Source organism: Curtobacterium sp. PhB128, from assembly GCF_004340725.1.
GTDB lineage: Bacteria > Actinomycetota > Actinomycetes > Actinomycetales > Microbacteriaceae > Curtobacterium.
The window spans coordinates 1-55,915 of record NZ_SLUR01000014.1; the positions used below are offsets into that span (position 1 = coordinate 1).

53 protein-coding genes (1 of these 53 cut by a window edge) are annotated in these 55,915 nt (G+C 72.2%); 20 read left to right on the forward strand and 33 right to left on the reverse strand.

Annotated elements, in window-relative coordinates:
• Window positions 1-422 precede the first annotated feature (422 nt).
• The 3 genes from rlmN to EDF23_RS18140 all read right to left on the reverse strand — a co-directional run bounded on the left by rlmN (window position 423) and on the right by EDF23_RS18140 (window position 3,603).
• Entirely contained in the window at window positions 423-1,655 is a 1,233-nt protein-coding gene (gene rlmN, locus EDF23_RS18130) for a 23S rRNA (adenine(2503)-C(2))-methyltransferase RlmN (RefSeq protein WP_131922681.1), read from the reverse strand.
• Between the two features lie 90 nt (window positions 1,656-1,745).
• Window positions 1,746-2,696, reverse strand: coding sequence for a C40 family peptidase (locus EDF23_RS18135; protein ID WP_131847524.1), 951 nt, complete (start codon window positions 2,694-2,696; stop codon window positions 1,746-1,748).
• 172 nt (window positions 2,697-2,868) lie between these two features.
• Window positions 2,869-3,603, reverse strand: a complete 735-nt coding sequence (locus EDF23_RS18140) for a pyridoxamine 5'-phosphate oxidase family protein (protein WP_131847526.1) — start codon at window positions 3,601-3,603, stop codon at window positions 2,869-2,871.
• A gap of 34 nt (window positions 3,604-3,637) precedes the next feature.
• Between EDF23_RS18140 and EDF23_RS18145 the strand changes: the two genes are divergently transcribed.
• Window positions 3,638-5,146 carry a PLP-dependent aminotransferase family protein gene (locus tag EDF23_RS18145; protein ID WP_165901199.1) on the forward strand — a complete coding sequence of 503 codons (1,509 nt, stop codon included), beginning with the start codon at window positions 3,638-3,640 and terminating at the stop codon, window positions 5,144-5,146.
• Window positions 5,147-5,197: 51 nt separating this feature from the next.
• Here the strand turns inward: EDF23_RS18145 and EDF23_RS18150 are convergent, their stop codons facing one another.
• The 3 genes from EDF23_RS18150 to EDF23_RS19395 all read right to left on the reverse strand — a co-directional run bounded on the left by EDF23_RS18150 (window position 5,198) and on the right by EDF23_RS19395 (window position 6,899).
• The gene (locus EDF23_RS18150) at window positions 5,198-5,713 is read right to left on the reverse strand and encodes a hypothetical protein (protein ID WP_131922683.1); all 516 of its coding nucleotides are present in this window, start codon (window positions 5,711-5,713) and stop codon (window positions 5,198-5,200) included.
• A 98-nt stretch (window positions 5,714-5,811) separates the two neighbouring features.
• Window positions 5,812-6,687 carry an alpha/beta hydrolase gene (locus EDF23_RS18155; protein ID WP_131922684.1) on the reverse strand — a complete coding sequence of 292 codons (876 nt, stop codon included), beginning with the start codon at window positions 6,685-6,687 and terminating at the stop codon, window positions 5,812-5,814.
• A 44-nt stretch (window positions 6,688-6,731) separates the two neighbouring features.
• Window positions 6,732-6,899 (reverse strand): hypothetical protein, encoded by a 168-nt coding sequence (locus EDF23_RS19395; RefSeq protein ID WP_159572230.1) that lies wholly within the window; start codon window positions 6,897-6,899, stop codon window positions 6,732-6,734.
• Between the two features lie 154 nt (window positions 6,900-7,053).
• Between EDF23_RS19395 and EDF23_RS18160 the strand changes: the two genes are divergently transcribed.
• Entirely contained in the window at window positions 7,054-7,404 is a 351-nt protein-coding gene (locus EDF23_RS18160; RefSeq protein ID WP_111086536.1) for a GntR family transcriptional regulator, read from the forward strand.
• Window positions 7,401-8,357, forward strand: a complete 957-nt coding sequence (locus tag EDF23_RS18165) for a DUF1648 domain-containing protein (protein ID WP_243648980.1) — start codon at window positions 7,401-7,403, stop codon at window positions 8,355-8,357. The genes EDF23_RS18160 and EDF23_RS18165 overlap by 4 nt, the downstream gene beginning before the upstream one ends.
• Window positions 8,358-8,530: 173 nt before the next feature.
• Here EDF23_RS18165 and EDF23_RS18170 read toward each other — a convergent pair whose 3' ends face one another.
• Complete coding sequence (locus EDF23_RS18170) at window positions 8,531-9,292, reverse strand: SDR family NAD(P)-dependent oxidoreductase (RefSeq protein ID WP_131881679.1); 762 nt, start codon at window positions 9,290-9,292, stop codon at window positions 8,531-8,533.
• Between the two features lie 80 nt (window positions 9,293-9,372).
• On the opposite strand from EDF23_RS18170, the gene EDF23_RS18175 reads away from it, so the two are divergent.
• Entirely contained in the window at window positions 9,373-10,911 is a 1,539-nt protein-coding gene (locus tag EDF23_RS18175; protein WP_131922685.1) for a hypothetical protein, read from the forward strand.
• Window positions 10,912-10,991: 80 nt separating this feature from the next.
• Here the strand turns inward: EDF23_RS18175 and EDF23_RS18180 are convergent, their stop codons facing one another.
• Genes EDF23_RS18180 through EDF23_RS18205 form a run of 6 tightly spaced genes read right to left on the reverse strand, consistent with a single transcriptional unit; the run spans window position 10,992 to window position 17,177 of the window.
• Entirely contained in the window at window positions 10,992-11,909 is a 918-nt protein-coding gene (locus tag EDF23_RS18180) for a phosphogluconate dehydrogenase C-terminal domain-containing protein (RefSeq protein WP_131922686.1), read from the reverse strand.
• Window positions 11,906-12,751, reverse strand: a complete 846-nt coding sequence (locus EDF23_RS18185) for a sugar phosphate isomerase/epimerase family protein (protein ID WP_131922687.1) — start codon at window positions 12,749-12,751, stop codon at window positions 11,906-11,908. Before EDF23_RS18185 ends, EDF23_RS18180 begins: the two co-directional genes overlap by 4 nt.
• Entirely contained in the window at window positions 12,748-13,563 is an 816-nt protein-coding gene (locus EDF23_RS18190; RefSeq protein ID WP_131922688.1) for a triose-phosphate isomerase family protein, read from the reverse strand. Before EDF23_RS18190 ends, EDF23_RS18185 begins: the two co-directional genes overlap by 4 nt.
• Window positions 13,563-14,048 carry a ribose-5-phosphate isomerase gene (locus EDF23_RS18195; RefSeq protein WP_131922689.1) on the reverse strand — a complete coding sequence of 162 codons (486 nt, stop codon included), beginning with the start codon at window positions 14,046-14,048 and terminating at the stop codon, window positions 13,563-13,565. The genes EDF23_RS18190 and EDF23_RS18195 overlap by 1 nt, the downstream gene beginning before the upstream one ends.
• Before the next feature lie 10 nt (window positions 14,049-14,058).
• Window positions 14,059-15,777: a dihydroxyacetone kinase family protein gene (locus EDF23_RS18200; protein ID WP_131922690.1), complete on the reverse strand. Its 1,719-nt coding sequence runs from the start codon at window positions 15,775-15,777 to the stop codon at window positions 14,059-14,061.
• Window positions 15,774-17,177, reverse strand: a complete 1,404-nt coding sequence (locus EDF23_RS18205) for an MFS transporter (protein ID WP_131922691.1) — start codon at window positions 17,175-17,177, stop codon at window positions 15,774-15,776. Before EDF23_RS18205 ends, EDF23_RS18200 begins: the two co-directional genes overlap by 4 nt.
• Before the next feature lie 180 nt (window positions 17,178-17,357).
• On the opposite strand from EDF23_RS18205, the gene EDF23_RS18210 reads away from it, so the two are divergent.
• The gene (locus EDF23_RS18210) at window positions 17,358-18,107 is read left to right on the forward strand and encodes a FadR/GntR family transcriptional regulator (RefSeq protein WP_111086527.1); all 750 of its coding nucleotides are present in this window, start codon (window positions 17,358-17,360) and stop codon (window positions 18,105-18,107) included.
• Between the two features lie 179 nt (window positions 18,108-18,286).
• Window positions 18,287-18,940, forward strand: a complete 654-nt coding sequence (locus EDF23_RS18215) for a class I SAM-dependent methyltransferase (protein WP_131922692.1) — start codon at window positions 18,287-18,289, stop codon at window positions 18,938-18,940.
• A gap of 37 nt (window positions 18,941-18,977) precedes the next feature.
• On the opposite strand, the gene EDF23_RS18220 is transcribed toward EDF23_RS18215, so the two are convergent.
• The 4 genes from EDF23_RS18220 to EDF23_RS18235 all read right to left on the reverse strand — a co-directional run bounded on the left by EDF23_RS18220 (window position 18,978) and on the right by EDF23_RS18235 (window position 23,836).
• The gene (locus EDF23_RS18220; protein ID WP_131922693.1) at window positions 18,978-19,883 is read right to left on the reverse strand and encodes a sugar phosphate isomerase/epimerase family protein; all 906 of its coding nucleotides are present in this window, start codon (window positions 19,881-19,883) and stop codon (window positions 18,978-18,980) included.
• The gene (locus tag EDF23_RS18225; protein ID WP_131922694.1) at window positions 19,880-21,172 is read right to left on the reverse strand and encodes a DUF993 family protein; all 1,293 of its coding nucleotides are present in this window, start codon (window positions 21,170-21,172) and stop codon (window positions 19,880-19,882) included. Before EDF23_RS18225 ends, EDF23_RS18220 begins: the two co-directional genes overlap by 4 nt.
• Window positions 21,169-22,371: a Gfo/Idh/MocA family oxidoreductase gene (locus EDF23_RS18230; RefSeq protein ID WP_243648987.1), complete on the reverse strand. Its 1,203-nt coding sequence runs from the start codon at window positions 22,369-22,371 to the stop codon at window positions 21,169-21,171. The genes EDF23_RS18225 and EDF23_RS18230 overlap by 4 nt, the downstream gene beginning before the upstream one ends.
• A gap of 409 nt (window positions 22,372-22,780) precedes the next feature.
• Entirely contained in the window at window positions 22,781-23,836 is a 1,056-nt protein-coding gene (locus tag EDF23_RS18235; RefSeq protein ID WP_131922696.1) for a LacI family DNA-binding transcriptional regulator, read from the reverse strand.
• A gap of 246 nt (window positions 23,837-24,082) precedes the next feature.
• Between EDF23_RS18235 and EDF23_RS18240 the strand changes: the two genes are divergently transcribed.
• The 6 genes from EDF23_RS18240 (at window position 24,083) to EDF23_RS18265 (ending at window position 31,421) form a co-directional block, all read left to right on the forward strand.
• Window positions 24,083-25,363 (forward strand): extracellular solute-binding protein, encoded by a 1,281-nt coding sequence (locus EDF23_RS18240; protein ID WP_165901200.1) that lies wholly within the window; start codon window positions 24,083-24,085, stop codon window positions 25,361-25,363.
• 80 nt (window positions 25,364-25,443) lie between these two features.
• On the forward strand, window positions 25,444-26,418 hold the full coding sequence (locus EDF23_RS18245) for a sugar ABC transporter permease (RefSeq protein ID WP_207895555.1): 975 nt from the start codon (window positions 25,444-25,446) through the stop codon (window positions 26,416-26,418).
• On the forward strand, window positions 26,415-27,338 hold the full coding sequence (locus EDF23_RS18250; RefSeq protein ID WP_243648981.1) for a carbohydrate ABC transporter permease: 924 nt from the start codon (window positions 26,415-26,417) through the stop codon (window positions 27,336-27,338). Before EDF23_RS18245 ends, EDF23_RS18250 begins: the two co-directional genes overlap by 4 nt.
• Window positions 27,338-29,020: a hypothetical protein gene (locus EDF23_RS18255; protein WP_131922697.1), complete on the forward strand. Its 1,683-nt coding sequence runs from the start codon at window positions 27,338-27,340 to the stop codon at window positions 29,018-29,020. Before EDF23_RS18250 ends, EDF23_RS18255 begins: the two co-directional genes overlap by 1 nt.
• Complete coding sequence (locus tag EDF23_RS18260; RefSeq protein WP_131922698.1) at window positions 29,017-30,942, forward strand: DUF6807 family protein; 1,926 nt, start codon at window positions 29,017-29,019, stop codon at window positions 30,940-30,942. Before EDF23_RS18255 ends, EDF23_RS18260 begins: the two co-directional genes overlap by 4 nt.
• The gene (locus EDF23_RS18265; protein ID WP_131881652.1) at window positions 30,939-31,421 is read left to right on the forward strand and encodes a tetratricopeptide repeat protein; all 483 of its coding nucleotides are present in this window, start codon (window positions 30,939-30,941) and stop codon (window positions 31,419-31,421) included. The genes EDF23_RS18260 and EDF23_RS18265 overlap by 4 nt, the downstream gene beginning before the upstream one ends.
• A gap of 272 nt (window positions 31,422-31,693) precedes the next feature.
• Here the strand turns inward: EDF23_RS18265 and EDF23_RS18270 are convergent, their stop codons facing one another.
• The 3 genes from EDF23_RS18270 to EDF23_RS18280 form a co-directional block, all read right to left on the reverse strand.
• Window positions 31,694-31,912 (reverse strand): PLDc N-terminal domain-containing protein, encoded by a 219-nt coding sequence (locus EDF23_RS18270; RefSeq protein WP_131922699.1) that lies wholly within the window; start codon window positions 31,910-31,912, stop codon window positions 31,694-31,696.
• Window positions 31,913-32,404: 492 nt separating this feature from the next.
• Window positions 32,405-33,844 (reverse strand): GAF domain-containing serine/threonine-protein kinase, encoded by a 1,440-nt coding sequence (locus EDF23_RS18275; protein ID WP_131922700.1) that lies wholly within the window; start codon window positions 33,842-33,844, stop codon window positions 32,405-32,407.
• Between the two features lie 100 nt (window positions 33,845-33,944).
• Entirely contained in the window at window positions 33,945-34,661 is a 717-nt protein-coding gene (locus EDF23_RS18280; protein WP_165901201.1) for a GntR family transcriptional regulator, read from the reverse strand.
• Between the two features lie 193 nt (window positions 34,662-34,854).
• Between EDF23_RS18280 and EDF23_RS18285 the strand changes: the two genes are divergently transcribed.
• From EDF23_RS18285 to EDF23_RS18295, 3 genes are read left to right on the forward strand one after another with little or no spacing between them, the layout of a single operon-like run.
• The gene (locus EDF23_RS18285; RefSeq protein ID WP_131922702.1) at window positions 34,855-35,601 is read left to right on the forward strand and encodes a phosphonatase-like hydrolase; all 747 of its coding nucleotides are present in this window, start codon (window positions 34,855-34,857) and stop codon (window positions 35,599-35,601) included.
• The gene (locus EDF23_RS18290; protein WP_200849163.1) at window positions 35,598-36,668 is read left to right on the forward strand and encodes an alcohol dehydrogenase catalytic domain-containing protein; all 1,071 of its coding nucleotides are present in this window, start codon (window positions 35,598-35,600) and stop codon (window positions 36,666-36,668) included. The genes EDF23_RS18285 and EDF23_RS18290 overlap by 4 nt, the downstream gene beginning before the upstream one ends.
• Window positions 36,665-37,774: an alpha-D-ribose 1-methylphosphonate 5-triphosphate diphosphatase gene (locus tag EDF23_RS18295; RefSeq protein WP_131922703.1), complete on the forward strand. Its 1,110-nt coding sequence runs from the start codon at window positions 36,665-36,667 to the stop codon at window positions 37,772-37,774. The genes EDF23_RS18290 and EDF23_RS18295 overlap by 4 nt, the downstream gene beginning before the upstream one ends.
• Here the strand turns inward: EDF23_RS18295 and EDF23_RS18300 are convergent.
• From EDF23_RS18300 to EDF23_RS18320, 5 genes are all read right to left on the reverse strand, one after another.
• A complete protein-coding gene (locus EDF23_RS18300) occupies window positions 37,750-38,922 on the reverse strand; it encodes a TIGR03364 family FAD-dependent oxidoreductase (protein WP_131922704.1) in 1,173 nt (390 codons plus the stop codon). The genes EDF23_RS18295 and EDF23_RS18300 overlap by 25 nt on opposite strands.
• On the reverse strand, window positions 38,919-40,727 hold the full coding sequence (locus EDF23_RS18305) for an ABC transporter permease subunit (protein WP_131922705.1): 1,809 nt from the start codon (window positions 40,725-40,727) through the stop codon (window positions 38,919-38,921). The genes EDF23_RS18300 and EDF23_RS18305 overlap by 4 nt, the downstream gene beginning before the upstream one ends.
• A complete protein-coding gene (gene phnC / locus EDF23_RS18310; protein ID WP_131922706.1) occupies window positions 40,724-41,551 on the reverse strand; it encodes a phosphonate ABC transporter ATP-binding protein in 828 nt (275 codons plus the stop codon). Before phnC ends, EDF23_RS18305 begins: the two co-directional genes overlap by 4 nt.
• Window positions 41,552-41,594: 43 nt before the next feature.
• Entirely contained in the window at window positions 41,595-42,527 is a 933-nt protein-coding gene (locus EDF23_RS18315) for a phosphate/phosphite/phosphonate ABC transporter substrate-binding protein (protein WP_123338408.1), read from the reverse strand.
• 190 nt (window positions 42,528-42,717) lie between these two features.
• Window positions 42,718-43,593 carry an EamA family transporter gene (locus EDF23_RS18320; protein ID WP_131922707.1) on the reverse strand — a complete coding sequence of 292 codons (876 nt, stop codon included), beginning with the start codon at window positions 43,591-43,593 and terminating at the stop codon, window positions 42,718-42,720.
• A 305-nt stretch (window positions 43,594-43,898) separates the two neighbouring features.
• Between EDF23_RS18320 and EDF23_RS18325 the strand changes: the two genes are divergently transcribed.
• Window positions 43,899-45,416: an alkaline phosphatase family protein gene (locus EDF23_RS18325; protein ID WP_207895556.1), complete on the forward strand. Its 1,518-nt coding sequence runs from the start codon at window positions 43,899-43,901 to the stop codon at window positions 45,414-45,416.
• 112 nt (window positions 45,417-45,528) lie between these two features.
• Here the strand turns inward: EDF23_RS18325 and EDF23_RS18330 are convergent, their stop codons facing one another.
• Window positions 45,529-47,427 carry a family 43 glycosylhydrolase gene (locus EDF23_RS18330; protein ID WP_131922709.1) on the reverse strand — a complete coding sequence of 633 codons (1,899 nt, stop codon included), beginning with the start codon at window positions 47,425-47,427 and terminating at the stop codon, window positions 45,529-45,531.
• 106 nt (window positions 47,428-47,533) lie between these two features.
• Here EDF23_RS18330 and EDF23_RS18335 point away from each other — a divergent pair, with 106 nt between their 5' ends.
• Window positions 47,534-48,133 carry a dihydrofolate reductase family protein gene (locus tag EDF23_RS18335; RefSeq protein WP_131922710.1) on the forward strand — a complete coding sequence of 200 codons (600 nt, stop codon included), beginning with the start codon at window positions 47,534-47,536 and terminating at the stop codon, window positions 48,131-48,133.
• On the opposite strand, the gene EDF23_RS18340 is transcribed toward EDF23_RS18335, so the two are convergent.
• The 3 genes from EDF23_RS18340 to EDF23_RS18350 all read right to left on the reverse strand — a co-directional run bounded on the left by EDF23_RS18340 (window position 48,134) and on the right by EDF23_RS18350 (window position 50,534).
• Window positions 48,134-48,613: a hypothetical protein gene (locus EDF23_RS18340; RefSeq protein WP_131922711.1), complete on the reverse strand. Its 480-nt coding sequence runs from the start codon at window positions 48,611-48,613 to the stop codon at window positions 48,134-48,136.
• A 125-nt stretch (window positions 48,614-48,738) separates the two neighbouring features.
• Window positions 48,739-49,605, reverse strand: a complete 867-nt coding sequence (locus tag EDF23_RS18345) for an ABC transporter permease (RefSeq protein ID WP_131922712.1) — start codon at window positions 49,603-49,605, stop codon at window positions 48,739-48,741.
• Window positions 49,602-50,534 carry an ABC transporter ATP-binding protein gene (locus EDF23_RS18350; protein WP_123314435.1) on the reverse strand — a complete coding sequence of 311 codons (933 nt, stop codon included), beginning with the start codon at window positions 50,532-50,534 and terminating at the stop codon, window positions 49,602-49,604. Before EDF23_RS18350 ends, EDF23_RS18345 begins: the two co-directional genes overlap by 4 nt.
• 98 nt (window positions 50,535-50,632) lie before the next feature.
• Here EDF23_RS18350 and arr point away from each other — a divergent pair, with 98 nt between their 5' ends.
• Window positions 50,633-51,043 (forward strand): NAD(+)--rifampin ADP-ribosyltransferase, encoded by a 411-nt coding sequence (gene arr, locus EDF23_RS18355; RefSeq protein WP_131922713.1) that lies wholly within the window; start codon window positions 50,633-50,635, stop codon window positions 51,041-51,043.
• Between the two features lie 94 nt (window positions 51,044-51,137).
• On the opposite strand, the gene EDF23_RS18360 is transcribed toward arr, so the two are convergent.
• The 3 genes from EDF23_RS18360 to EDF23_RS18370 form a co-directional block, all read right to left on the reverse strand.
• Window positions 51,138-51,680, reverse strand: a complete 543-nt coding sequence (locus EDF23_RS18360; protein WP_131922714.1) for a cysteine hydrolase family protein — start codon at window positions 51,678-51,680, stop codon at window positions 51,138-51,140.
• Between the two features lie 24 nt (window positions 51,681-51,704).
• Window positions 51,705-52,481 (reverse strand): hypothetical protein, encoded by a 777-nt coding sequence (locus EDF23_RS18365; RefSeq protein ID WP_243648983.1) that lies wholly within the window; start codon window positions 52,479-52,481, stop codon window positions 51,705-51,707.
• A gap of 115 nt (window positions 52,482-52,596) precedes the next feature.
• Window positions 52,597-53,412 carry an SDR family oxidoreductase gene (locus tag EDF23_RS18370; RefSeq protein ID WP_243648984.1) on the reverse strand — a complete coding sequence of 272 codons (816 nt, stop codon included), beginning with the start codon at window positions 53,410-53,412 and terminating at the stop codon, window positions 52,597-52,599.
• Window positions 53,413-53,514: 102 nt separating this feature from the next.
• On the opposite strand from EDF23_RS18370, the gene EDF23_RS18375 reads away from it, so the two are divergent.
• The gene (locus EDF23_RS18375) at window positions 53,515-54,723 is read left to right on the forward strand and encodes an MFS transporter (protein ID WP_131922715.1); all 1,209 of its coding nucleotides are present in this window, start codon (window positions 53,515-53,517) and stop codon (window positions 54,721-54,723) included.
• Between the two features lie 33 nt (window positions 54,724-54,756).
• On the opposite strand, the gene EDF23_RS18380 is transcribed toward EDF23_RS18375, so the two are convergent.
• On the reverse strand, window positions 54,757-55,638 hold the full coding sequence (locus EDF23_RS18380) for a hypothetical protein (RefSeq protein ID WP_131922716.1): 882 nt from the start codon (window positions 55,636-55,638) through the stop codon (window positions 54,757-54,759).
• Between the two features lie 117 nt (window positions 55,639-55,755).
• Here EDF23_RS18380 and EDF23_RS18385 point away from each other — a divergent pair, with 117 nt between their 5' ends.
• Window positions 55,756-55,915, forward strand: partial view of a hypothetical protein gene (locus EDF23_RS18385; RefSeq protein ID WP_131922717.1) — the 5' end (the start) only. It continues 380 nt past the right edge of the window; only the first 160 of its 540 coding nucleotides appear in the window; its start codon is at window positions 55,756-55,758; its stop codon lies beyond the right edge, outside the window.

Genomic DNA, 55,915 nt, shown 5'->3' on the forward strand with positions numbered 1-55,915 from the left:
TAAAAAAATACAGACCCAACACCCCAAAGGGCATCAGACCGAGTTGATTCTGACTGTTGACTGTCTACTGACAATCTTCAATCCAAAAGGAATTGTCTCAAACCCAACCAACCCGAAGGAAGGCCAGGCACGAGGTCAATCAATAAATTGGCATTGACAATGTGCACGCTGTTGAGTTCTCAAGGACCAGACGCACTCCCCCACTCGACACCCGAAGATGCTCCGCCAGAGAGGCTGGTGAATCCGCTGCCCGGGGAAGAACCGTGGCGGACAAGATCCCCGGGTAAACCCAGTGACCGTCTCAGCCGTTCCGTTCTCCGCCGCCGTGGCAACGAGAGGTAACACTACACACGCTCCGGGGGCCTCGCCAACCGTGGTTCCTCCCGGGCGTGTCGGCCCGGGAGTGCCCGTCGGCGCCGGGGCTACTCCGCTGCAGCGAGCTGCCCGCAGGCCCCGTCGATCTCCTTGCCGCGGGTGTCGCGCAGGGTCGTCGGGATGCCCGCGGCGTTCAGCCGGCGGACGAACTCGTCCTGCACGTGCACCTCGGACGAGGTCCACACGGAGCCCGGCGTCGGGTTGAGCGGGATCGGGTTGACGTGCACCCAGCCCTTGCCGCGCTTGTTGAGCTTCTCGGCGAGCAGGTCCGCACGCCAGGCGTGGTCGTTCATGTCCTTGATGAGCGCGTACTCGATCGAGACACGGCGGCCGGTCTTGACGTAGTAGTTGTGCGCGGCGTCGATCGCCTCGTCGGCCTTCCAGCGCGAGTTCACCGGGATGAGCTCGTCGCGGAGTTCGTCGTCCGGGGCGTGCAGCGACAGCGCGAAGGTCACCGGGATGTTCTCGTCCGCCAGCTTGAGGATCGCGGGGACCAGCCCGACGGTCGAGATGGTGATGCCACGGGCGCTCATGCCGAGGCCGTTCGGCTGCGGCGCGACCATCAACCGCACGGCGTCCATCACCCGCTTGTAGTTGGCGAGCGGCTCCCCCATGCCCATGAACACGATGTTCGTCACGCGCTCGGCGTCGACGCGGTCCTTACCGCCCTTGCGGGGATCGCCCCCGAGCTCCCCCGCGGCGATGGCCACGTTGGCCCGGACGATCTGCTCGATGATCTCGGCGGTGGACATGTTGCGGGTCAGCCCCGCCTGGCCGGTGGCGCAGAACGGGCAGTTCATGCCGCAGCCGGCCTGCGACGAGACGCAGAGCGTGATGCGACCCGGGTACCGCATGAGCACCGACTCGACCAGGGCACCGTCGTGCAGCTTCCACAGGAACTTGATCGTGTCGCCGTTGTCCGTCGCCAGCCGCCGGGTCTCGGTCAGCAGGGGCGGCAGCATCCCGGCGACGAGCTGCTCGCGCTGGGCGGCCGGCAGGTCGGTCATCTTGTCCGGGTCGGACGTGTAGTGCGTGAAGTAGTGGGTCGCGAGCTGCTTCGCGCGGAAGCCCGGCAGCCCGAGTTCCTTGACGCGGGCCTCGCGCTCCTCGGCCGTCAGGTCGGCCAGGTGCACGGGCGGCTTGCCGCGCTTCGGCGACGCGAACTGCAGCAGCGGACGGCCGTCGGTGTCGGTCGCCTGCTTCCAGCCCTCGGTGCGCGGGCGCACCTGCGGACGAGCAGACTGCTGCTGTTCGAACGGGGTACGGGTGTCGGAAGCCATCAGGCCAGGATACGGGAGGCCCGTGACACGTCGGTGCCGGACCCTCCGGTGGCCGGGATGGTCACCGTCGACGGCCCCGCCTGCGTCGGATCAGCTGCCGGCGGGCAGCAGGCGCGCGAAGTGGTGCGCGGCCGAGTACATCGGCACGATGTCGACGACCTCGCCCGGGTGCGGGGCCTGCAGCACGAGTCCCTGGCCGAGGTACAGGCCGACGTGGTCCTCGTCGTCGTACACGACCAGGTCGCCGGGCAACGCCTCGGACTCGGGGATCGTCGTCGCCGCGGCGTCCTGCGTCGGCACGTAGTGCACGAGCGGGATGCCGACCGCGGCGTACGCGACCATCGTCAGGCCGGAGCAGTCGATGCCCTCGTGGCTCGCGCCGCCCTCGACGTACGGGTCCCCCATGTACTGCAGGGCGGTCTCGACGATGGTGGCGCGGTCGCCGCCGGCGGACAGCGCCGCCGACAGGGCCGACTGCGCCTGGGCCGTCGTCACCCCGAAGCGCAGGTCGAGCGTCGGGTACGAGACGACCGTGGTCGTGGTGGTCATGCCGTCGGTGGTGACGACGGGGACCTTGACGTCGTGCGCCACGGTGAAGGTCTGCGCGGCCTGCGAGGTCGTCGTGCCCTGCTGCGTCTCGACCGGGGTCGCCGCGTTCGCCGGCACGGCCAGGGTCAGGCTCGAGGTCACGGCGATCGCCGGCGCGAGCAGGATCGCGGCACGCTTGGCGTTCGCGGTGCGGCGGATGTGCCGCGGGTCGACGGCCCGCTCGGCACGCAGGACGGCCTTCCGGCCCAGGACGGCCGCACCGGCGCTCGAAGCGACTGGGAGCGGACGCGGCTGCATCCGGACGGTGCGGGTCGGCTTCGGGTGCTCCACGAACGTGGCCCGGGCAGCAGCGGGACCGAGGGCCGAGCGACGACCACGGGGACGGGACAGCTGCGGCTGCGGAGACGCCGGAGCGGGTTCCACCGCGGTGTGCGGGGTCCCTCGCGAGGGCTGTCGGTCTTCGGCTGCTGCAGGCAGGGCGTGGCGTCCCATGGGTCCTTCCGGGTCGGGACCGCTGGGCGATCCGGAAAGTAACGTATTGGTCACGGGGCGGATCGAGGCTGGGCAGTCCCGGAGTGTTCCTGCGGCTCGTCACAGGAACGGGCGGTCCTCGCAGGTCGCTCAGATGCGGCGGATCCGCGCCCACGGGCTCGAAGACCCAGGCTCAGACGGACACGACCCGCATGACGGCGGCGATCCGGGCCTCCCGGTCGGACGACAGCCGGTCGAGGCGAGCCGCCAGCGCCACGACGGACGCGTCGACCGGGGCGTCCCCCGAGATGTCCCCCGGTACCGGGACGCCCGCGCGGACCGCGAGCGGCAGCACGCCGGCCCAGACCGCGTGGTCCTCGCCGTCGTCCGCGGACTCGCCGTTGCCCTGGAACCGGACCTTCACACTCGCGCGGTCGAGGGGCAGCTGCAGGACCTGGGTGGCGCGGACCTCCTTCGGGGTCATCTCGCGGACCTCGTCGCGGCGGCCGGGCATGAGGTGGTCGGAGACCTGCCAGAGCGCCTCGGTGCGGAGCTCGGGCGGCACCACCGTCGCGGCACCCGCGATCATTGCGCTGCGGTAGTTCGCGGAGCTGTCGAAGGTCGAACGGGCGAACACGAGCCCGTCCAGATGCGTGACCGTCGCTGCGACCCGCACGCCGGCGGCCCCTGCTCCGAGGAAGAGGCCGCCGCCGGTCGAGCCGTGCAGCAGCAGGACCGGGCCGGCGCCGAGGTCCCCGACGCCGCACAGGAAGGGCAGCACGATCGGGTGGCCGCCGCGGACGAACCCGACGTGGGCGAGATGTGCTTCGGCGAGGATCGCCCGGAGGACGGCGGGGTCGTCGGACTGGCGCTCGCGGATGCGGCGGACCCGCAGGTCGGGGCCGTCGGCGGGGTTGGGGGTGGTCATGCGGGCCACGCTAGGTTCGACAGTGGTCCGGTGCGTGGACCAGATCGAGGTGATCGTGGTGGACCAGTCCGGCAAGACCGCAGGGGTCGTCGCCCGCATCCGACGGATGGTCCACGACGGCACGCTGCGCGAGGGCGATCCGCTGCCCTCGACCCGGGCGTTGGCCGCCGAGCTCGGCGTCGCACGCGGAACGGTCGTCGCCGCGTACGACCAGCTCGACGGCGAGGGCTGGATCCGGACGCGGCACGGTGCGGTGGCGCGGGTCGTCGCGTCGGCTGGCGTGGGCGGCGTGGGCGGCCGGGGCGGCGCCGTCGTCGGGGACTTGCTGCTGGCGACGGACCCGTGTGCTCGAGCGGCGGCGTCAGCGGCGGCCGCCGCCGCCCGGACCATCGACTGCCGCCCCGGGGTCCCCGCCGTCACCGCGATCGCGCAGCGGGACTGGCGCGCAGCCTGGCGGGCGGCGGCCGACGCCCCACTGCGGAACGCGGTCGCGGACCCCCTCGGCACGGTGGAGCTCCGAGCGCAGGTGGTGGCACAGCTCGGCCTGAGCCGCGGGTTCGCCCCGTCGGTCGACCGGGTGCTGCTGAGCGCGGGGACCTCGGAGGCGCTGTCGCTCGTCGCCGAGGCGCTCCGCGTGCACCTCGGTCGCGCCCCCGTGTTCGCGGTCGAGGACCCGGGGTACCGGACCGGTCAGCGTGCGGTGCTCAGCGCGGGCGGGACCGTGGTCGGCATCCCGCTCGACGACGACGGGATGGACCTCGACGCCCTGACGGCAGCCCCGCCGGTCGACGTCGTGCTCGTCACGCCGACGCACCAGTACCCGCTCGGCTCGGTGATGCCGGTGGCTCGACGGCAGCGGCTGCTCGCCTGGGCTGCGGCGACGGGCACGCTCGTGGTCGAGGACGACTACGACTCGGAGTTCCGGCACCGCGGCAGCCCCGTGCCCGCACTCGCAGCGCTCGACGCCGACGGGGTGGTGCTGCACGTCGGCGGGTTCTCGAAGACGCTCGACCCACGCCTGCGTTGCTCCTACGTCGTGCTGCCCGGGGCGGCAGGTGTGCCGGTCGGGGCTGGGTCCGTGGCCGGGTCCGGGTCCGTGGCCGTGGCCGGGGTCACCGACGCGGTGCTCGCTGCCCGTCGCGCCCGCGGCGCGGTCGTCGCCGAGCCCGTGCAGATCGCGCTCGCGCACCTGCTCCGGACCGGCGCGCTCCGCCGGCACCTCGGCCGGGTCCGGCGGGACTACACGCACCGTCGCGCCCGGATCGCGGCTCGGCTCGACGGCGTCGCCGGACTGGAGGCCCGTGCGCTGACCGGCGGACTGCACGCGGTGGTCGTGTGGTCGGGTCCGGCGACCGGGCAGGAGGTCGCGGCGCGGATGGCCGGTGCCGGCGTGCTCGTCTCGACGCTCGAGGAGTACGGGATCGCTCCGGGCAGCACGCCGGCCGGGGTCGTGCTGGGGTACGGGGCGGTGACGGTGCCGGAGCTCGACCGTGCCCTCGATGCGCTGATCGCGTCGGTCGAGCGGACCGAGACCGTTGCGTGACCCTGGTGTTCTTGGTGCCCCGATGCGCTCTGGCCGCCGGACGAGTCGCGATCAGCCGCCGGACTGAGCGGTCGCCACCACGTTCGATCCGGCCTGCTGGCACGCGGTGTTCAGGGTGCGCCCGACGAGCTCCCACTCGGGGCTGTCCTGGAGCGCCGGCCCCGACGCGGGTGCCGGGTGGGCGTCGAGGTACTCGAGCGCGTAGTCGATGGCGTTGTCGAGCCGCTCGTCGGTGCTCGACAGGTGCTCGTACCCGAAGCGCTCCGCCGCGATCAGCGCCCCGTACTGCGCATCGGTCAGGGCACCGCGGGAACGACCGTCCGAGGCGTTCAGGGCGATCGTCGACAGCGCGCTGATCTGCCCGCAGACGGCCGCGGCGCTTCGGTCCTCCTCCATCGGGTCCACCGTGGGGGACGCCGCCGGTGCGTCCACCGCTGCGTCCGCCGACCGAGCGCTCGACGAGGTCGGCGCCGGGGCCGACGAGGCGTCGGCCGAGCACGACGACAGGGCGACGGATGCGAGCAGTGCGCCGACGACCAGGGGCAGTGCGAGTCGGAGAGAAGCCACACCCGCCATCGTGGCAGCGCCGTGGTCACGCACGGGGCGTCGTGTCGCGATCGAGACCTCGTCGATACCGGATCGTGAGCAAGCGGACGAGCCGGTGGTCAGGGTCGCTGCAGGTGTGCGCGCACCTGTGCTTGCACGGCGGCGGCATCGCGGTGGTCCCAGAGTGCGAAGTGCGTGCCACCCGGCATCGTGACGAGCTCGGCGCCGGGGATCGCTGCGGCGGCGCGGGTGCTGTCGTCCGGTCGGACCTCGGTGTCGGCGTCGCCGTGCACCAGGAGCGTCGGAGCCCGGACGGCAGCGAGGTCGAGCGACTCGACGGCCGCGAGCTGGCGCACGTCGTTGTCCCAGCCGGCGCGCCTCGGCCCGGACGCGTTGCCGGTCCGGGCGAGGCCGAGCAGGAACGCCCGCCGCTCCGGGTCGGCCAGGACGCCAGCGACGTGTTCCCGCAGGGCCCCGCCGCGCAGGGTGCTCACGCCGGCCACCGCAGCGCGTGCCGCGGCAGCCGGGGCGATGCGCGCAGCGGCCGCTGCCAGACCAGCGCCGAACGCGGTGTCGGTCACGAGTCGTTCGGCAGGTCCCGCCGGCCCGGGGACCCAGCGACCGGACACCCCGGAGGCGACGGCGAGCGCGCTGATCCGGTCCGGGTGGTGGACCGCCAGTCGGTACGCGGCCGGGGCGCCTCCAGACCACGCCAGCACACCGGCGCGGTCGATGCCGAGGTCGTCGAGGACGCCGGCGAGCTGGTCGGCCTCGTCGTCGATGGTGCGGCGCTCGGCGTCGAGCCGGGTGCCGAGGTAGCCGGGCCGTGAGACCGTGACCACCCGGAAGTCCTCGGACGGCAGGAACGCCGCCATCAGCTCGGCGACGTCGATCCCGCCGGGACTGCCGTGCAGGAGCAGTACGGGGACGCCGGTGTCGGAGCCTCGGATCCCGACCTCGACGCCACGGGTGACCGCTCGGGTCGAAGGGGGCATGGGCCGACGATACTGCTGGCCCCCGTGCGGCGTCGGTGGCGGGGTCAGCGGGCCTCGGGGCGCGCGGAGCCGCGGGTGCTCACGAGGTCGGCGAGGGACGGTTCGGCCTCGTCGGTGGGCACGGCCCAACCACGTCGGGCGGCCTTGCGGACGAGACGGTAGGTGGTGACCTGGACGGGCTCCACCCCGTCGGCGGATTCGTAGTTCGTCATCGTGGTTTTCTCCCTGAATAGCGAGTGGTTCGCTGCAGCCGAAAGTACCCGGACGCCGTACCCCCGGACGGGGGCCTGCGTTCCATGGCCAAAGGCCGGAGAGCGCGACACGAGCACCCTCGCCACGGCGGGATTGTTCGCATACAATGCGAACATGTTGATCACCGTCGACCCGACCGCACGGGCCACGCTCGCCGAACAGGTCGCGTCGCAGATCCGGTACGCGATCGCACGCGGAGACCTCGCGAGCGGGGAACGCCTGCCGTCGGCGCGCGACCTCGCCGCCGCGGTCGACGTCAACATGCACACGGTGCTGCGCGCCTACGCGCAGCTGCAGGACGACGGACTGATCGAACTGCGGCGGGGTCGCGGAGCAACGGTCTTGCGATCGGGCAACGCGTCGTTCGACCGGCTGCGCACGCTCGTGGACGAGCTGCGCGACCAGGCCGACACGCTCGGGGTCCCGCTCGACGACCTGTTCACGATGATCAAGGGGGCACGATGACGAACCGACCGATGCACGCAAGGACGCGCCTGGCTGTGGTGGCACCCGGGATGGTGGTGTTGCTGGCCCTGGTGGTCGCGGCACTCCTCGCCGCGCAGACCCTGCCCGACCGCATGGCCGTGCACTTCGGGGCCGACGGCACCGCGGACGGCTGGAGTTCGCCCTGGCCGGTGTTCTGGATCACGCTCGCGGTGACCGCCGGCGCCGTTGCCCTGGCGTTCGCGGCGCTGCGGATGCCCGACCGCCGGACCGCCGCCACCCTGGTGCTCGTCGCCAACCTGTTCGCCGGCAGTCTCGGCACCGCCTGGATCGTGCTCGCCGCGACGAACACCGTCGGCGACGGGACGCTGTCCGGCTGGTGGACCGTGCCGTTCCTGGCCGTCAGCGCGGTCATCGCCGCGGTGCCGGTCGTCGCGCTCGTCCGGTCGGCTCCACCGGTGCCCGCGCACGACGTCGAACCGCTGCGCATCGGATCGGACACACGGGTCGCGTGGCGCGCCCGCATCGGCAGTCGCTGGTTCGCGGCGCTCGGGGCCGTCGTGGTCGGACTCGGGATCGGCACGGGGCTCGCGATGGCCCCGGTCGGCATCGGTACGGCCGTCGCGTCCGGAGCGGTGTTGGTCGTCGCCGGGCTCGCCGTGCTGGTGCTCGCCCGGGTCGAGCTCACCGTGGACCGGCGTGGGATGCGGCTGACCTCGACCTGGACCCGCATCCCGCTCATGCGCGTCCCGCTCGAGCGGATCGAGTCCTGCGGGTGGGAGGACGTCTCGCCCGGACAGTGGGGCGGCTGGGGCTACCGGTTCTCCGGCCGCGGGGTCGCGTACGTGGTGCGGTCGGGGCCGGGCCTCGTGGCACGGCTCCGCGGCGGGCAGGCACGGATGGTGACGGTGCCGGACGCTGCGGGCGGGGCCGCGGCCCTGGGCGCACTGCTCGCGCACCGCACGCCGGCCTGACGGGACTGCGCCGGGCCTCCCGGTCGGGGTGCAGGTGCGTGCTGCGAAGGCGACAGATCTCGTCGGCCGCGCGCCGTCACATTCGCGAAAGCGACAGTGTGCCGCGAACCGTTGGCGGCACACTGTCGCTTTCGCGGAACGGCCCCGCCCGGCCCCGCCGCGCGCCGCCGCGGTCAGAGGCTCGTCATGCCGCCGTCGACGCGGAACTCGGCGCCCGTCGCGTAGGACGACTCCGCGCTGGCCAGGTAGACCATGATCCCGGTGACGTCGTCGGGGGTCCCGGGGCGGCCGAGGGGCGTGCGGGCGACGATCGCGGCCCGCGCTTCGGGGTCGCCGGAGATCGCCGAGACGAGCCCGGTCTCGGTGTAGCCCGGCACGACGGTGTTCACCCGGATGCCGTCCCGCGCGTAGGCCATCGCGGTCGCGCGGACGAGCGAGTGGATGCCGCCCTTGGTCGAGGAGTAGGCCGCGAAGTCCGCACCCTCGCCGTTCAGCCCGGTGGGTGAGCCCGTCGCGATGATCGACCCGCCGCCGCCGGCCGCGAGCATCGCCCGGACGGCGTGCTTCACGGTCAGGAACGTGCCCGTCAGGTTCACCGCGACCGTGCGGTTCCAGGTGTCGAGCGAGACGTCCGCGACCGCAGCGTCCTGGCCGAACAGTTGCACGCCGGCGTTCGCGACCACCACGTTCGGCGTCAGGTCGCGCTCCGCGAGGGCGGCGAACCCGGCCGCGACGCTGGTCTCGTCGGCGATGTCCATGGTGAGCGGCAGCGCGAGCGCGCCGGCTGCCGCTGCTGCGGTGCCCGCCGCCGTCGCGTCCCGGTCGGCGTAGACCACGCGCGCTCCCTCGGCGACGAACCGGTCCGCGATCGCACGGCCGATGCCGGAGCCCGCCCCGGTGACGAGTGCGGTCCTGTGGTCGAGTCGTGCGGTCATGCGGGCGCTCCGTCCTGGGAGCGTCGTCGCTCCACGGACCCATCATTGCCCAACCGGTTGACCGGTGGTAGTCATAAGCCATGACTGTGACGTCGATGGGCAGGGTGTCGATCGGCGCGTGGCGGTTCACGCTGCGCGGTGCCGAGCTCGCCGACCTCGCGTACGACGGCGAACCGGTCCTGCGGGCGATCCGGTTCGTGACGCGGGACCACGACTGGCGCACCGCCGACGACATCGTGCACACCCAGGCGACCGACACGGACGCCGACAGCACGAGCGGGCGGCTCCGCATCGAGGCCAGCGCGCGCTACGACGGCACCGAGGTGCTCCGGTACGTCCTCGAGGTCACCGTCGACGGCCCCATCCTGCACGTCGACGCGGTCGGCACCACGACGACGCCGTTCCGCCGCAACCGCATCGGCCTGGTCGTGCTCCACCCGCCGACCCTCGCCGGCGTGCCGTTCACCGCACGGCACCCGTCCGGCACCGCCACCGCGGCCGCGTTCCCGACCTGGATCGCGCCGCACCAGCCGGCCGCCGACCTGTCGGGGCTGGACTGGTCGACGGGTCGGGTCGCGCTGACGCTCGACTTGGCCGGCGACGTGTTCGAGACCGAGGACCAGCGCAACTGGACCGATGCCTCGTTCAAGACCTACTCGACGCCGCTGTCCGAACCGTTCCCCGTCGCGCTCGACGCGGGTTCCGTGGTCCGCCAGTCGCTCACGCTGCGCGCGACGACGGACGACCGACCGGGAGGCACGGCCTCCCCCGCCCCGGACCTCACGATCCTGGACGGGCCGGCTCCCACCGCCGTGGTCGCCCCGCCGCCGACGCTCCAGCTGCTCGCTGCCTCGGCCCCGGCCGCTGGGCGCCCGACCGCGGCGCCGCTCGAAGTGCCGGTCCTGGCGGAGCCGGTCGTCCTGGTCGAACCCGTGCTCGGCGATCCGAACGTCCGGGCCGTGCTGGCCTCGGCGCGACGTGACGCGGGTGGCGGGCCGCTCGACGTCCGGTTCGTCACCGACGACCCGGATCGGCTGCGTGCCGCGATCGACGACGTGCTCGACTCGGGCGCGGTCGTGCGGATCGGCGCGTTCGACCCGACCTCGCACGTGACGACCCCGGCGCTGCAGCAGGCCCTGCGCGACGCCGCGGCTGCTGCCGGCGACCTCGAGGTCGTGGCGGGCACGCGCGCGCACTTCACGGAGCTGAACCGGACCGTCGACCTGTTCCGCGACTGGGACGGTCCCCTGACCTTCAGCGTGACGCCGCAGATGCACGACCGGTCGCCCGAACAGGTGACCGAGTCGATCCGGATGCAGCGCTGGGTGGTGATGAGCGCCTCCAGGCTGGCCGCCGGCAGGGCGCTCCACGTCGGACCGGTGACGCTGCGGCCACGGTTCAACGCGGTGGCGACCTCCGCGCGCCCCGTCGTGACCGATGCGACGGTCGAGGCCGGGTACGGGCCGCAGTTCGTGGCGGACGCGACGGATCCGGCGCAGCACTCGGCGGCGGCGCGGGCGTGGTTCGCGGCGTCGGTGAAGGCGCTGACGGTGCCGGGGGTCGCCTCGATCACCCTCGCCGAGGCCTGGGGGCCCCGCGGCGGGCGGCTGCCGGGATAGCGGGCGGTGAGTACCGCGAAAGCGACAGATTCCCGCCGATGGTCGGCGGGAATCTGTCGCTCTGGCGGGTCAGACGAACGTCAACGACGGACGGCGTCGATCTTGAGCATCTTCGCGATGACGCTGTCGAGCTCGCTGTCGTCGAAGACCTGCTTCCAGTCCTCCTTGATGAGCTTCTCGCGGCCGTAGCCCATGGCGATGTGGCACGCGTCCGAGAACGGGTTCGAGCCACGCAGGCCGTTGGTCAGCGCGATCCAGGTGTGGCCGTAGAGCATGGCGCGGGCGGCCTCGCGGGGCACGCCGACACCGGTGACGGTCTCCTCGAGGGCGTCGTTGAGGAAGTCGCCGATCATGCAGGCGATGGTCTCGACGAGGGTCGGCTCGAGCACGGCGAGCTGCTTCACGGTGACCCAGTGCACCTGGATGACGGGCGCGTACATGGTGGTGATGACGGCCTCGGCGATCGCCTTGGCGCGCTCGTCCTGGTCACCGAGGGACTCCGACGCGTCGAAGGCCGCGATGACCTCCTGCGGGGCGGCGATGCCCCCGAAGGTGTCGTCCCACTCGGCCTTGGTGGTGCGCTCGAGGAACACCGACGGGTGGCACGGGTGCGCCACGGCGTAGTGGATGTCCTCGCGCTTGGCGAGCAGTCCGGCGTATGCGGCGGCCGGGTCGAGCGTCAGGATGCTGGCACCCGACTTCATGACCGGGACGAGCTGCTCCGAGATGGTGCCGAGCAGGACGTCCGGCACGGCGAGGATGACCACGTCGGCGACCTTGGCGGCCTCGACGCTGTCGGTGAGTGACCGGCCGAGGGCCTGGATGCGCTCCTGTCCGGCGGGCGAGGCCTCGCTGTAGAGCGTCGTGTACTCGCTCTTCGCGAAGTTGTTCGAGACGCGGGTGCCCATCTTGCCGCCGGCACCGATCACGGCGACGGTGACGTCGGCCGTACCGGATCCGGCAGCGACGGTGTGGGGGGTGGTGACGGTGTCGGTCATGATTCCTTGCTCCTGATGTGCTCGATGGTGTGTTCGGTCCACGCCGCCTCGATGCGGGTGGTGGTCTGTGCGGGCGTCTCGCCCGGTCGTGGGTCGGCGCCCGCGTGCTCGTCCTGCCAGGGCAGCCAGAACTCGATGACGCGGTTGATCCCCCGGGCGTCGGGGTCGATCGCGGCGCGGATGCTGTCGTGGTCGACGACCCCGGTACCCATCGGGACGCCGGTGTACTGAAACCCGACCCACCCCGGCGACCGGGTGAACCCGGAGTCCTTGACGTGCCAGTTGACGACGTGCGGGGCGGTCATCGCGACGACGTCGGCGGGGTGTTCGAGCCGTGCGACGGTGTTCGCCGGGTCCAGGCAGATGCCGAGGTGGTCGGAGCCGATCGCCTGCACGACCGCAACGAGGTCGGCGGTGGCCACGACCTCGTAGGTCTCGAGGGCGAGCGTCACCCCGGCCGCCTCGTAGGCGGGGAGCGCCTGGCGCAGACGGCGTTCGGTCTCGGCGGCGTCCGGCTGGTCGTCGCCGCTCGTCCACATCGACCGGACGAGCGTCGCACCGAGCACCTGCGCGATGTGCAGGTACCGGGCGAGGTGCGCCGGGTCGGTGCCGCGGGTGCCGACCTCGAGCGTGAGCCCGAGGTCGTCGGCCAGCGTCCGGATCGCGGCCAGCCGGTCGTCCGACGCGGTGTCGAGCGGCAGGTGGTCGCAGATCTGGAACAGGTCGACGCCGTCGTGGGCCGCGGCATCGCGCAGGGCATCGTCGAGGGAGAGCGGTGCCAGCACACGGTCGGACATGCGCCAGAAGTAGGCGTAGGTGGAGAGGCCGAGCAGGGAGGTCACGCCGGTGCTCCGTCCTGCGTCGCGGCCAGCGCCTCGGCTTCGTCGAGGATGGTGCGGATCGCCTCGGGGTCGTGGGCGAAGCGGCCGAGGAACAGGCCACCGATACGGCCCTGTCCCCGGGTGAGCAGACCAGGCCCGGCGCTGCCGCCGTAGATGACGACCGAACCGGCGAGCTCCGGCCGGTTCGCCAGGTGCTGTTCGATGCCCGCGAGCACGGCGAGGATGTGCTCGTCGGGAGCGGGCTGCGGTGCGCCGATGGCCCAGACCGGCTCGTAGGCGGCGATGACCGGCCCGGCGAGTCCGTCGGCTACCGCCGTCGCGACGAAGCGGTCGAGCTGCGCGGTGACCTCGGCGACGGCAGCGGACGGGTCGCCGTCGGCCGCGCGGTCGGTCTCACCGATGCAGATGAGGGGACGCAGGCCGTTGCGGAAGGCGGCGTGCACCTTGCCGGCGATGTCCTGGTCGGACTCGTGAAACAGGGAGCGACGCTCGGCGTGCGCGATCTCGACCAGGTCGACCCCGACCTCGCGGAGTTCGCGGCCGGACACCTCACCCGTGAAGGCACCCTCGTCGGCCCATGCCAGGTCCTGCGCGCCGAGGAGCACCGGGGTGCGCTCGAGCACGGCGTGCACCGGCACGAGCGACGGGAACGTCGGGATGACGAAGAGTTCGACGGCGCCGGACTGCACCGCCGGGTGGGTCCGGGCGATGTCGGCCACGGCGGCCGCCCACTCGAGCGTCCGGGCGTGCCCGAAGTACATCTTGAGCGACACCCCGATCGTGATCGGGGCCGCCGCCGTGGTCGCCGGCATCAGGCGTCGGTCCCGACCGGGGCCGAGCCGTCGTAGGCACAGATCGCGGCGACCTTCGACGCGCTGGCGGAGGACGGGTCGAACGTGTAGCCCAACCACTCGCGAGCCATCCGGCGGACGACCTCGACGCCGACGACCCGCTGGCCCATGCAGAGGACCTGGGCGTCGTTCGACAGGACCGAACGCTCGACGCTGAACGAGTCGTGCGCCGTGACGGCACGGATGCCGGGGACCTTGTTCGCCGCGATCGCGACGCCGAGGCCGGTGCCGCAGATCAGGATCGCCCGGTCCGCTTCACCCGACGCGACGAGTCGCGCTGCGTCGACGGCCACGTGCGGGTACGCGGTGTGCCCGTCCGCGTCGACGCCCACGTCGGTGACGCTGACCACGCGAGGGTCCTTCGCGAGGTCGGCCTTGATGATCTCCTTGTAGTCGAACCCGGCGTCGTCCGAGCCGACGACGATGCGGAACTGCTGCTCGGTCATGGGGGCTTCCTTACTTCTCGGCCAGCGTCGCGAGGACCGCGGCGGTGATCAGGGCGAACGAGATCGCGCCGGCGTCGGGGGTGCCGACCGCGTCCTCGCCGTGGGTGCGGGCGCGGCCCATCTTCGGCAACAGGTCGGCGGTCGCATCGGCGGCGGCCGTCGCTGCGGCGGACGCGGCCGACCAGGCGCGGACCAGCTCGTCGCCGGCCGCGACGCGGTCGGTGAGGACCTGGTCGAACGGGACGATCGCGTCGACCATGGTCTTGTCGCCGGGGACGGCTCCGAAGGCGAGGACCGCCTCGGTGGCGGCGTGCACCGCGCTCTGGACCGTGGCGGCGGTCGGACGTGACGCGTCCCCGAGGACGCGACCCAGTGCCTCCAGGGCGGCTCCCCAGATCGCGCCGGACGTGCCACCGGCCTTGTCCGACCAGGCGTCTCCGGCGATCGCCAGGACGCTGCCGGCGCCGGCGCCGCGCGTCACCGCGTCCGAAGCGGCGCGGTCCGCGGCGGTGGAGCCGCGCTGCATGCCGATGCCGTGGTCGCCGTCGCCGGCGACGGCGTCGATGCGACCGAGCTCGTCGGCGTGGTCGTCGATGGTGGTGCGGATGGCCGTGATCGCCTCGGCGACCCGGGCGGCGGACGCCTGCGACGCCTCGGTGCCGGGCGTGACCGGTGCCTGCTCGTCCGCGGCGAGGGCCTCGGGTGCGACCGGCTGTTGCGGGACGGCACCGCCCTTGCGGAACGCGGGGCTGTCGGCTGGGGCGCCCCAGAGCTGCTCGAGTTCGTCGTCGAGCCAGAAGAGCGTCAGCGAGACGCCGGCCATGTCGAAGCTCGTGACCAGTTCGCCGACCTCGGGCTCGACGACGACGGCACCGGCCGCGGTGAGCCCGCGCTGCACGGCGCCGAAGACGACGAAGAGCTCCTCGTACTTGACGCTGCCCAGGCCGTTGAGGATCGGGACGACGCGTGCCCCGTCGACGACGACACCGGATGGCAGCTCGGTGAGCAGCTTGTCGACGAGCAGTTCGGCCAGGCCGTCGGCCGTCGGGACGTCGGCCTCGGCGATGCCCCGCTCGCCGTGGATGCCCATCCCGATGGCCATCCGGCCCTCGGGGACGGTGAAGAGCGGTTCGTCGGCTCCGGGCAACGAGCAGCCGGAGAACGCGACGCCGAAGCTGCGGGTGCGGTCGTTGGCGCGGGTCGCGATCGCGGTGACCGTGTCGAGGTCGTCCCCGCGTTCCGCTGCGGCACCGGCGACCTTGAAGACGCAGAGGTCACCGGCGATGCCGCGGCGCTTGTGGGCTTCGGCGCTCGGGGCGGAGGCGACGTCGTCGGTCACCCGCACGGTGCGGACGTCGATCCCGCTGTCGGCCAGTGCCCGCGCCGCAGCGTCGAAGTTGAGCACGTCGCCGGCGTAGTTGCCGTAGCTCAGCAGCACCCCGCCGCCGTGCTCGGACGCCTTCGCGACCGCCGTGACCTGCTGGGCGCTCGGGCTGGCGAACAGGTTCCCCATCGCCGCACCGGCTGCCAGGCCGTGACCGACGAGTCCACCGAAGGCCGGGTAGTGGCCGGAGCCACCGCCGACGACGAGCGCGACGGTGCCCTCGGGGCTGGTGGTCGAGCGGGCGACGCCGCCGTGGACCTTGCGGACCCGGGCCTGGTTCGCGGCCACGAAGCCGTCGACCATCTCGTCGGCGAAGTCGGCCGGGTCGTTGAACAGGCGGGTCATGCGTGGCTCTCCTGGGTCGTGGTCGTGTTCTTCGTGGCCTGCGCCGCAGCGTCGGCGTCCCGTCGTTCGTTCCGCTTGGTGTTCCGACCGAGCACGAACATCAGCACGCTCGACAGCACCATGAAGAAGCCGACGATGAACATCGGGACCTGGTAGCCGCCGGTCCACCCGCTGACGACGCCCGTGATGTACGGGGCGGCGAACCCACCGAGGTTGCCGATCGTGTTGATGAGCGCGACTCCCGCGGCAGCGGCGGCACCGGTCAGGAACTGCGTCGGCACCGTCCAGAAGTTCGGCAGCGCCGCGAAGATCGCGCAGGCGGTGACCGCGATGACGGCGATCGTGGCGGCCGGGCTGTTCATGTAGAGCGCGACCGGGATGCTCAGGCCACCGACGAGCGCGGGGACGGCGATGTGCCAGACCCGGACGCCACGGCGGAAGGCGTCACGCGACCAGAAGTACAGGACGACCGCGGCGGGGACGTACGGGATCGCCGTGATCATGCCCTTCTGGAACAGGTCGAACGTGGTGCCGAACTGCTCCTGGAAGCCGTCGATGATGGTCGGCAGGAAGAAGCTCAGTGCGTAGAGGCCGTAGATGAAGCCGAAGTACACCGCGGCGAGCATCCAGACGCGGCCGGAACCGAACGCCGCACGGAGACCGCCCTTGGCGTGCCCGTCTCCCCCGCCCTTTGCGGCGCTCTCGGCAGCGAGCGTCGTCTCGAGCCAGACCTTCTCGTCCTCGTCGAGCCACTTCGCCTGCGACGGCTTGTCCTTGAGCACGAAGAGGCACAGGACGCCGACGATGATCGCCGGGATCGAGACGCACAGGAACATGAAGCGCCAGCCGGCCAGGCCGCCGAGCATGCCCTCGTGGGTCATCAGCCAGCCGGCGAGCGGGGAGCCGATGACGCTCGTCAGGGGCTGGGCCAGGTAGAACAGCGCGAGCATCTTGCCGCGGTGCCGGGCGGGCACCCACGTCGACAGGAACAGGATCGCGCCGGGGAAGAAGCCGGCCTCGGCGATGCCGAGCAGGAAGCGCAGCCCGACGAGCTGCGGGTAGTTCTGCACCCACGTGAAGAGCAGCGAGACGATGCCCCACGTGATCATGATGCGCGCGAGCCAGATGCGCGCGCCGAACTTGTGGAGCGCGAGGTTGGAGGGCACCTCGAGCACGAGGTAGCCGATGAAGAACACGCCGGAGGCGAACCCGAACTGGGCGGCGGTGAGACCGAGGTCCGCCTCCATGCCGTTCGGGGCCGCGAAGGAGATCGCGGTGCGGTCGAGGAAGTTGATGAAGAACATCAGTGCCACGAACGGCACGATGCGGATCGCGATCTTGCGGATGGCCGTCTTCTCGACGACCGAGGTGGGGATGCCTCGCGTGGCGGGGATGTCCACGATGACTCCTGCTCGGTGGGGGTGGTACGACTCCGACCCGTGCTGCTGCGCCCGGACGGAGCGGGCGCATCGGTGCGCCTGGTCCAGTGTGCGGATTCGAATCCGACTTGTCAACCGGTTGACCAAACCATCCCGAGTGCCTCGAAGCCCAACCGGTTGACCGAACGGTACGCTCACTGCATGCCCGCGTTCAGCCCGGACGATCCCCTCAACATCCGACTCGAACTCGAGTCCGTGCCCGCGGGGTCGCCCGCCTCCGAGGTCGCCCGACAGCTCGTGTCCCTGCTCACCGCGGGCGAGCTGGCCCCCGGTTCGCGACTGCCGTCCGAGCGGATCCTGGCCGAACGGCTCGGTGTCGGCCGCTCCGCCGTGCGTGAGGCCCTGGCGGCCCTCGAGATCCTGGGGATCGTGCAGATCCGGCCCGGCTCGGGCACGTACCTGCAGGGCGGCACCTCGGACCTGCTGCCGACGACGCTGTCGTGGGGCCTCATGCTCGCCTCGAACCGCACCCGCGAGCTGCTCGAGGTCCGGTCGTCGCTCGAGCGCACGGTCGCGATCCTCGCCGCGCAGCGCGCCACGCCCGAGCAGGTCGCGGAGCTCGGCGAGTACCTCGTCCGGCAGGAGGCCACCCTCGACGACCCCGAGGCCTTCATCGACGCCGACGTCCGCTTCCACGTCCTGCTCGCCCGGGCCGCGGGGAACGACGTGCTCGGCGACCTGCTGCAGAGCCTGCGCTCGATGCTCAGCGTGTGGGTCGGCCGCCGCGTCCAGACCCGCCAGGCCACGGAGGCCGCCTACGACGAACACCGCGCGATCTACGAGGCGCTCCGGGCCGGCGACGTGCCCGCCGTGCAGCGTGCGATGGACGAGCACATGGCCACGGCGAGCGCCCGCATCGAGAACGCGGAGCCCATCCCTCCCGCCGAGTAGCGGGCGCGGCGCGTGCGCTTCGTGAGCAGAAATGGTCGGGTCCGTGGCGCCGACCCGACATCTTCTGCTCACGATCGGGCGGCCGGGAGGCACGGTGCGGGTCCGCCTCGCACCGTGCGACGTTGCCGGGGCGGCAACAGGGCTTGGGTCGGGCCCGGCGGGTGCGCTGGAGTGGGTGGATGCATGCACACGAGACCACCACCGATGGCGTCGGCTCGGCCCGCGACTGGTGGGAGCAGCGGTACGCCGAGCGCGACGGGATCTGGTCGGGCCGGGTGAACGCGGTGCTGGCCGACGTCGCCGGGGCGCTGCCGATGGGGCGCGCGCTCGACCTCGGCTGCGGTGAGGGCGGCGACGTCGTCTGGCTCGCCGAGCAGGGTTGGGACGCACTCGGGGTCGACCTTTCGGTGACGGCGATCGAGCGCGGTTCGCGGGCGTCCGTGTCGGCCGGGGTCGAGGAACGGACGGCGTTCGTCGCCGCCGACCTCGCCACGTGGGAGACGGCTGCGCGCTTCGACCTGGTGACGGCGTCGTTCCTGCAGTCGTGGCCGGTCGAGATCCCCCGCGCGGAGATCCTGCACCGGGCGACCGGGTTCGTCACGGTCGGCGGGCACCTGCTCGTCACCGCGCACGCCGCCCCTCCGCGCGACGACCTGCCGGCCGAGATGCTGGAGTACCGGTTCCCGACGCCCGACGAGGACCTGACGGCCCTGCAGCTCGACGGCTCGTGGGACGTCGTCGCCGACGAACTCCGGCCGCGCACCGCGACGACTCCCGACGGCGACGCGCACGAGGTCCTCGACAGCGTGGTGCTGGTCCGCCGCGCGCGCTGACGACGGCTGCAGCGCCGGACGGTGCAGCGCCGGACGGTCAGCGCGGGAGTGGGACCGCGGCGTCGAACGCCTCCACGACACGCGCCACCACCTGGGCGGGCGGGGTGTCCCAGATCGCCTGGTTGAAGAGCTCGACCTCGACGTCACCGGTGTACCCGGCAGCGACCACCGCGTCCGTCACCGGCCCGAAGTCGACGTGGCCATCGCCCGGGTAGCCCCGCGACAGCAGCGGGTCCGCCGCGATCGGGGTGGTCCAGTCGCACACCTGGTACGAGGCGATCCGCCCGGCAGCCCCGGCGCGGGCGATCGACCCCGCGAGCGCCGGGTCCCACCACACGTGGAACGTGTCGACCACGACCCCCACGGCAGCGGCCGGGAACGGCGCCGCCAGGTCGATCGCCTGCGCGAGCGTCGACACCACGGCACGGTCGGCGGCGTACATCGGGTGCAGCGACTCGACGGCGAGTTGGACACCCGTAGCGAGGGCGTGCGGCACGAGGTCGGCGAGCGCATCGGCCACCCGGCCCCGGGCGTCGACCAGGTCGCGCGATCCCTCGGGCAGTCCACCGGCGACGAGCACGAGCACGGGCGCCGAACCGGGTGCTCCGGCTGCGGCGAGGGCGGCGGTCTCGTCGATCGCGCGGCGGTTGTCGTCGAGCGCCCGCTGCCGCGCGGTGCCTGGCGGGAGGGTGAAGAAGCCTCCGCGGCAGTGCGACGACACCCGGAGCCCGGAGTCCGCGACCATCCGGACGGCCTCGGCGAGACCGACCTCGGCCACGGGCTCCCGCCAGGTGCCGATGGCTCCTACTCCGGCCACCGCCACGGTGTCGAGCGCCTGCCGGAGCGGCGCGTACTTGATCGTCGCCTGGTTGACCGACAGCCGCGGATGCGGCGCAGCACCGGCGGACCGGACCGGCGTGACGGCGTCCGCCGCGGTCGTCACGCGACCACCTCGGCGACGGTGCGGTCGGCGGTGGGTGATCCGGGCCTCCCGGTCGACCGTGTCTCCACGCCGGCCACCGTGAGCAGCGCGTGCCAGCGCGAGGCGGCGAGGTCCGGGTGTTCGAGGGCGCCGCAGGCGTTCGCGAGCCGGATGGTCTCGGACAGGTGCGGCAGGGAACGGCCGGCGTGCTGGCCGCCGACCATCTGGAAGGCGGGCTGGTGGCCGTTCAGCCAGGCGAGGAAGGCGATGCCGGTCTTGTAGTGCCAGGTCGGGGCGCTGAAGACGTGGCGGGAGAGCGCCTCGGTGGGGGCGAGGAGGGTGCGGTAGGCGGTCTCGTCGGGCAGGGCCTGGACGGCGGCGGAGGCGATGGGGGCGATGGCGGCGAAGGCGCCGAGGAGGGCGTCGGAGTGGGCTCGGCCCCGTGCTCCGGCTCGGTCTCCGGCTCGGTCTCCGGCCCGGTCTCCGGCGATCAGGTCCACGTAGTGGAAGTCGTCGCCGGTGAACATCCGGGCGGTCGCAGGGAGCTGGGAGCGGAGGGCGACCTCGGCGCGGGCGTTCAGCAGGCTCATCTTGATGCCGGAGACCTTCGGCCCGGCGTCGCGCATGATGTCGAGCACGGTGTCGGGGCCCTGCTGCCCGCCGAAGTAGCCGGCGAGGGCGGGGTCGAAGGCCTCCCCCAGCCAGTGCAGGACGACGGGGGCGCTCGCCCGCTCGACGACCTGGCCGTAGACGCGGCGGTACGTGCTGGCGGCAGCGTTGCTGCTGGGGCTGTCGCTGTCTGCGCGCTGCGCGAGTCGGGCCAGGTGGCGGCTCGCCATGAGCACGACGCCGGCGCCGGCGTCCTCGGCGTGGTGGAGCTGGGCGACGTAGGCGTCGACGACCTGCTGCTCGGTGGGCAGGTCGTCCCCGTCGTCCGGCAGGTCGTCCGTGTTCACGCCGACGACGAGGCGGCCGCCGACGGCGTGCGCCTCGCGGGCGCTGCGGGTGATGAGCTCGCGCGTCGCGGCCGGGTCGAGGCCCATGTTCCGCTGCGCGGTGTCCATCGCGTCGGCGACGCCGAGCCCCCACGACCACAGGTGGTGGCGGAACGCGAGGGTGGCGTCCCAGTCGAGGTCGGCCGGGGCGCCGGGGGTGTTGTCGGCGGCGGCGCGCGGGACGACGTGGGCGGCCGCGTAGACGAGGCGCTCGGTCAGGGGCGCGGTCGGCTTGGCGGCGGCCGTGACCGCCGGCTCGTGCAGGGCCGTCCGACTGGTCGTGCCGTCGGCGGCGAGGAGGGTGAGGTCGGTCATGCGCGTGCGCCGACCGTTTCGGTGTGCTGGGCGACCTCCGGTGTCTCGACCTGGAGGCGCGGCTCGGCCCCCGTGGGCAGGTGCAGCTCCGGCAGGTCCACGCGTCGACCCTCGGCGCTGGACCGCAGGCCGGCCTCCGCCAGCGCCACGCCGCGGGCACCGGAGAGCAGGTCGTAGGGGTGCGGGCGGCCGGCGACCAGGTCCTGCAGGAAGTCCTCCCACTGGGCGCGGAACCCGTTGCCGAACACCTCGTTGTCGGGGACCTCGAGCCACTGTGCCTTGTAGTCGCGGTCGTCCTTCAGGTCCGGGTTCCACACCGGCTTCGGCGTCGCCGTTCGTGGCTGGATCCGGCAGCCGAACAGCCCCACCACGGCGCTGCCGTCGGTGCCGTCGACCTGGAACTCGACGAGCTCGTCACGGTCCACCCGGACCGCCCAGCTCGAGTTGATCTGCGCCGTGATGCCGCCGGCCAGGTCGAAGACCCCGTAGGCGGCGTCGTCCGCGGTCGCCGGGTACTCGTGGCCCTGCTCGTCGGTGCGCTGCTCGATGTGGGTGACGGCGCGGGCGTACACGGACTCGACGCGGCCGAACAGCTGCTCGAGCACGTAGTTCCAGTGCGGGAACATGTCGACGACGATCCCGCCGCCGTCCTGCTGCCGGTAGTTCCAGCTCGGGCGCTGCGCGGTCTGCCAGTCCCCCTCGAACACCCAGTAGCCGAACTCGCCGCGGACGCTGAGGACCTTCCCGAAGAACCCGGAGTCGATCAGGCGGCGCAGTTTCCGGAGGCCGGGCAGGTAGAGCTTGTCGTGCACGACGCCGTTCGGCACCCCGGCCTCGTCGGCCAGCCGGGCGAGCTCGAGCGCTTCCGAGGAGGTCTCGGCGGTCGGCTTCTCGGTGTAGACCGCCTTGCCGGCGGCGATCGCCTTGCGCAGGGCGTCGGCACGGGCGCTCGTGACGGCGAAGTCGGCGAAGACGTCCCAGCGCGGGTCGGCGAGGGCGGCGTCGAGGTCGGTCGTCCAGTGCTCGAGGCCGTGGCGGGTGGCGATCTCCTCGAGCTTCGCGGCGTTGCGGCCGACCAGGATCGGTTCGAGCTGCACGCGGGAGCCGTCCGGCAGCCGGAGTCCGCCGTCCTCGCGGATGGCCAGGATCGACCGGACGAGGTGCTGGCGGTAGCCCATCCGTCCGGTGACGCCGTTCATGATGATGCCGATGGTGCGCGTGGTGGTCAACGCGTGCTCCTTTGCTCGCTGTGGCCTGCTCTCCGCGTGTTGGAAAGCGCTTGCCCGGAACCGTACACCACGGTCGGCGCGCCGCAGTAGTACCCGAACACGAACGCACACGCGCGGCCCGGGCCCGGCGGCGGCGGCCCGCGCCCGAGGTTCCGAAATCTTGGAGTCTCGGGGCGCTGAGCGGCATTCCGTGGAACCTCGGCGCCGAACCCGCGGCGTGTTGTGGAACCGCGACGTCCGGGCGTCGGCGTGTCGCGCGCCCTCGAGCCCGACCGGCCGCCGGCGCCGCACTCAGTGAGCAGAAAAGGTCGAGTGGCGGGGCCGGACCCGACCTTTTCTGCTCACCAAGCCCGAGCGCCCGCGAAGCGCCCGCGCCGCGCTACCGCGCCGTGCTCGCGCGCAGGACGACCTCGCCGTCGATGGCACCGTCGGCCTCGAGACCCAGCGCCCGCCGCACCGCCCGCTCCCCGATCTCCTCGAGCGGGAGCCGCACCGTGCTGAGCGCCGGCACGACGTCGGCGAGCATCTGCACGTCGTCGAACCCCGCGACGCCGACGTCCACCCCGGGGACGAGCCCGCGCTCCCGGATCGCCGCGACCGCCCCCACCGCCATCAGGTCGGTGACCGCGAACACGCACCGCGGCAACGCCCACGCACCGCCCGCCGCCCGGTCGAGCAGGGTCACCATCGCCTGGTACCCGCCGTCGCGCGTGAACGCCGACGGCACCACCGAGTCGTCCGGCACCCGGATGCCGTGCGCGGCGAGCCCTGCGACGAACCCCTCGACCCGCGCGTGCGCCGTCGCCAGGTCCGGGTCGCCGGACAGGACGGCGAACGAGTCGTGCCCCTGTTCGACGAGCGCTCCCGCAAGGGCCGCGGCACCGCTGAGGTTCCGGATGACGACCCCGTGCACGCCGGGCACCCCGGCGGCGGCACCGTCGAGGTCGGACACGAGCGCGGACACCCCGGCACCGGCGGCGACGAGTGCGCCGACGGCAGCTGCGGAGTCCGACGCTCCCGACGTCTGCCCAGCACCGAGTCGACGACTCACGGCGAGCACCACTGCCCGCGGCCGGAGTCCGGCGACGACGCCGAGCACCGCGGCCTCGCGCGAAGGATCCCCGCCGGTCGAGGTGATCGTCACCACGAGCCCGGCGTCGTCGGCAGCCCGGATCGCCCCCGCGGCGATCGCGGCGAAGTACGGGTCGGCGATGTCGCCGACGACGAGCGCCAGGGTCGTGGTGGTCCCGCGAGCGACGGCCTGCGCCTGCACGTTGGCGGTGTACCGGAGCTCGTGGGCGGCGGCCTGCACACGGTCCACCGACTCCGGTCGGACCTTCCGCGTGCTGCCGTTCAGCGCCCGCGAGGCGGTCGCGAGCGACACGCCTGCGAGCTCGGCCACGTCGGCCAGGGTGACGGTGCCTCGCTCGGGCATGTCGTGCCTCCAGTCCGGTCCGCGCCGTGCGCGGTCTGTGGCGAGGATAGCGATTTCCCGGGAGGCCCGACCAGCGTCCGCGCCGTCAGCGCGGCCATCCGAGACGGCTGGTCATATTGTCAGAACATCACGCAGGAAAGCGCTTGCCATGAGCGCTCACGTCGTGTAGACCTGGGGTCCTCGGCCGAGACACCCCGAACGCTCGCCCACGGCAGACGCCAGTGGTCCCGAACGAAAGCAGTGACGATGAAGTCATCCAAGAGAATGCTCGCGCTCGCCGGCGGCATCGCCGCACTGGCCCTGTTGAGCGGCTGTGCCTCCGGCAGCTCCGGCGACGGCGGCAAGGTCGATCAGCTGACCTTCTGGCTCTCCACCTCCACCGCGCAGGAGAAGGGCTACCAGGACCTCGCCACCGCGTACGAGAAGAAGACCGGCGTCACGGTCAAGATCGTGAACCTGCCGTACGACGGACTGCAGACCAAGCTCCGCGAGTCCGCCCAGGCGAACTCGCTGCCCGACGTCGTGCGCGCCGCCGGCATCGACCCGATCTGGACCGGCAAGACCGTCGACCTGGCCTCGATCGTCGACGACGACGCGAACAAGATCGACCAGGACATCATTGCCAAGGACGACGACGGCAAGGTCACCTCGATCCCGTCCGACGTCACCGCCGCCGGTCTGTTCGTGAACAAGTCGCTGTTCGAGAAGGCCGGCGTCGACTACCCGACCGACCCCGCGAAGGCGTGGACCTGGGACGAGTTCCTCACGGCCGCCGACAAGGTGAAGGCGAAGACCGGCGCGAAGTACGACATGGTGTTCGACTCGTCGCCGTCGCGTCTGCGTGCCTACATGTTCACCAAGGGCACCGACTTCATGCAGCAGGAGAAGGACGGCTCCTTCCCGACCGACGCGAAGACCGTCGACGCACTGCAGGACTTCGCCGACATGAACGACGACTCGGTCATGCCGAAGTCGGTGTGGACGAGCGGTCAGGACCCGAACGCCCTGTTCAAGAGCGGTCAGGTCGTCGCGTACTTCTCGGGTGTCTGGCAGTCGTCGGACTTCGCGTCGAACATCACCGACTTCGACTGGGCGAGCGCCGCCACCCCGGCCGACCCGACCCACGCCACCGAGATCAACTACGGCGGCAACATCGTCGGCTTCGAGAACTCGGACGCCCGCGGTGCCGCGGCCAAGAAGTTCATCGACTACATGTACGCCCCGACGAACTACGCGAAGCTCGTGACGACGAACGGCTTCCTGCCGGTCGAGACCGGGCTGGACATCCAGTACCCGTTCGAGTCGCAGGCAGCGAAGGACTCCTTCGCGCTGTACCAGAAGGAGATCGACGCAGCCGACCCGATCTCGAGCTCCTACGCCAAGGAGAGCGCGAAGTGGGCGGTCGAGGGCAAGGAACTCGGCACCGATCCCACCACCGCCGAGGTCGGCAAGCTCATCAACGGGCAGCAGTCGGCCAAGAAGACCCTCGAGACGATCACGAAGTACTACGAGGAGCACGTCGGCTGACGGAACGGGGCCGGGCGCGCGCGTCCGGCCCCGTTGTCTCTCCTTCCACAGCAGCACCACGTCGAACGAAGAGGATCATCGTGAGCATCCCCACCGCAGCCGGTGACGTGCAGACCGCCGTCCCCACCCCGGTGCCGCCCCGCCGGCCCGGAGCCGCGAAGACGACGAAGCGCCGCCGCTCCGGCGTCAGCAAGCCCGTCCTCGCCCCGATCCTGTTCGTGAGCGTCAACGCCGTCCTGTTCGTCGTGTTCTTCGTGTGGCCCGCCGTCATCGGCCTCGGCTACTCGTTCACCGACTACAACGGCGTCGTCGACCCGAAGTTCATCGGGTTGGCGAACTACTTCGAGCTGTTCGCCGACGACACCTTCTACGCAGCCCTCGGGCGCACCTTCCTGTACGCGATCGTCGCCGTCCCGCTCGGCTTCGTCCTCGCACTGTCGATGGCGTTGATGCTGACGAGTCCGGCGGCGAAGGGCCGCAGCGTCGCCCGCATCGTGTTCTTCGTGCCGTGGCTCATCTCCCCGATCGTCACCGGTGTCATCTGGCGGTGGATGTTCGGCGAGAACTTCGGCCTGGCGAACTTCGTCATCGAGTCCCTCGGTGGCAAGGCCGTGCCGTGGCAGTCGAACGCCGACCTGTCGCTGCTCGTGGTGGTCTTCGCCACCGCGTGGGCCGGCGCCGCCTTCAACATGCTGCTGTTCGTCGCCGCGATCCGGAACGTGCCGCAGTCCTACTACGAGGCAGCGTCCCTCGACGGGGCCGGCGCCTGGCACCAGTTCCGGTACATCACGCTGCCGAGCATCGCGCCGACGTCGTTCATCGTGATCCTGCTGTCGTCGCTCGGGGCGTTCAAGGAGTTCGCCACCATCCAGGCGCTCAACGGCGGCGGACCCGGCACCGACAACAACCTGCTCGTGCAGTACATCTACACGAACGGGTTCCAGAACGCCCACATCGGCTACGCGAGCGCGGCGTCGATGGTCCTCATGCTCATCCTCATGGCCATCGCGCTCATCCAGCTGGCCGTGAACCGTCGGACGGAGGCCCGTCGATGACCGCCACCCTGCCCAGCGCCCCCGGCGCACCCGCAACCGACAACACGACCAAGAGCAAGAGCAAGAACACGCGCAAGAGCACGACCAAGCGCCTGGACGGCCCGCCCCGTCCGAAGGCCATCGCGGCCACCGCCCTGCTCTGGGTCTTCATCATCGCCTTCGGCTTCCCGGTGCTCTGGTTCGTCCTGAGCGCCTTCAAGCCCGGCGGCGAACTGTTCTCGTACCCGCTGACCCTGCTGCCGAAGAACTGGTCGGTCAGCGGCTTCACCGAGGCGTGGGCGAGCTACGACTTCGCCCGCTACTTCGGCAACACCGTCATCGTCGCGCTGGTCACCACCGTGCTCACCGTGCTGGCGAGCGCCGCCACCGGCTACGCCCTGGCGAAGTACGACAACAAGTGGCTCAAGGTCTTCTTCGTCTGCATCCTGGCGACGACCATGCTGCCGACCGAGGTCATCCTCGCGCCGACGTTCATCGTGATCCGCGACCTCGGCATGTACGACTCGTTGGCCGGCATCATCGTGCCGTCGGTCATCACCGCGACCGGCATCTTCATGTTCCGGCAGTTCTTCATCACGGTGCCCGACGACCTGGTCGAGGCCGCGCGCATCGACGGTGCGAGCGAGTTCGGGATCTTCTGGCGGATCATGCTGCCGATCTCCCGGCCGATCATGCTGACGCTCGCGATCTTCTCGTTCCAGTGGCGGTGGAACGACTACATCTGGCCGCTCCTGGTGCTCAACGACCCGCACCAGTTCACGATCCAGATCGCACTGCAGAGCATCGTCGGGGCCGAGAACGTCAACTGGACCGTCCTGCTCGGTGCCTCGGTGATCTCGATCATCCCGCTCGTGCTCATCTACCTGGTGTTCCAGAAGTACGTGAACGGCGCAGACCTCAACGCGGGACTCAAGGACTGATGGGGTTCCTCGACGCGGTCGGCCCGGCCGCGGACGCCGCCGTCGCGCGCCTCCGGCTCGCCGACGACGATCCGGCTGCGCTGCAGCACCGGGAACTGATGGCGCGTGCCCTCACCCTGGTCGGGGCGTGGGTCCGGAACGAGCGGACGGGAGGCCCGGATCGCCTTCCCGACGACGACCTCGCCACCGCGCACGGCTGGGTCCGGCACCTCGCGGCCCGGCAGTCCCCCGGCGGCACGTTCATCGGCGGCGACAACGTGCTCTCCCCGCCGGACTCGGCGTTCACGGTGAACGACGTGTGCGACGCCCTCGAGCTGCTCGCACCGTACCGGGCGTCGGTCCCGGCGGCCGCGGTGCTCGCCGACGACCTCGACCGGATCGTGCACCGTGCGACGCCGGCGCTGCTCACCGGTGGCGTGCACACGCCGAACCACCGGTGGGAGGTCTCGGCCGCCCTCGCCCGGGTCCACCGACTGCACCCGGCACCAGCGCTGGTCGCGCGGATCGAGGAGTGGCTCGCCGAGGGCGCGGACATCGACGCCGACGGGCTGTGGTCCGAGCGCAGCCCGAACTACGCGGCGGCCGTCTCGTGCCCGTCGTTCCTCGTCCTCGCCTCGGTGCTCGACCGGCCGGAGCTGCTCGACCCCGTCCGCCGGTCCCTCGACGCCACCCTCGCGCTGCTGCTGCCCGACGACACCGTCGAGACCGTCCAGTCCCGCCGCCAGGACCAGTCGCAGGCGTTCGGCATCGGCGCGTTCGCGCCTCTGCTCTGGCACCTGGCCGTGCTCGACGACCGCGCCGACCTCGCCGCCGTCGCTGCACGGGCCGCCGTCGCGGACATGTGGCAGCCTGGTGCGGTCGCCGCCCGCGCGATGACGGATCCGCTGCTCGCCCGTCCGTTGCCCGTCGGTGCGCCGCTCGAACCGGCCGTGCACTCCTTCGCCGACGCCCGGCTCGTGCACGTCCGCGAACAGGACCGCAGCGTCGTCCTGTTCGCCGGCTCGGACGTGCCGTCGCAGGGCCACGTCCGATCGGGCCTGGCGAACAGCCCCACGTTCCTGCGGGTCTTCGCCGGCTCGGTCGCGCTGTCCGACGTCCGGCTGTCGCGCGAGTTCTTCGGGCTCGGACCGTTCCGTCCGACGTCGCTGGAGTCCCTCGGCGACGGGCGGTACCGACTCGTCGAGACCGTGTCCGCGGGGTACCACCAGCCCTTGCCCGCCGCGGCTCGACGGACCGACGGCGCCTACGCGCTCGGTGACGAGGACCGGTTCTCGGCGTCGATGTCCTTCGGCTCGCGCGCGGCCGACACCGTCTCCCTCACCACGACGGTCGACGTCACCACCACGCCGGACGCGGTCTCGCTCGACGTGACGACCGAGGGCGCCGACGTGCCGTGGTCGCTCCAGCTGACGTTCCGCGGCGGGGGTACGTTCACGGGTGTGAGCACCGACGCCGCGACCGGGGAGACCGTCCTCGCCGACGGGACCGGCACCTACCGTGTCGGCGACGACGCCGTGTCCTTCGGGGCCGGCAACGGCAGCGGCCCGACCCAGCCGGCGTTCTACACGCCCGGACAGGACTACGCGTTCCTCGGCGGCACCGACCGACCGGACGGCGAGCACGTCCACGTGACCGGGCGCTCCCCCGGCACGACGCGCATCACGATCGGTACCGCTCGATGACCCTGCCCGGCGTGGTGCTCGTCGGTGCGCGTGGGTACGGCCTGCACCACCGGGCGAACATCGACCGGCTCGTCGCCGCGGGGGTCTGCACGCTGACCGCCGTCGTCGACCCCACGCTGGGCACGACCACCGACGACGGCGCACCGGTGGCGTCGGACGTCGCCGCAGCGCGCGACCACGGCCCGGTCGACGTCGTCGTCATCGCTGCGCCGATCGCCGCGCACCTGCCACTGGCGCTCGCTGCCCTCGAGGCCGGTGCCGACGTCCTGCTCGAGAAGCCCCCGGTGACCACCCGCGACGCGCTCGACACCCTGCTCGACGCCGAGCAGCGCACCGGCCGCGTCGTGCAGGTCGGGTTCCAGAGCCTCGGGTCCGAGGCGCTGCCGGCGTTCCGTGACGGGTCGCTCGTCGGTCCGGTCCGGTCCGCTGCGGCCGTCGGCACGTGGACGCGGAACCAGGCGTACTGGGACCGCTCCGCATGGGCCGGACGGCGTCGGGTCCAGGGCGTCGACGTCCTCGACGGCGTGGTGACGAACCCGCTCGCCCACGCGGTCGCGACGGCCCTGGCGCTCGTCGGCTGCCGTCGGGCGTCCGACGTCAGGCGCGTCGAGGTCGAGCTGTTCCGGGCGAACGACATCGAGGGCGACGACACCTCGGCTGTCCGGGTCACGACCAGCGCCGGCCTCGAAGCCACCGCCGCTCTGACCCTCTGCGCTCCGTCCGAGGTCCTGCCGACCGTTCGGGTCCGCGGCACCGCCGGGAGCGCCGTGCTGCACTACACGGCCGACGAGGTCACCGTCGGCGACACCACTCGGACCGTCGGCCGGACGGACCTGCTCGAGAACCTGCTCGCCCACCGGTCCCGCGGGGACGATCTGCTCGTCCCCCTGGTCTCCACGGGTGCGTTCGTCGAGGTGCTCGAGGCCGTTCGTGCCGCCGAGCCCGTCCGCATCGACCACCCCTGGGTGACGTGGGAGGGCGAGGGGCCTGCCCGTCGTCCGCTCGTCGCCGACGTCGAGGCGATCGTCGACCGCGCCGCCGACGCACGAGCGTTGTTCTCCGAGGTCGGCGCGCCCTGGGCCCACACCGCCCGCGACGAGGTGCTGCAGGTCCTGCGCGTCGACGGGGCCCCGGTGGCCACGGAACTCGACGGCTCCGGGACCATCGCGACCTCGTCGCCGTGTCCGTACCTGCACCCGGTGCGGACCCTCGGCGGCACCGTCCTGAGCGCCGACCACCCGGCCGACCACGACTGGCACTGCGGCGTCGGGGTCGCGATCCCGGACGTCGACGGCGTGAACTGCTGGGGCGGCCGCACCTACGTGCACGGTCCGGGCTACGTCTGGCGCGACGACCACGGCCGCGTCGACGTCGTGCGTGCCGAGCAGCACCCAGCTCCGCACGGTGGCGGCACGGTCCAGGAACTCGTCTGGCGCGGGCCCGACCACACGGTCGTCCTGCACGAGGACCGCACACTCGCCTGGCGCGCCGTCGACTCCGGGTGGGAACTGACCTGGTCGTCGTCGTTCCGAACCCCCGGCGACGCCGTCGTGCACCTCGGCGGTCCGGGCAGCAACGGCCGGATCGGTGCCGGGTACGGCGGGTTCTTCTGGCGCTTCGCCGACTGCACCGACGTGGTCGTCCGAACCGCTGACGCGCAGGGCGAGGCGGCGGTGCACGGCTCGGTCGCGCCCTGGGTGGAGTGGTCCGCGGTGTTCGAGGGAGCGCCTGCGACGATCCGGCTCGAAGCGCTCGACCACCGCGATCCCTGGTTCGTCCGGGCCGCCGAGTACCCGGCGATCGGTTCGGCCCTCGCCTGGCGTGCGCCGGCGCTCGTGCACCCCGGTGTCCCGCTCGTCCGGTCCTTCCGCGCGACGATCGCCGACGGTGCGACGCCGGGCGGCAATACGCTGGACCGATGAGCACCGCAGACTGGGAAGCCCGCGTCGCCGCACTCTGGGCCGACGACACGATCGACGACCAGCAGCGCATCGACCGCATGCGCGAACTCGCCGACGCTGCGCCGCACCCGGCCCTCGGCGCGTTCGAGCTCGGCGGCGCGAACGACTCCGGCGGCCACGAGGCCGAGGCCGACGTCCACTACGCAGCCGCCACCGCCGCGGGACTCGCGCACGTCGATCCTGCCCGGGCTGCGCAGATGGTCGTGCAGCACGCCTCGACCCTCCGGAACCTCGACCGTGTCGACGAGGCCATCGCGATGCTCCGCGACGCCCCGGAACACCCGTCCACCGGTGCCGCGCCGAAGGTGTTCCTCGCGCTCGCCCTGCACAGTGCGGGCCGTCACGACGAGGCGCTCCGTGTCGCGATCGAGGCCGTCGAACCGACACTCCCCCGCTACCACCGCTCGGTCCGCGCCTACGCGGCGGCCCTCACCGAATGAACTGCACGAGCCGGGCGGCGGTGACGACCCGGCTCGCGGGGACGCGGACGTCCCTCCCCGTCCGGTCGCGACACCCGAATCGCGGCGGGACGAGCTGCGGGGCAGGACAGGAAGGAAGCGTCGACGCTCGACTGAGGCCCAGAGAGGCGCTCCCTCCCCACGGGCCGATCGTGCTTCGACCACTTGCGGATTCGGGTTCCGTTACCTCGCACAGCATGCGCCTGCGCGGTCTGAACCGATAGGGGCAGTGCCCGATCAGCCGGGATCGGCGGTCAGGCGTTCCGTCGCTGCAGCGCTTCTGCAGCCTTGCCGAGCAGCCAGTTGACGGCCCAGCACAGCACGCCGATGACCGGCAGTGCGAGGATCACGAGCGTCCAGAGGACCTTGACCACGAGCGTGCGCCGACGGTCACGCCAGACCTGCACGATCGCGAGGACCTCGAGGGTCAGCATCAGCAGGAGCACGAACACGTGCGACTCGGACAGGTCCATGAACACAGTGCGATCCCTCCGTGGCGGCCGCTGCCGCGCAACGAACCGACAGTGGGGCCGACGCCGCCGCCCACGCCACCTCCCGTCCAGGTGTCACCGAGCCACCGTTCCCGCACCCGCAATGCCCCCCCCGCTCCCGCGAACGGGCGAAATACCCCGGCCGGCCGGCTCCTCACCCCGGCATTTCGCCCGCTCGCGCGAACGGGCACTCGTATTCCACCGGATGCATGTGAGTTGTGGCATGCGACCGCGAGCGGGCGAAATGCCCGGGTCGCGGGGCGCGCAACCCCGGTATTTCGCCCGCTCGGCATCCAGCGCGCGCCGACCGGGCGAGTGAGCAGGCCTGCGGGACGCGCGCGGGCAGGCGGGACGCGCGTGGGCGGGCGGGCAGGCCGTCCGCGGGCGGGACCGGCGCACGAGGCGTGACCGCGGGGCGGACGGGAGGCGCGGAGCGGGCCCGCACCGGGCCTCCCGTCCGTCAGCGGCAACCGTCTAGGGCCGCGCGCCCTCCTGCGGGACCGCCTGCGCGACCGGCAGCGAGTCGCTCGTCGTGCGGAGCGACTCCTGCCGGATCTCGAGCTGCGTCACGGCGAGCGCGGCCAGGTCGTGCAGGTTGGCGAGGTCGGCCTCGGTCGCCTGCCGCGGCTTCGTGTCGAGCACCGCGAGGGTCCCGATCGGGACGCCGTCGTGCCGCACGAGCGGCACGCTCACGTAGAACCGGATGCCGAGCGCGCCGGTGACGAGCGGGCTGTGCTGCATGTCGGGGTGGATCGACCCGTCCGGGATGACGACGGGGACCGCGACGGGCGCGAAGCCGTTGCCGAAGTTGATGTTGCGCGCTGCTTCGTCGACGCCCTCGGCGATGTACGACTGCGACCAGGCGCGGTCCTCGTCGAGCACCTCGACCAGGGCGATGGGCGCGTCGAACAGGCGGGCGGCCATGGCGGTGGTGCGGTGCAGGGCCTCGTCGGGCAGGGTGTCGAGCGTCGCCGGGCGGGCTGTGTCGGCGTCGGCTCGCGGCGCACCGGCAGCGGCAGCGGCGGTCGGTGCCGCGGCCGTGGTGTCCACGACGTGGTCGGTGCCGGCGGTCTCGGTCATGACGACGTCGCGCAGCATCGTGACCAGCTCGGCGCCGGCGGGGCGTGCGGCCGGGTCCTGCGCGGTCATCGCACGGAGCAGCTGCTTCCAGTGCTCGGGCAGTGGCTCGGGCACCACTGGGTCGCGGGACAGGCGGGCGACCGCGGACTCGACGAGCGAGCCGGGGAACTCGCGGCGGCGGGTGAAGCACTGCAGCAGCACGAGGCCGAGCGAGTAGACGTCACTCGGGCTCCCGACGTCGCCGCCGCGGGCCTGCTCGGGGCTCAGGTAGGCGGCCGTGCCGGTGGTGACGCCGTCGGCGGTCATGCGTTCGACGCCCGCGGCGAGCGCGATGCCGAAGTCGGTGAGCCGCGCGCGGGCACGGTCGGAGTCGTGGCCGTAGTCGACGAGCAGGATGTTCGACGGCTTGATGTCGCGGTGCACGACGCCGTGGCTGTGGATGTAGTGCAGCGCCTCGGCCATGTCGTAGCCGATCTCGGCGATGTGGCGGGAGGCGAGTGGGCCGACGGCGAGGCGTTCCTCGAGGTCCTGGCCGACGACCAGCGCCATCACGAGGTACCGCTGGTGGGTGCCGTCGTGGCCGGTGACGACGCCGGTGTCGAGCAGGCTGACGAGGTTGTGGTGCTCGAGCGAGGCGAGCACGCCGAGTTCGGCCTCTTGCCGGGCGATGTCGACCGTGCCGGCGTGGAACACCTTGACGGCGACGGGGCGGTGCAGGCTCTCGTCGATGCCGCGGTACACGACGGACATGCCGCCCTGGCCGATGGCGTGTTCGAGTCGGTAGCGCCCGTCGAGCAGTGGGGCCGCGGACTGGGTGTCCTCGGTCGGACTCATCGAACCTCGTTCTCGGTGCGGGCAGGCGTCGGTGCATCCTCCCATCCCGACGGGGATCGTGGGGGCCCGCGGCGTTCTCCGGCTGAACGGCGCCGACGCGTCAGCCCGTCGGCCCGCTCTCGAACAGCACCCGCATCGCGTCGGCCCGGATCCAGCGCTCGCTCACCAGGAGCGGCCGCCCGGTGCCGGCGTCGACGGTGCAGCTCTCGATGAACCAGCCGAGGGTGACCTCGTCGAGGTCGAGGTGCCGTGCGACCTCGTCGGTGACCACGTCGGCACCGGCGCGCACCCACCGGCGGACGGGCTCGGCGCCGGCGGCCTCGCGCAGCACGTCGTAGAGCGAGTTCCGCACCCGCAGCGCCTGTCCGAGTTCGGGGACGACCGTGCGGGGCACCCACTCGACGCCCCACGCGGCGGGTAGTCCGTCGACGAGTGAGCGCCGGGTCAGCCGGTGGCACGGCGCTCCGGGTTCGAGCCCGAGGTGCGGGGCGACGGATGCGGGCACCGGGGCGAGGGCGCAGGACAGCGTGACGCTCGAGGGTTCTCCCCCGGCGTCGCGCACGGTGCGGCTCCACGACGGCGCGGCGTCGGAGCCGATCCGGTAGTCGATGCGCCGTGCGACGAAGCTGCCGACGCCCTTGACCCGGCGGATCCGGTTGCGGCGCTGCAGGTGCTGCAGGGCGGCGCGGGCGGCCGACCGGCCGACGCCGAAGCGTGCGGCGAGTTCGGCCTCGCTGGCGACCCGGGTGCCGACGGCGGTGTCGGCGAGCTCGGCTTCGAGCTCCGCCGCGATCTCGAGGTAACGCGTTTCCGGCACGCTGCGGACTGTAACCGAGGTGGCTGGCCCGTCGCACACCTGTCCGGACAGGAGCGCTGCAGGCTCCCGGCGCTGTTCACCTGCCGGACACCTGCGGACCGGATGGTGGTCATCGGTTCCTCGGACGCTGTGGGCAGCCCCGCTCTCGCGGGAGACAGCCCGCACCCGCGGGTGACCGGACCACAGGAGCCCCATGATCTCGCTCGTCTGCCTCGACATGGCAGGGACCACCGTGCACGACGGCGGTGTCGTCGTCGACGCCTTCCGCACCGCCCTCACCGACGTCGGCCTCGAGCCCGGCACGGCCGCGCACGACCACGCCGTACAGTACGCGCTCGACACCATGGGGCAGTCGAAGATCGCCGTGTTCACGGCCCTGTTCGACGGCGACACGGTGCGGGCCGAGGCGGCGAACGCCGCCTTCGAGCGCGCCTACGCGGCGACGGTGGGACGCGGCGTCCGGCCCGTCGACGGTGCGGTGGACGTCCTGGAGGCCCTGCGCGCGTCCGGCACGAAGGTCGCGTTGACGACGGGGTTCAGCCCAGTGACCCGCGACGCCGTCCTCGACGCGCTCGGCTGGCAGGACCGGGTCGACCTCGCGCTGTCGCCGGCCGACGCCGGTCGTGGCCGTCCGTACCCGGACATGGTCCTGACCGCCGTGCTGCGCACGCAGACCGACGACGTGCGCCAGGTCGCCGTCGTCGGTGACACCGTGGCCGACCTGCTGACGGGCACCCGTGCCGGGGCGTCGGTCGTCGCCGGTGTCCGGACCGGGACCCACCAGGACGCCGACTTCGCCACCGTGCCGCACACGCACGTCCTCGACTCCGTCGCCGACCTGCCCGCACTGCTCGCCGGACTCGACGCGGCCGCGCTCGGGACCGACGTGCCGCACGCCGACGAGCCGCGCGCCGACGAGTTCAGCGCCGTGGCGCGGTGACCGACGTCGACGCCCGGTACGCGCTCTGGCACGGCATCGGGCACCCGGTCACGGTCGAGGAGCACGCCGGTGCGCTTCCGATGCCCGACGGGTCCGTCCTGGTCGCGATCGAGGCGGCGACGGTGTGCGGCAGCGATCTGCACACGGCCCTCGGGCACCGCGCCGGACCAGCGCCGAGCGTCCTCGGGCACGAGCAGGTCGGCCACGTCGTCGCGATCGCCCCGGGGTCGGTGCCGACCACCGTCGCCGGCGTCCCCGTCGCCCTCGGTGACCGGATCGTCTGGTCGGTCGCGGCGTCGTGCGGCACGTGCGACCGGTGCCGTGCCGGGCTGCCGCAGAAGTGCCGGTCCCTGCGGAAGTACGGTCACGAGGCGTCGACCGCCGACTGGCTCCTCAACGGCGGGTTCGCGACGCACTGCGTCCTGTTGCCCGGCACCGCGATCGCCGTCGTGCCCGAGCACCTGCCGGCCGTGGTCGCCGCCCCGGCCGCGTGCGCCACGGCCACCGTCGCCGCTGCACTGGACGCGGTGGACCGGCCGCTCGCCGGGGCTCGGGTCCTCGTGACGGGTGCGGGCATGCTCGGGGTCACGGCGGTCGCGATGGCCGTCGCCGCCGGGGCCACCGTCGTCGTCTCGGACCCCAATGCCCGGCGACGTGCCCTGGCCGTGTGCTTCGGCGCGGATGCTGCGGTGTCGCCGGGCGAGCCGGTGGGTGCCGTCGACGTCGCGATCGAGCTGTCCGGCTACCCGGACGCCGTCGAGACCGCGGTGGACGCCCTGGACGTCGGCGGCACGGCCGTCCTCGTCGGCGCGGTGTCGTCGAGTCGCCCGGTGTCGCTCGACCCCGAGCGCATCGTGCGGGGGCTGCTCCGGATCGTCGGCGTGCACAACTACGCACCCCGGCACCTCGCCACCGCGGTGGACTTCCTGGCGTCGACCGACCTGCCGTTCGCCGACCTCGTCGAACCCGCCGTCGGACTCGAGGGTGTCGACCACGCCGTCGTGACCCCGCCGTCCGCCGGGTACCTGCGCCGCGCGGTCGTGCCGTCCAGCATGCTGGTCGGATGACGACGTACCGCGCCGCCCGTGTCCACCTCGGCGCGGGCACCGACGACACCGTCCTGCACGTGCGGGACGGTGTCGTCGTCGCATCGCAGTCCGACGACGACGTGGTCGACCTCGGCGACGTCGAACTGCTGCCCGGGTTCGTCGACGTGCACGCCGACTCCCTCGCCCGGTTCGAGCAGCCGCGCCCCGGCGTCGGCGTCCCGCTGCCGCACGCCCTCGACGCCTTCGCGGCGGACGCGCTGCTCGCCGGCGTGACCACGGCGTTCCTGTGCTGCTCGATCGAACCCGACACCGTGCCGACCCGGAGCGCGGAGCACGCGGCCGCCGTGCTCGACGCCCTCGCGACCATGCCGCTGCCGATCGACGTCCGCGTGCACATGCGCGTCGACGTGACGGACGACGGCACCGTGGACGCGCTCGAGCGGCTCGTCGCCGGTGCCCCGGCGCGCGTCGGACTCGTCTCGTACATGGACCACACGCCGGGCCGCGGGCAGTACCCGGACGAGGCGGGGTGGCGTCGCGCCTACCGGGCGCTGGACCGACTCGGCGACGACGAACTCGACGCACGCCTCGACCGGTTCCGCCGCGGAGCCGCCGGGGTCCCGGGCCGCCGCGAGCGCATCGCCGCGGTCGCTCGCGAAGCCGGTGTCGTGCTCGCCGCGCACGACGACGACTCGGCCGAGGCCGTGCAGACCGCGGCACGCCTGGGCGCCGGCATCTCGGAGTTCCCGGTGACGTCGGACGCCGCGGAGACGGCCACCACGGCAGGGCTCGGCGTCGTGGTCGGTGCGCCGAACCTGTGGCGCGGTGGCTCGCACGGGTCCGGACCCTCGGCCCGGTCGGCACTCGTCGCCGGGCACGCCGACGTCGTCACGTCCGACTACCACCTCGGCTCGCTGCTCCCCGGGTTGCGTGCCGCTGCGGCCGCCGGGGTCGCGCCCTTCGACGACCTCGTCCGCACCGTCACCACGGCACCGGCGCGGCACACCGGTCTCGACGACCGCGGGTCCCTGACACCCGGACACCGTGCGGACGTCGTCGCGGTCCGCGGCGAGCGCGTCGTCGGGGTGTGGGTCGCCGGTCAGCGGGTGCTGGCGCGCACCTGATCCTGGTGCTGCCCGGGTACGGCGTCGAGCACCGACGGTGCCAGGCCGAGTCCGGTGGTCATGCCGATGCCCGTCGTCACCGTGACGACGTCGACGCCCGGCAGCGGGTGCTCGACGAGGAACTCCTGCCGAGGCGAGGACGCGTAGACGCCCTGCCACCGGTCGAGCACGCGGAGCGGCGCACCGAACAGCCGCTCGGTCTCGGCGACGAGCAGCCGGAAGCCGTCCTCGTCCTGGAACGGTGGAGCGTCGGCCGCACGCTCGTGGGTGTCCCCGACGATGACGCTGCCGTCCGGCGGCGACGTGTACATCTGGTTGAGGTCCCAGCGGATGCCGTCGGGCAACGACGCCGCCAGTGCGGACCGGAGTGCCTCGGCACTCGGCATCGCCGCGAACCCGGAGTACCGGAGCAGCGACCACCCGGTGAGCAGCGGCGTCGCGAGCGGGAAGGCCAGCGGGATCGCAGCGCGGAGCATGTGGAGCCGGCACCGGACGACCCCGGCCGCCTCGGCGAGGGCCGGGAACAGCTGGTCGACGTCGTGGTTCGTGCAGACGACGATGCGGTCGGCCTCGATGGTGCCGCGCCCCGTGCGAACCGCGCCGGTCTCGATCCCGAGCGCAGCGGTGCGCCAGTGGAACCGGACCCCCTGGGTGGCGAGCCAGGCGGCGATGGCGGGTGCGGCCTCCCGGGGGTCGACCTGCAGGTCCTGCGCGAGGTGCGCTCCCCCGCTGACTGTGGCGGGGTCGACCGGCACGGCGGCCGCGATCGCGGACCCGTCGAGCAGACGGACGTCCGCGCCCGTGGCGCGGTACTCCTCGAGCACCGCGAGCTCTTCCGGACGGCGCGCGACGACGTGCGCCCCGCGCTCTCGAGCCGTGAACCCGGCGAGCGGAGCCAGCGTGAGCCACCGGTGGCGGGCCTCCTGGGCGTACCCAGCGGCCTCGCCCGTCTGCGGGGTGATGCAGGCGTGCCCGAAGTTGCGGACGCTCGCACCGACGACGCCGGCGGCGCGGTCGACGACGGCGACCCGTGCGCCGCGGAGCATCGCCTCGTAGGCGACGCCGAGGCCGACGATGCCGGCGCCGACGACGAGGACGTCGACCCGCTCGGTGCCGGCCGTCGTGACTGTCGTTGTCGTCGTGCTCACCGGAAGACCCTCCGCATCCACATGGCGATGCCCTCGACCACGAGCACCGTGACCAGGATCATCAGCACGATCCCGGTGACCGAGGCGTAGTTCGAGCCCTGCGCGGCGTTGAGCAGGTAGTACCCGATCCCACCACCACCGACGACGCCGAGGATGGTCGCCGCGCGGATGTTGGTGTCGACGAGGTAGAACGTGTGACCGATCATCGCCCGGATGCCCTGGGGCACCGTCGCGCCGGCGTACCGCTGGAACCGGGTCGCGCCGGTGGCGGTGAGGGCGCGTTCGGGGCCGGGCTGGACCTCTTCCAGCGAGTCGGCGACGAGCTTGCCGAGCAGGCCGATGCCGCCGAACGCGAGCGCGAGGGTGCCGGCCTGGGCGCCGAGGCCGGTGATGACGATGAGCACCACCGCGAGGATCGTCTCCGGGATCCCGCGCACGACGACGAGCAGGAACCGGGCGCCGGTCCGGACGCCGCGGGTGGGTGCGACGTTGCGGGCCGCGAACGAGCCGATCACCATCGAGAACACGAGCGCGAGCAGGGTGGCGGCGAGCGCGATGGCGACGGTGTCGAACATCGCGGAGAACATCACGCCGGCACCGTAGCTGCCGAACGACGGCGGCCAGAACTGGGCGGCGACCGGCGGGATCTTCCCCCACACGGTGGCGAGGTCGCCCCAGGCGATGTCGCACACCACGACGCTGCCGATGACGACCAGGACCGCGACCCAGGACCACACGGTGGTGCGGGCGCGCGCGGCGGTCCACGGGCGGCGGAGGGCGTCGTCGGGGGTGGCGAACCGTGCGGCGGCGGCGGCGCGGGGCTCGGCCGTGGCGCGGGGCTCGGCCGTGGCACGGGGCTCGGCCGTGGCGCTGTTGCGCTGGCGCCGCTCGCCGCTGGCCTGCCGGCGGCGCATGCCCGCACGGATGGCGCTCGCGCCGATCCCCCGGCCGGCCGGAGCGACGCCGAGCATGGCGGCCCGGACCGAGCTCGACACGATCTCCATGAGCACGCACAGCGCGAAGATGACGATCGCGTACCCGATGCCGAGCGAGTAGTCGAGGGACTTGAACGCGAACGACATCTCGCGGCCCAGGCCGACGATGCCGACGTACCCGAGGATCACCGAACCCCGCAGGTTGATGTCGTTGCGGTGCAGGATCGTCGCGACCCACGACGGCAGCACCTGCGGCAGCACGCCGGCCGTGAACTGCTGCAGGCGGTTGCCCCCGGTGGCGCGGATCGCGGTGCGGGGTCCCTCGTCGATCTGCTCGATGGCGTCGGCGAAGAGCTTCGAGATCATGCCGATCGAGTGGATGCCGATGGCGAGGATGCCGGGCAGCGGGCCGATCGTGAACATCAGCACGAACACCATCGCGAGGACGACGTCCGGGATCGCGCGGGTCAGGACGCTCACGAACCGCGCGGCGGCGATCCACCCGCGGCCCGGGCTGGTGTTGCCCGCCGCGAGGTAGGCGACGGGGACGCTCAGCACCGCGGCGAGCAGGGTTCCGAGCAGCACGAGCCCCACGGTGAGCGCGGTCTGCTGCAGCAGCGTCGCGGCGTCCGGGAACCGGACGGTGCCGACGCGCTGGAAGAAGTGCTCCGCGTTCGACCACGACGCGATCATGTTCGGCACCGAGATGTCGATCCGGGCCAGGGCGACGCACGCCAGCACGGCCAGGGCGACGAGTGTCAGGCCGGCGGCGACGCGCTCGGGCGAGACGCGTCGGCGCGGTGCTGCGGCGACGGCCTGCTCGGGCGAACGGTGGGTGCGGACGACGGGCCGCTCGGTGACGGCGGTCACGCCGGTAGCCCGCTCGTGGCGTCCACGGTGTCGTGCAGCGCCTCGACGGCCGCGAACTCGTCGGTCGACGTCGCGACCTGGCCGTAGATCTCCATGACCTGCGCCTTGCCGAGCCCCTCGGTGCGGGTGTCGAGGACGACCTCGCCGTGCCGGAGTCCGATGATCCGGTCGGCCCAGGACAGCGCGAGGTCGACCTGGTGGAGACTGCACAGGACCGTCAGTCCCCGCTCGGCGGCGATCTCGCGGATGAGCGCCATCACCTGACCGCTCGACTCCGGGTCGAGCGACGCGACGGGCTCGTCGGCGAGCAGGACCGACGGGTCCTGCATGAGCGCCCGGGCGATCGCGACGCGCTGCTGCTGCCCGCCCGACAGGGTGTCCGCCCGCTGGTAGGCACGGTCGAGCAGCCCGACGCGGTCCAGGTGCACGAGCGCTCGGTGCCGCAGCCGACGGGGGTAGGACCACAGCCCGAGCCGCGGGCCGCGCAGGGTGGCGAGCGCCCCGGTCAGGACGTTCTCGAGCACGGTCAGCGCGGGCACGAGCTCGAACTGCTGGAACACGAACCCGACCTGTCGGCGCAGCTCGCGGAGCTTCCGGCCGGACAGGTCGTGCACGGTCGTCCCGCCGACCCGGACGGTGCCGGAGGTGGGCAGTTCGAGGGCGTCCACGTGCCGGAGCAGCGTGGACTTGCCGGACCCGGACAGCCCGAGGAGGACGACGACCTCGCCCGGTCGGACGGTCAGGGACACGTCCCGGAGCGCGGTCGTGTCACCGAAGCGCTTCGTGAGTGCGGTGATCTCCACCGCGGGGTCGTCGTGCGTCATGCGTGCTTCTCCTCGCGCTGTCCGGGCTCCGGGGGTGCCGGGGTCAGGCCTGGCAGGTGGTCGACTTCGTGGTCTTGCAGATGTCGCGGATCAGGTCGTAGTACCCGTCGTCGACCGGCTTCGTGCCGTAGAAGACGCTGCGGAATCCGTCGCTGTCAGCACTCGTCACGCCGGCGGCGATGATGTCGTCGATCGTGACGTCGGCGAGCGCCTTCGTCAGGGTGTCCTTCTCGGCCTGCGGCAGGGTGTCGGAGACGACGATCGGGGCGCCGGGCACCATGGTCTTCGCGATGACCGTGACGTCCTTGTTCTTCTCGACCTCACTGTCCTCGGCGAAGCCGGCCTCGCACTCGGTGCCGGCCGCGACCTTCTGGACGCTGACGTCGTGCTTGCCGGCGAAGACCGGGGTGACGTCCTTGGTGGGGTCGATGTCGGCCTTCAGCAGGTTGTAGCTCGGGAACAGGTAGCCAGAGGTCGAGGACGGGTCGACGAAGCAGACCTTCTTGCCCTTGAACCCGTCGAGCGAGGTGATGTCACTGCCCTTCGGCACGATCGCCTCGGAGTAGTAGCCGGGCTTCTGCCCCTCGGCCGTGATGATCGACGACACGGGCGTGATCTTCGCGCCGTTGTTCTTCGCCGTTACGTAGGTGAAGCCGGAGAACGACGCGACGTCGATCTTGCCGGCGACCGACGCCTCGATGAGCGCGGCGTAGTCGGTCGACTCGTGGTACTCGACCTTCTTGCCGGACTCCTTCGCGATGTAGTCCATCAGCGGCTGGTAGTTGGTCTCGGTGTCCACCGAGTCGGGCACGACGCCGAACACGATCGTGTTCTCGTCCGCAGCGTACTTCGTCGCGGTCGACGTCTCGTCGCTGCCGGCGGCGGCCGTGGAGCCCGCCGAGCAGGAGCTGAGCGTCGCGGCGAGCACGAGGGCGCCGGCCAGGGCGGCCAGCGGCTTGAGGGCGGTGATGGGCATGGTGACCTTTCGGGCGGCGGGGCGGAGGTCCGCAGCGGGGCGGGGTCCGCCGTCCGCTCGGGACGCCGCAACTGTGGCATCCGACAGGTTGCGCGCCGTGCCCAACCGGTGCACCGAGGGTGACCGGCAGGTGAACACGACAGGCACCTGTCCGGACAGGTCTCCCCTGCCGGCGCGGGACGGTCCTCCCTCAGACCGCCAGCAGGGCGATCCCGGCGAGCACGACGACCGACGCCGCGATCCGTGTCCCGGCCCGCCCCTCGCGCAGCACCACGACGCCGAACACGCTCACGAGCACCACGCTGACCTCGCGCATCGGGGCGACGAGCGCGACCGGTGCGATGGTGATCGCGACGAGCACCAGGATGTACGACAGCGGCGAGAGCACCCCGAACGCCAGGACCCGCCCCCAGTGCGCACGGAGGACCGGCAGGACCTCGCGCCGACGCGGGCCGAGGGCTGCGCCGAACAGCACGATCTCGACCGCCGTGCAGCCCACCATGAAGGCGACCGGTGCGACGCCGCCGCGCACCAGGTGCGCGTCCCAGATCGTGTACGCGGCGATGGCCACACCGGTGAGCAGCCCGGCGACGATGCCGGGGTCGAGCCGACGGCGTGGCAGGGCTCGGGCAGTGGGCCCCGTCCCCCGGTCGGCGAGTCCGACCGCCACGACCCCGACGAGGACCAGCAGACCGCCCGCCAACGCCCACCACGACGGCCGCTCGCCGAGCAGGGTGATCGCGAGGACGACGCTGATCGTCGGGCCGGTCCCCCGTGCGGTCGCGTACACCGTGGACAGCTGCCCGACCCGGTACCCGCGCTGCAGCACGAGCATGTACGCCACGTGCAGCAGCCCGGACACGACGATGCCGACCAGGAAGCCGGACAGGCTCCCCGTGCCGAGCCCACCGGTGAACGGCACCACGCCGATCCACACGACGACGCTCGACACGGCACCGAGCCACAGGAACGGCAGCCCGATCCGGCTCACGCCGTGGGCGATGACGTTCCAGGCGGCGTGCGCGACGGCGGCGGAGAGGACGAGGAGGACGGCGAACGGAGTCACGGGCAGGACCTTCTGCTCGACGCGCGGCGCGACGAGCGAGGTCCTCCAGGCTTTTGTCCGTTCAGATGACGGTCCGCGTTCGGTGGCGGGCCGTGGCGCCGCTCGGACCAGTCGGACGGGAGTCCCGGAACCCTAGGCGCTGTCGACAGGACCGTAGCACGGGCGGCGAACGACGTTCCAGCCTGTCCGGACAGGTGCGTCTGCGGTTCACCACGCGTTCGTCCCCGCGCTCCCGGCTCGCACGCCCCAGGCCACGCTGCGCCGATGGGCTGGCCACTCCACCGACCTCGAGAAGGGCCTCGACCGTGCGCATCCCCAGGACCATCCCCATCGCCGCGACCGCGATCGCACTGGCGGCGAGCGGCCTCGCCACCGGCATCGCCGCAGCACCCGCCGCCACCGCAGCGACCCCGGCCGCAGCCGCCGCCAGCAGCAACCACGTCGTCGTCATCGGCATCGACGGCGCGTTGTTCGACCGCATCGCCGCGGCGGACGCCCCCAACCTCGACGCGATGATCGCGTCCGGGTACTCCTCGAAGACCTGGCTGTACGCCGCCCCGATGGCGCAGACACTGTCCGGCCCCGGCTGGGCGACGAACCTGACCGGCGTCTGGCCGGACAAGCACAAGGTGCTCAGCAACACGTGGGGCACCACGAGCGACATCACGAAGTACCCCGACTTCCTGACCCGGCTCGAACGTGCGAACAGCGCCCTCACCACGTACGCCGATGCCAGCTGGAACCCGATCGTCGACGGTTCGGTCGGCACGCCGCTCATCGGTACGGTGGACAAGCGGTACGCCGCCACGAGCGACGCCGACGCGGCCGCCAACGCCGTGTCGACCCTCCGGTCGACCGGCCCGAACGCCTCGTTCGTGCACTTCGACGACGTCGACCACGCCGGCCACTCGTACGGTGCCGCGTCGCAGCAGTACCTCGACGCCATCACCGAGGTCGACGGGTACGTCGGGCGGCTGCAGGCAGCGGTGCAGGCCCGCTCGACGTACTCGTCGGAGCAGTGGTCGTTCATCGTGACCGCCGACCACGGGCACACCGACGCCGGAGGCCACGGCGGCAGCACCCCGGCCGAGCGCTCGGCGTTCATCATCAAGACCGGCCCCGGCATCACGAAGCAGACCCCGGCGATCCGCCCGAAGAACGTCGACATCGCCGCCGACGTCCTCGCCACGTTCGGCGTCGCCCGCCCCGCCGACCTCGACGGCCGTCCGCTCGCGACCGCGTCGACCGACCCGTTCGACACGATGGTCGGTGCCCTGAAGCCCCGCGTCGACGAGACCGGGATCCCGGCTTCGACGCTCGGCTGGACGAAGAGCATGCCGACCGGCTGGAGCGTCGACAACACCGGCATGGGCACCGGTGGCGTCACCGAGTGGGCCGGCTGGACCCTGACCGACGACGACTTCTGGACGCAGTCGCAGCGCGACCAGACCCGCGAGGCCAACGTGCGCGAACGCGGTGTCTTCGCCGTCGCCGACTCCGACGAGTGGGCTGACAAGACCCACACGGGCACGTTCTCGAGCCGCATCACCTCGCAGCCGTACTCGGTCGCGGGCAAGACCAGCGCGACCGTGTCGTTCGGCAACCACTACCGCCAGGAGGGCACGCAGCAGGCCACCGTCCTCGTCTCCTTCGACGGTGGCGCGTTCCGGCAGGTCGCGTCGTACACGACCGACCAGGTCGCGCAGGTCGCGTCGGTCCCCGTCACGGTGCCAGCGGGCGCGAAGCAGGTCCGCGTCCAGTGGGCGCTCACCAACGCCGACAACGACTGGTACTGGGCGATCGACGAGCCGCAGGTGCGCTGAACGCGACCGCGGAGCGGACGGGAGGCACGGTGCCAGCTGGCACCGTGCCTCCCGTGCTTCTCCGGTCACCCACTCGAGCCGCGCCCGCGTTGCGCACGCGACCACGCGTCCGTCACCGCCGGTGCGTCGCCACCGTGCTCACCCGCAGGTCCTCGAACGTGCTCGTGAACCCGGCACCGCCGAGCGAGATGAGCCCGATCCTCGGCGCGCTCCCGAGGTCCGCCGTCCACGTCCCGCCCCGGACGAAGTGCCGCCCGTCGACGCTCGTGGACGCCGTGTACCGGTGCTCACCGTCGACGACCCGGTGCACGATCCGGAGCGTGGTGGTGTCCCCGACCGGTCCGACGACCGTGTTGCCGTAGCTCGGCGCCCCAGCCGGTTGCCCGGACACCTGCTTGCCGAACTCCGTCTGCCGGGTGTTGAAGATCGAGTTCGACGTCAGCCGGACGTAGTCGCCGTCGTCGCCCCACACGATCAGTCCGCCCTGCACGTAGTTCACGCCGTCGCCGGTGGCGGGGGTGTCCACCGCGACGGTTGTCTGCAGCACGTAGTCGCCCCGCGGCGCCGGTTCGGACAGGACCGAGGCGAGTGGCGTCGCCGGTGGGTGGATGTCGGCGTCCTGCGTCTGCCAGCGGAACGCGCCGCCGCCGACGGTCCAGGTCGAGCGGTCGGGTTCGCGGGTCCAGCGGAGCGCCGTGGGGAGGGTGGTGCCGTCGAACGAGGTCGACAGCGCGCGGATGGTCCGTCCGGGCACGTCGACGGGTGCGGTGGTCGCCCGGTAGGTCGCACGCTGTCCCGGCTGTGCGACCGGCCCCGGCTGCACCGTGTCGGACGGTCCCGCCCCGCCCCGCACGACGGGCCAGCCGTGCCGCCAGTCGAGCGGGTCGATGAGCGCCGGCCGCTTCGTGTACGTCGGCTGCCCCGCGTAGTACGGGTCGCCGCGGTCGACCGCGTGGTAGATGATCCAGTCCTGGCCGGCGAGATCGGTGACCACGGTGTTGTGCCCGGTGCCGACCCAGCGGTTGCCGTTCTGCGCGAGGAGGGGTGTCCCGCCGACCCGGGTGCTCGTGATCGCCACCCCGTCCTGGTCGGTGAAGGGTCCGAGCGGGCTGCGCGACCGGGCGACGAAGACGCCGTACCCGGTCAGGGCGCCGTTGCAGCAGTTCGTGGCGGAGCCGGTGAAGTACCACCAGCCGTCGTGGCGCATCAAGTACGCGCCCTCGTACCGGTTGTCGATCGCGATCTGCCGCTCGCTCGCGGGGTCGGAGCGGAGTCCGTCGGCGCTGAGCGTGCGGACGTTGACGCCGCCGAAGTAGCTGCCGAAGTACAGGTACGTGGTGCCCTTGTCGGTGATGACCTCGGGGTCGAACGCCCAGCGTGCCCCGGTGCCGTTCGCGGCGGTCTGCGGTGCCACGACCGGGCCGCCGGAGTCCTTCCACGGACCGGTCGGGCTCGAGCTCGTCGCGACGCCGACCGCGGATCCCCCGCCGGTCGGTGCCGATGCCGAGGGCGTGTCGGACGCGGCGTAGTACAGGTACCAGGTGCCCGCGCGACCGCGGTCGCCCGCGCGGTACACGACGTCCGGCGCCCAGATCCCGTTGGCGGACCCCACCCACGCCGGTCGCGTCGGGAACGCGTCGTTCACGTACGTCCAGTGCGTCAGGTCGGTCGACCGGTAGGTCGGCACACCGTGCTGCACGAGCGACCCGTCGGCGTTCTGCTCCGTCGCCGTCAACGCGTCGGTCGTGCAGTACAGGTACCAGTTGCGGTCGCGCCCGACGCCGCGGATCGCGGTCGGGTCGGCGCAGCTCGCCGCCGTCTCGCCGTCGGGCAGGCTGAGCGCGACCGGGTTCCGGTGGGTCGGCGCAGCCGCGCCGTGTCCCGAGCCGCTGTGTCCGGTGGTCCGGTCCGCCACGGGCGTTGCCGCTGCGGCGGGGCCGACCGGGAGGCCCGTGGCCGCGACCGCCGTGAGCGTCGCGACGGCGAGGATGGTTGCGACTGTTCGGCGCACGGGGTCCTGCTCTCATCGTCGAGGAAGGGCTGCGTGCGCGAGCGTACGCTCGCGGGCAGCGGACCGGACCGGTTCCGTCCGGTTCCGCGCGACGAAGGAGTCAGCGATGCCCGCGAGGTTCGTGTACTGGATGAACGTGTCGATCGACGGCTTCGTCGAGCGTGACGAGGGCGAACTCGGCGACGTCGAGGGGCCCGAGTGGATGCGGATCGACGAGCCGCTGCACCGCGAGTTCAACGCCCGCGCCGCCGCGATGACCCTGTCCGTCGAGGGGCGGGTCGTCCGCGACATGATGGACCCGTTCTGGCCGGACGCCCGCACCGACGAGTCGATGCCGGCGTTCATGCGCGAGTACGGCGAGGTCTGGACCGACCAGCCGAAGGTCCTGGTCTCGCGCACCCGGACCAGCGCCGACCACAACACCCGGATCATCGGGGGCGACGACGCGATCGCGCAGCTCGCCGTCCTGCGCGAGGAGTCCGAGGGTGACATCGGGGTCGGCGGCCCGAACCTCGCGACGCAGTTGCTCGACGCGGGGCTGCTCGACGAGCTGTTGCTCTACACGCACCCCGCGGTGCTCGGCGCCGGTCGGCCGCTGTTCGACCCGCCGGCGACGGGCGTGCGACCGCCGGTGCTGCTGGACCTGCTCGAGCAGCGGGAGTACCACAACGGGGTCACGCTGCACCGCTACCAGGTGCTGCGGTAGTCACTCCCCCGAGGGCCCTGGACCGAAGATGACGAGTCGCCAGGCGCTCGGCCGGTCGCTGTCGAAGTCGTTGAACGCGACGCTGTCGACGGCCTTGCTCGATGACAGTTCGATCTGGTGCGGGCTGTCGCGGCAGTCCATCGGATCGAGTTCGATGCTCTGCGATCCGCCCGGCAGCACCGTCCGCACGATGCCACGCATGTGCCCGTTGCCGTAGCAGGAGAACTCGAGGTGGTCGATCGTCCGGGAGTCCGGGAACTGCACGCGGACGCCGGGCTCGAGATGGGCGGGGTCCTCGTCGCCGGGGGTCGTGTCGGCGCTCAGCACGCCGAGGACCGCGTCCTCGGTCTCGGTCCTCGCCTCCTGCTGCGTCTTCCACTTGGCGAGCGCTTGCTCGTCGACGGGCGGCGCCGAGGTGCAGCCGGCGAGCAGGGCCACGACGGCGAGCGCCGGCAGGACCAGGGCGGGGAGGTGTCGCACGCCGTGAGCATAGCGACGCCGCGGGGCCGCTCGTCGCACGAGCAGTCGATGCGTGCGCAACGAACGACGTCCCACCCGTCGATCGACAGGTGGGACGTCGCAGAACGCGTGCGAAGTGCGTCGGGTCAGACGTCGCGTCGACGTGCGACCGTCAGCGCGAGTGCACCCACGACCACCACCTCGGCCGCCAGGACACCGAAGCCGCCCCAGCCGTTCAGGACCACGCCGCTCGTCGGTCCCGCGTCCGCACCGGTGTACGGGTACGCGAACAGCTGGCTGCCGGCCTGGTCGGGCAGGAACTTGAACACGTCGCCGATCCACTCGGCGTTCAGCAGCCCGGACACGAGCGACAGGATCACCGGCAGCACGAGCAGGATGCCGAGCGTGATCGCGATGCCACCGGCGCTGGACCGGACGAACAGCCCGATGCCGTAGGCGAGCAGCGCGAGGAGCGTCACGTACACCGACGAGCCGAGGATCGGCATGAACACCGACGGGTCGCCGATCTGCGGGCTCGTGCCGTCGGAGGCCAGGAGCAGCGCCGACAGCACCACGCCGATCCAGGTCGACACCACGCTCACGACGAAGGTCGTCAGCGCGAGGACGGTCGCCTTCGCGAGGATCACGCCCGTGCGACGGGGGTCAGCGGTGAAGGTCGAGCGGACCTGACCGGTGCCGTACTCGCCGGTGATGATGAGCACGCCGAGCACACCGACGACGAGCGCACTGAGCGAGACGCCCGTGGTGTTGATGCTCACGAAGCTGCCGTTCGCGACGTCCTGCGGCGCGTTGTCCGGCGACACGACGTACGCGCCGAGCAGCACGGCCATGCCGATCGTCAGGACGGCCAGGATCGCGTAGCACCAGATCGTGGACCGGATGCTCCGGAGCTTGATCCACTCGCTGCGGACCAGGTGCGGGAACGACAGGCGGACCGAGTCCGGCACGGAAGCCGAGTGTGTCCGGGTGACGGGCGGGGTGGTGGCGCTCATCGGGTGCCCTCCGATCGGTACTCGACGTCGTCGCGGGTGAGGGCCATGTAGGCCTCCTCCAGGCTCGCGCCGGTCGGGGTGAGTTCGTGCAGTGCGACGCCGGCCTGGGCGGCGATGTTGCCGACCGTCGGTGCGTCGGGACCGACGACCAGGAAGGTGCCGTCCTCGCGCGGGGTGACGGTCGCGTTCGGGCCGATGGCCTGGAACAGCTGGTCGGGCGACGGCGTCCGGACGATGACCCGGCTGCCACCACCGGCGGCGCCCGGTGCGGCTCCCCCACCGGCGACGAACTCGGCGATCGGGGCGTCGGCCAGGACCTTGCCGCGGCCGAGCACGACCACGCGGTCAGCGGTCTGCGCCATCTCGCTCATCAGGTGGCTGGACAGGAAGACGGTGCGACCGTCGGCGGCCATGCGTCGGGCGAGCTGCCTGACCCACAGCACGCCGTCGGGGTCGAGGCCGTTGACGGGCTCGTCGAGGATCAGGGTCTTCGGGTCGCCGAGCAGTGCGGCAGCGATTCCCAGGCGCTGCCCCATGCCGAGCGAGAACCCACCGACGCGCTTCTTCGCGACCGACTCGAGGCCGGTCATGTCGATGACCTCGTGCACGCGGGCCTTCGGGATGCCGTGGGTCGCCGCGAGCGAGAGGAGGTGGTTGTAGGCGCTGCGGCCCGAGTGGACCGCCTTCGCCTCGAGCAACGCACCGACCTGTCGGAGCGGGTCGCGGAACGTCGTGTACGGCTGGCCGTTCACCGTCGCGCTCCCGGCGGTGGGCCGGTCGAGGCCCATGATCATGCGCATCGTGGTGGACTTCCCGGCGCCGTTCGGCCCCAGGAAGCCGGTCACACTGCCGGGTCGGACGACGAACGAGACGTCGTCCACGGCGGTCTTCGGACCGTACTGTTTGGTGAGGTGGCTGACTTCGATCACGGCGGCCACGCTATTGCAGCGGTGTCCGGCGGCGCGTCAGTCGGAAGGGGGATATGTCAGGTGCCTGGGGGCGGACCCGCTCGGCGTAGCCTGTCGCCGTGAAGCAGGCACAGGACGACGGACCGTTCTTCCACGGCACCAAGGCCGACCTCGAGCCGGGCGACCTGCTCACCGCGGGCTTCCGGTCGAACTACCGCCCCGAGGTGGTCATGAACCACGTCTACTTCACGGCGGTCTCCGACGGCGCCGGGCTCGCGGCCGAGCTCGCCGCCGGTGACGCCGAACCGCGGGTCTACGAGGTCGCGCCGACCGGTCCGTACGAGGACGACCCCAACGTCACCGACAAGAAGTTCCCCGGCAACCCGACCCGGTCCTACCGCAGCACCGAACCGGTGCGGATCGTCCGCGAGGTCACCGACTGGCCCCGACTCACGCCCGACGCGCTGCGCCGCTGGCGCGAGCGCCTGGCCGCACTGCGCGCGGACGAGCGCGGCGAGATCATCAACTGAGCCGGCTGGCGGACGGGAGGCTCGGGGCGGGGCCGCCACGGGCCTCCCGTCCGCTTCGCCCTGGTCTCAGTGCCCCGAACGCGCCCTGCGGACGTCAGCGGCTCAGCGCGTCGCTCGTCGTGACGGTCGCGAAGCTGCCGTCGAGCGCCGCCATGAAGGCGGCGTGGACGCTCGCACCCGGGACGGTGACGCCCCCGGAGGCCAGGTCCGGCGCCGCGCACGCGTCGGCGACGACCGTCGCGGTGAAGCCGAGTTCGTGCGCGGCTCGAGTCGTCGAGTCGATGCACATGCTGCTCATCATCCCGACGATCGTGACCTCGTCGACTCCGGCGTCGGTCAGCAGTTCCTGGAGTCCGGTGCCGATGAAGCTGTTCGGCTCGTGCTTCTCGAGGACCGGCTCGCCATCGACGGGCGCGACCGACGGGTGGAAGTCGAGGCCCGGCGTGCCCGGCACGAAGAACGAGGCGTCGGGGTCGGTGGACACGTGGAAGACGTGCACCACCAGGTCGCCGGCGGCGCGGAAGGAGTCGAGCACGGTGCGGGCCGCGGCGGCAGCGGCCTCGGGTTCGACGAGGGGGAAGGCCCCGCCCGGGAAGTAATCCAGCTGGATGTCGACGAGGAGCAGCGCGCGGGTCATCGGTTCAGTATGGCGGGCGGCGGGTCACGGTTTCGCGCCGTTGCCGAACGAACCGTGCAGGGTCGTGTCCGCGAAGGCCGTCGTGTCGATCACGGCGCGGACGCGGTCGAGGGCGCCCTGGTCGTCCGAGTCCACGCCGATGACGAGCGAGCCGTAGTCGACGCGCATCGTGTACGGGATCGAGGCCTCGAGCCCGGTCAAGTGCGGGGTCGCGGCGAGGGTCGTCAGTCCCTGCGCCACCGCAGTGGACGTCGAGATCGGGATCTGCTGGTCGAACGTGCCGTCGTAGTGGACGGTGCTGGCGATGTGCCCCTCGTCCGCCGGCACGGTCAGCGTCAGGGAGACGCCGGTCCACGCCAGTTCGGTGGCCATCGTCGTCGGGACGGCTCCGGCCCGAGCCGGGGTCGCGTCGGGGTCCATCGTGACCGTGAACCGCGACGCGAAGTGGTTCGACGTGACCCACCGGGTGGAGCAGGTCGGGTCCGGGGCGGAACTGGGAGTGTTCGTGGTCGTCTGCGTCGCCTCGGCGACGGCCGGGAGCGCACGGACCTGTCGGAGGGCGGTGCGCACCTGGCTCGCGACGGCGGGGTCGAGCGTCGGCGCCGGGGTCGGGTCCGGTGTCGCATTCGCTGCGTCCGGCGCCGGCGCCTCCGCGCTCGGGCAAACCGCCGTCTCGGTGCCGCTCCATCCGCCAGACGACCCCAGTGCGTTCCGGGCCAGGCCCTCCGCGGCCGAGCACGCCGTGAGCGGCACGGTGCAGGCGAGGGCGACGAGGAGTCCGATGACGAGACGAGAGCGCACCGACCCAGTCTCGCTGCCGCGGGCTGCGCGCCGGAGCCGGATCCGCGCGCTGTGTCCCGAGTGCTACCCGGTCGCCCTCCTCAGCGCGACTGGTCGTCCAGGTCGAGCGACGTGGTCAGTTCCGGGAACGCCCGCGCCTGCTCGATGAGCAGCTGCGCCTTCCGCACGACCCCTCGACGCTGTCGGCACCGGCGACGAGGCGCACCGGTGGTGCGGACATCTCGGTCAGGGCGAGGAGCGTCCGGGCGAGCTTCGCCGGATCGCCGCTCTGCTTGCCCTCCATGCCGCGGAAGAACTCCTTGGTCTGGTCCGACGAGGACCGGTAGTCGTCGAGGTGGACGTCGCCCCAGAACGTGGAGCTGCCCTCCGCGAGCAGATCGGTCCGGAAGAAGCCGGGCTCGACGACCGTGGTGTGGATGCCGAACGGCAGGACCTCGTCGTGCAGCGCTTCCATCCACCCCTCGAGCGCGAACTTCGACGCGGCGTACGCGCTCCCACCGGCACCGGCGACGATGCCGGCGGTCGAGCTGATGCTGATGACCCGACCGGAGCCCTGCGCCCGCATGACGGGGAGCACCGCGCGGGTGACGTTCATCGCACCGAAGAAGTTCGTCTCCATCTGCGCGCGGAACTGCTCCGGGGAGACCTCTTCGAAGAACCCGCCCTGGAAGCTCCCGGCGTTGTTCACCAGGACGTCGATGCGGCCGAACCGCTCGATCGCTGCCTCGACCGCGCTCCGGACGGTGCGCTCGTCCGTGACGTCCAACGCGACGGCGAGCAGCTCGTCGTGCTGGCCGACCGCTGCGACGACACGTTCCGGGTCCCGCCCGGTCGCGACGACGTGGTGTCCGGCGTCCAGGGCGGCGCGCGCGAACTCGGTACCCATGCCGCGGCTGGTCCCGGTGATGAAGAAGGTCTGGGGTTCGGTCATGCCCCCAGCGAAGACCACTTCCGCGCAGCGAGTGAGGCTCTGCCGAAACGGGGTCGAGCAGAACCTCCCTCCCGATGCTCGAGCCGCCTTAGCGTCAGGGACATGGACCCCCTCGTGACCACGACCCCGTCGGCTCCGTCGACCACTCCGGTTGCCGACGACCGGCTGCCGTGGTTCCCGCTCGCACTGCTCGCGGCGATCGGGTTCGTGCTCGTCGCCATGGAGACCATGCCCGCGGGCCTCCTGCCGGTCATCGCGGACGGCATGGGGACGTCCGAGGGCACGGTCGGGCTGTTCGTCAGCGCCTACGCGATCGGCACGGTCATCGCCACGGTGCCGGCGATCGCCCTCACGCGGGGCCTGCGCCGCAAGCCGTTGATCATGACAGCCATCGCCGTGCTGATCATCGCGAACACCGTCACCGCGTTCGCCCCGAACGTGACCATCGCGCTCGTCACGCGGTTCGTCGCCGGCGCGATGTCCGGGATCATCTGGGGCATGTTCGCCACCTACGCGCGGCGCATCAGTCCCTCCCGGTTCGCAGGCGTCTCGCTCGCCATCGTCTCCACGGGCGCCCCCGTCGGCTTCGCGCTCGGCACGCCGCTCGGGTCGTTCATCGGCACCGCCCTGGACTGGCGCTGGTCGTTCATCGGCCTCAGCCTCGTCGGGGTCGTCATCCTCGCGCTGATCGCGGCGTTCGTGCCGGACGCACCCGGCCAGACCGGCACTGCGAAGCTCTCCGTGGTCAAGGTGTTCCGCATCCGTGGGATCGCGATCATCCTCGCCGTCATCGCCGCATGGATGGTCGCGCACAACACGATCTACACCTACATCTCCCCGTACCTGCGGGTGACCGGCACCGACCTCAGCGCCGGACTCGTCCTCCTCGTCTACGGCATCGCGGCGATCCTCGGCGTCGTGGTCACGGGCGCGCTCCTCGACCGGCATCCCCGGCCCCTGCTGCACCTGAGCGTCGGACTGTTCGTCGTCAGCGGCATCGTCCTGCTCGTGGGTCACGCGTCGCCGGTCGCCGTCCTGGTCGCCGCCGTCCTGTGGGGTGTCAGCTTCGGTGGTGCCTCGACGCAGCTGCAGGCGGCCCTCACCACGGCTGGCGGGGAGAACGCCGACGTCGCCAGCGCCTTCCTGCCCGTCGCGTTCAACATCGCGATTTTCGTCGCCGGGATCTTCGGAGCCGCGCTGTTGACCGTGTTCGACGGACCGGCCCTGGCCGTGGTGATGATCGTGTTCGGGGCGATCGCGGCGGTGCTCACGCTGGTCGGCCGGCGATCGGCGTTCCCCGCGCGGCTCTAGTCGACAGCCGGCGGACGAGACCGCCGCCACGGTTCAACCGTTGACGAGGTCGCCGCCCCACGTCAGGTCGCTGTCCTCGTCGACCGCGAACGCCTCGAACCGGTCGTCGGCCAAGACCGCGTCGACCAGGGCAAGTGACCCGGCGACGATCGTCGAGTCCCAGTCGATCTCCGACGCGAGCACCCAGGAGTGGTCTTCCGGCCAGAGCATCTGCGGGGTGTGGGCGAGGTCGACGACCGTCCCGATCCGAGCGCGGTCCAGCCACGTCGGGTCGGCGAGCTGCGGCAGGGTCATCGAGAGGAGGAAGCACTCGCGGTGCGGCCACGGGAAGAGCTCGACGGCGAGTGCGGCGCGGATCGCCGCCTGTTCTCCGTCGTGTACTGCTTGCTGCTCGACGACGTACCGCTGCATCGACTCGATCTCCTCCGCAGTCGGCTCGCCCGGACCCTGCCAACCGACGGCGAACGTCGAACCGCCGCTCAGTTCACCCCATCCGTCCCAGACCGCCGCGACCAGGTCGTCCGGCGTCGACGTGGCCTCGGCCAGGTGCTCGGTGAGCGCAGCAAGCAGGATCGGCTCGAACCAGCCTTCCTCGGGGGGCTGGACGCGCCATCCGTCCTCGAACACCAGGTCGGACTCGTCGGTCCGGCCGGTCAGGCTCCGCCACTGGACGAGTGGGTGCGCGATGCCGCCCGTTCGCGACGCGACGTCGGACAACCGCCACCGGGCGGACTCGAGGACGGAGTGGTCGTCCCATTCGTCCACGATCGAACGGTCCCCTCGGTCCGCCGACACCGGGTGGAGGATGCGCGCGTAGGCGTCGAAGCCGGTTCCGACTGTCCCGCCCACGGTGGCGAATACACCCGCCCGGGCGAGTAGCCAGGTGCCGCGGGAGACGTCGGTGATCAGTTCCACGTGCAGAGCCTGGACACCCACGCGATCGTGGGTCGACTGACGACTCGAGTTGCGGGACAAGGGTGAAGCACGCCAAACTCGTACGCAGTATTTGATAGTTGAAACTTCAGGAGATCAATGTCTGTTCGGCTGAAAACGAAGTCTGCCCTCGGGGTAGTGATCGGCGTCGCGCTCACAGTGTCAGGGCTGGGCGCCACTGGTCCGGCGACCGCGGCGGAGAAACCGGGCGCACAGGACGCTCGAGCAGCGTGGGGCAGCTACCACAAGATCATCAGCA

What these genes read in the sequence shown, in the direction of transcription:
- EDF23_RS18135 (WP_131847524.1), bottom strand. Translation starts at nt 2,696, where the DNA reads ATGGGACGCCACGCCCTGCCTGCAGCAGCCGAAGACCGACAGCCCTCG.
- EDF23_RS18250 (WP_243648981.1), top strand. Translation starts at nt 26,415, where the DNA reads ATGACCGCCACCCTGCCCAGCGCCCCCGGCGCACCCGCAACCGACAAC.
- EDF23_RS18370 (WP_243648984.1), bottom strand. Translation starts at nt 53,412, where the DNA reads ATGACCGAACCCCAGACCTTCTTCATCACCGGGACCAGCCGCGGCATG.
- rlmN (WP_131922681.1), bottom strand. Translation starts at nt 1,655, where the DNA reads ATGGCTTCCGACACCCGTACCCCGTTCGAACAGCAGCAGTCTGCTCGT.
- EDF23_RS18225 (WP_131922694.1), bottom strand. Translation starts at nt 21,172, where the DNA reads ATGACCGACCTCACCCTCCTCGCCGCCGACGGCACGACCAGTCGGACG.
- EDF23_RS18155 (WP_131922684.1), bottom strand. Translation starts at nt 6,687, where the DNA reads ATGCCCCCTTCGACCCGAGCGGTCACCCGTGGCGTCGAGGTCGGGATC.
- EDF23_RS18175 (WP_131922685.1), top strand. Translation starts at nt 9,373, where the DNA reads ATGACTGTGACGTCGATGGGCAGGGTGTCGATCGGCGCGTGGCGGTTC.
- EDF23_RS18345 (WP_131922712.1), bottom strand. Translation starts at nt 49,605, where the DNA reads ATGAGCGCCACCACCCCGCCCGTCACCCGGACACACTCGGCTTCCGTG.
- EDF23_RS18360 (WP_131922714.1), bottom strand. Translation starts at nt 51,680, where the DNA reads ATGACCCGCGCGCTGCTCCTCGTCGACATCCAGCTGGATTACTTCCCG.
- EDF23_RS18270 (WP_131922699.1), bottom strand. Translation starts at nt 31,912, where the DNA reads ATGGACCTGTCCGAGTCGCACGTGTTCGTGCTCCTGCTGATGCTGACC.
- EDF23_RS18215 (WP_131922692.1), top strand. Translation starts at nt 18,287, where the DNA reads ATGCATGCACACGAGACCACCACCGATGGCGTCGGCTCGGCCCGCGAC.
- EDF23_RS18235 (WP_131922696.1), bottom strand. Translation starts at nt 23,836, where the DNA reads ATGCCCGAGCGAGGCACCGTCACCCTGGCCGACGTGGCCGAGCTCGCA.
- EDF23_RS18230 (WP_243648987.1), bottom strand. Translation starts at nt 22,371, where the DNA reads ATGAACGGCGTCACCGGACGGATGGGCTACCGCCAGCACCTCGTCCGG.
- EDF23_RS18255 (WP_131922697.1), top strand. Translation starts at nt 27,338, where the DNA reads ATGGGGTTCCTCGACGCGGTCGGCCCGGCCGCGGACGCCGCCGTCGCG.
- EDF23_RS18210 (WP_111086527.1), top strand. Translation starts at nt 17,358, where the DNA reads ATGCCCGCGTTCAGCCCGGACGATCCCCTCAACATCCGACTCGAACTC.
- EDF23_RS18165 (WP_243648980.1), top strand. Translation starts at nt 7,401, where the DNA reads ATGACGAACCGACCGATGCACGCAAGGACGCGCCTGGCTGTGGTGGCA.
- EDF23_RS18275 (WP_131922700.1), bottom strand. Translation starts at nt 33,844, where the DNA reads ATGAGTCCGACCGAGGACACCCAGTCCGCGGCCCCACTGCTCGACGGG.
- EDF23_RS18180 (WP_131922686.1), bottom strand. Translation starts at nt 11,909, where the DNA reads ATGACCGACACCGTCACCACCCCCCACACCGTCGCTGCCGGATCCGGT.
- EDF23_RS18195 (WP_131922689.1), bottom strand. Translation starts at nt 14,048, where the DNA reads ATGACCGAGCAGCAGTTCCGCATCGTCGTCGGCTCGGACGACGCCGGG.
- phnC (WP_131922706.1), bottom strand. Translation starts at nt 41,551, where the DNA reads ATGACGCACGACGACCCCGCGGTGGAGATCACCGCACTCACGAAGCGC.
- EDF23_RS19395 (WP_159572230.1), bottom strand. Translation starts at nt 6,899, where the DNA reads ATGACGAACTACGAATCCGCCGACGGGGTGGAGCCCGTCCAGGTCACC.
- EDF23_RS18190 (WP_131922688.1), bottom strand. Translation starts at nt 13,563, where the DNA reads ATGCCGGCGACCACGGCGGCGGCCCCGATCACGATCGGGGTGTCGCTC.
- EDF23_RS18240 (WP_165901200.1), top strand. Translation starts at nt 24,083, where the DNA reads ATGAAGTCATCCAAGAGAATGCTCGCGCTCGCCGGCGGCATCGCCGCA.
- EDF23_RS18295 (WP_131922703.1), top strand. Translation starts at nt 36,665, where the DNA reads ATGACGACGTACCGCGCCGCCCGTGTCCACCTCGGCGCGGGCACCGAC.
- EDF23_RS18160 (WP_111086536.1), top strand. Translation starts at nt 7,054, where the DNA reads ATGTTGATCACCGTCGACCCGACCGCACGGGCCACGCTCGCCGAACAG.
- EDF23_RS18375 (WP_131922715.1), top strand. Translation starts at nt 53,515, where the DNA reads ATGGACCCCCTCGTGACCACGACCCCGTCGGCTCCGTCGACCACTCCG.
- EDF23_RS18315 (WP_123338408.1), bottom strand. Translation starts at nt 42,527, where the DNA reads ATGCCCATCACCGCCCTCAAGCCGCTGGCCGCCCTGGCCGGCGCCCTC.
- EDF23_RS18140 (WP_131847526.1), bottom strand. Translation starts at nt 3,603, where the DNA reads ATGACCACCCCCAACCCCGCCGACGGCCCCGACCTGCGGGTCCGCCGC.
- EDF23_RS18265 (WP_131881652.1), top strand. Translation starts at nt 30,939, where the DNA reads ATGAGCACCGCAGACTGGGAAGCCCGCGTCGCCGCACTCTGGGCCGAC.
- EDF23_RS18260 (WP_131922698.1), top strand. Translation starts at nt 29,017, where the DNA reads ATGACCCTGCCCGGCGTGGTGCTCGTCGGTGCGCGTGGGTACGGCCTG.
- EDF23_RS18200 (WP_131922690.1), bottom strand. Translation starts at nt 15,777, where the DNA reads ATGACCCGCCTGTTCAACGACCCGGCCGACTTCGCCGACGAGATGGTC.
- EDF23_RS18285 (WP_131922702.1), top strand. Translation starts at nt 34,855, where the DNA reads ATGATCTCGCTCGTCTGCCTCGACATGGCAGGGACCACCGTGCACGAC.
- EDF23_RS18335 (WP_131922710.1), top strand. Translation starts at nt 47,534, where the DNA reads ATGCCCGCGAGGTTCGTGTACTGGATGAACGTGTCGATCGACGGCTTC.
- EDF23_RS18170 (WP_131881679.1), bottom strand. Translation starts at nt 9,292, where the DNA reads ATGACCGCACGACTCGACCACAGGACCGCACTCGTCACCGGGGCGGGC.